This is a genomic window from Thioalkalivibrio sp. HL-Eb18, from assembly GCF_000364985.1.
Taxonomy (GTDB): domain Bacteria; phylum Pseudomonadota; class Gammaproteobacteria; order Ectothiorhodospirales; family Ectothiorhodospiraceae; genus Thioalkalivibrio.
Genome location: NZ_KB822968.1, coordinates 1 through 57,671 on the forward strand (window position 1 = coordinate 1; position 57,671 = coordinate 57,671).

49 protein-coding genes (1 of these 49 running past the window's edge) are annotated in these 57,671 nt (G+C 65.4%); 22 read left to right on the forward strand and 27 right to left on the reverse strand.

Annotated elements, in window-relative coordinates:
* The 3 genes from F813_RS13595 to F813_RS0107925 all read right to left on the reverse strand — a co-directional run.
* On the reverse strand, positions 1-250 hold a 250-nt coding region (locus F813_RS13595), incomplete at its 3' end, for an IS5/IS1182 family transposase (protein WP_017926140.1).
* Positions 251-327: 77 nt separating this feature from the next.
* Positions 328-1,293, reverse strand: coding sequence for an O-antigen ligase domain-containing protein (locus F813_RS13600; RefSeq protein WP_155995120.1), 966 nt, complete (start codon positions 1,291-1,293; stop codon positions 328-330).
* 382 nt (positions 1,294-1,675) lie between these two features.
* Positions 1,676-2,515: a glycosyltransferase family 2 protein gene (locus tag F813_RS0107925; RefSeq protein ID WP_017926142.1), complete on the reverse strand. Its 840-nt coding sequence runs from the start codon at positions 2,513-2,515 to the stop codon at positions 1,676-1,678.
* 204 nt (positions 2,516-2,719) lie between these two features.
* On the opposite strand from F813_RS0107925, the gene msbA reads away from it, so the two are divergent.
* Positions 2,720-4,504: a lipid A export permease/ATP-binding protein MsbA gene (gene msbA, locus F813_RS0107930; protein ID WP_017926143.1), complete on the forward strand. Its 1,785-nt coding sequence runs from the start codon at positions 2,720-2,722 to the stop codon at positions 4,502-4,504.
* Here the strand turns inward: msbA and F813_RS0107935 are convergent.
* Positions 4,501-5,373 (reverse strand): serine/threonine protein phosphatase, encoded by an 873-nt coding sequence (locus F813_RS0107935; RefSeq protein ID WP_231289544.1) that lies wholly within the window; start codon positions 5,371-5,373, stop codon positions 4,501-4,503. The two genes, msbA and F813_RS0107935, sit on opposite strands and share 4 nt — an antisense overlap.
* A gap of 112 nt (positions 5,374-5,485) precedes the next feature.
* On the opposite strand from F813_RS0107935, the gene F813_RS0107940 reads away from it, so the two are divergent.
* Both F813_RS0107940 and F813_RS0107945 read left to right on the forward strand, forming a co-directional pair.
* Positions 5,486-6,460, forward strand: coding sequence for a lipid A biosynthesis acyltransferase (locus F813_RS0107940; protein WP_017926145.1), 975 nt, complete (start codon positions 5,486-5,488; stop codon positions 6,458-6,460).
* A 12-nt stretch (positions 6,461-6,472) separates the two neighbouring features.
* On the forward strand, positions 6,473-7,594 hold the full coding sequence (locus tag F813_RS0107945) for a glycosyltransferase family 9 protein (RefSeq protein ID WP_017926146.1): 1,122 nt from the start codon (positions 6,473-6,475) through the stop codon (positions 7,592-7,594).
* Here the strand turns inward: F813_RS0107945 and F813_RS0107950 are convergent.
* From F813_RS0107950 to glnE, 7 genes are all read right to left on the reverse strand, one after another.
* Complete coding sequence (locus tag F813_RS0107950; RefSeq protein WP_017926147.1) at positions 7,564-8,307, reverse strand: 3-deoxy-D-manno-octulosonic acid kinase; 744 nt, start codon at positions 8,305-8,307, stop codon at positions 7,564-7,566. The genes F813_RS0107945 and F813_RS0107950 overlap by 31 nt on opposite strands.
* A 2-nt stretch (positions 8,308-8,309) precedes the next feature.
* A complete protein-coding gene (locus F813_RS0107955) occupies positions 8,310-9,230 on the reverse strand; it encodes a Kdo hydroxylase family protein (RefSeq protein ID WP_017926148.1) in 921 nt (306 codons plus the stop codon).
* A 15-nt stretch (positions 9,231-9,245) separates the two neighbouring features.
* Positions 9,246-10,199, reverse strand: a complete 954-nt coding sequence (rfaD, locus tag F813_RS0107960; protein WP_012981718.1) for an ADP-glyceromanno-heptose 6-epimerase — start codon at positions 10,197-10,199, stop codon at positions 9,246-9,248.
* An 88-nt stretch (positions 10,200-10,287) separates the two neighbouring features.
* Positions 10,288-11,721: a bifunctional D-glycero-beta-D-manno-heptose-7-phosphate kinase/D-glycero-beta-D-manno-heptose 1-phosphate adenylyltransferase HldE gene (gene hldE / locus F813_RS0107965; protein WP_012981717.1), complete on the reverse strand. Its 1,434-nt coding sequence runs from the start codon at positions 11,719-11,721 to the stop codon at positions 10,288-10,290.
* 76 nt (positions 11,722-11,797) lie between these two features.
* Positions 11,798-12,022 (reverse strand): zinc-finger domain-containing protein, encoded by a 225-nt coding sequence (locus F813_RS0107970; RefSeq protein WP_017926150.1) that lies wholly within the window; start codon positions 12,020-12,022, stop codon positions 11,798-11,800.
* A 302-nt stretch (positions 12,023-12,324) separates the two neighbouring features.
* Positions 12,325-13,245: a branched-chain amino acid transaminase gene (locus tag F813_RS0107975; protein ID WP_017926151.1), complete on the reverse strand. Its 921-nt coding sequence runs from the start codon at positions 13,243-13,245 to the stop codon at positions 12,325-12,327.
* A gap of 13 nt (positions 13,246-13,258) precedes the next feature.
* Positions 13,259-16,186, reverse strand: a complete 2,928-nt coding sequence (gene glnE, locus F813_RS0107980) for a bifunctional [glutamate--ammonia ligase]-adenylyl-L-tyrosine phosphorylase/[glutamate--ammonia-ligase] adenylyltransferase (protein ID WP_017926152.1) — start codon at positions 16,184-16,186, stop codon at positions 13,259-13,261.
* A gap of 430 nt (positions 16,187-16,616) precedes the next feature.
* Between glnE and F813_RS0107985 the strand changes: the two genes are divergently transcribed.
* The 5 genes from F813_RS0107985 (at position 16,617) to F813_RS0108005 (ending at position 26,699) form a co-directional block, all read left to right on the forward strand.
* Complete coding sequence (locus tag F813_RS0107985; RefSeq protein WP_012981713.1) at positions 16,617-17,654, forward strand: Fe(3+) ABC transporter substrate-binding protein; 1,038 nt, start codon at positions 16,617-16,619, stop codon at positions 17,652-17,654.
* A gap of 217 nt (positions 17,655-17,871) precedes the next feature.
* On the forward strand, positions 17,872-19,551 hold the full coding sequence (locus tag F813_RS0107990) for an iron ABC transporter permease (RefSeq protein WP_017926153.1): 1,680 nt from the start codon (positions 17,872-17,874) through the stop codon (positions 19,549-19,551).
* A gap of 1 nt (position 19,552) precedes the next feature.
* Positions 19,553-20,668: an ABC transporter ATP-binding protein gene (locus tag F813_RS0107995; RefSeq protein WP_012981711.1), complete on the forward strand. Its 1,116-nt coding sequence runs from the start codon at positions 19,553-19,555 to the stop codon at positions 20,666-20,668.
* Positions 20,669-20,763: 95 nt separating this feature from the next.
* Complete coding sequence (locus F813_RS0108000) at positions 20,764-22,554, forward strand: autotransporter assembly complex family protein (protein ID WP_012981710.1); 1,791 nt, start codon at positions 20,764-20,766, stop codon at positions 22,552-22,554.
* Positions 22,551-26,699 carry a translocation/assembly module TamB domain-containing protein gene (locus F813_RS0108005; protein WP_012981709.1) on the forward strand — a complete coding sequence of 1,383 codons (4,149 nt, stop codon included), beginning with the start codon at positions 22,551-22,553 and terminating at the stop codon, positions 26,697-26,699. The genes F813_RS0108000 and F813_RS0108005 overlap by 4 nt, the downstream gene beginning before the upstream one ends.
* 31 nt (positions 26,700-26,730) lie before the next feature.
* On the opposite strand, the gene F813_RS0108010 is transcribed toward F813_RS0108005, so the two are convergent.
* From F813_RS0108010 to F813_RS0108030, 5 genes are all read right to left on the reverse strand, one after another.
* On the reverse strand, positions 26,731-27,231 hold the full coding sequence (locus F813_RS0108010; RefSeq protein ID WP_017926155.1) for a thioredoxin fold domain-containing protein: 501 nt from the start codon (positions 27,229-27,231) through the stop codon (positions 26,731-26,733).
* A 188-nt stretch (positions 27,232-27,419) separates the two neighbouring features.
* Entirely contained in the window at positions 27,420-28,061 is a 642-nt protein-coding gene (locus F813_RS0108015) for an OmpA family protein (RefSeq protein ID WP_012981707.1), read from the reverse strand.
* A gap of 412 nt (positions 28,062-28,473) precedes the next feature.
* Positions 28,474-30,132, reverse strand: coding sequence for a chaperonin GroEL (gene groL, locus F813_RS0108020; RefSeq protein WP_012981706.1), 1,659 nt, complete (start codon positions 30,130-30,132; stop codon positions 28,474-28,476).
* A gap of 51 nt (positions 30,133-30,183) precedes the next feature.
* On the reverse strand, positions 30,184-30,474 hold the full coding sequence (gene groES / locus F813_RS0108025; protein WP_012981705.1) for a co-chaperone GroES: 291 nt from the start codon (positions 30,472-30,474) through the stop codon (positions 30,184-30,186).
* Positions 30,475-30,609: 135 nt separating this feature from the next.
* Positions 30,610-31,095, reverse strand: coding sequence for an FxsA family protein (locus tag F813_RS0108030; RefSeq protein WP_012981704.1), 486 nt, complete (start codon positions 31,093-31,095; stop codon positions 30,610-30,612).
* 190 nt (positions 31,096-31,285) lie between these two features.
* Between F813_RS0108030 and F813_RS0108035 the strand changes: the two genes are divergently transcribed.
* From F813_RS0108035 to F813_RS0108060, 6 genes are read left to right on the forward strand one after another with little or no spacing between them, the layout of a single operon-like run.
* A complete protein-coding gene (locus tag F813_RS0108035; protein WP_017926157.1) occupies positions 31,286-31,840 on the forward strand; it encodes a thioredoxin family protein in 555 nt (184 codons plus the stop codon).
* Positions 31,841-31,848: 8 nt separating this feature from the next.
* Positions 31,849-33,243, forward strand: a complete 1,395-nt coding sequence (locus F813_RS0108040) for a TolC family protein (RefSeq protein WP_012981702.1) — start codon at positions 31,849-31,851, stop codon at positions 33,241-33,243.
* A 39-nt stretch (positions 33,244-33,282) separates the two neighbouring features.
* Positions 33,283-34,110 (forward strand): efflux RND transporter periplasmic adaptor subunit, encoded by an 828-nt coding sequence (locus tag F813_RS0108045; RefSeq protein ID WP_017926159.1) that lies wholly within the window; start codon positions 33,283-33,285, stop codon positions 34,108-34,110.
* Positions 34,111-34,123: 13 nt separating this feature from the next.
* Positions 34,124-34,471 carry a divalent-cation tolerance protein CutA gene (cutA, locus tag F813_RS0108050; RefSeq protein ID WP_017926160.1) on the forward strand — a complete coding sequence of 116 codons (348 nt, stop codon included), beginning with the start codon at positions 34,124-34,126 and terminating at the stop codon, positions 34,469-34,471.
* The gene (gene dsbD / locus F813_RS0108055; RefSeq protein ID WP_017926161.1) at positions 34,459-36,831 is read left to right on the forward strand and encodes a protein-disulfide reductase DsbD; all 2,373 of its coding nucleotides are present in this window, start codon (positions 34,459-34,461) and stop codon (positions 36,829-36,831) included. The genes cutA and dsbD overlap by 13 nt, the downstream gene beginning before the upstream one ends.
* Positions 36,828-37,394 (forward strand): peroxiredoxin, encoded by a 567-nt coding sequence (locus tag F813_RS0108060; protein WP_026148206.1) that lies wholly within the window; start codon positions 36,828-36,830, stop codon positions 37,392-37,394. Before dsbD ends, F813_RS0108060 begins: the two co-directional genes overlap by 4 nt.
* A gap of 4 nt (positions 37,395-37,398) precedes the next feature.
* Here F813_RS0108060 and F813_RS0108065 read toward each other — a convergent pair whose 3' ends face one another.
* Entirely contained in the window at positions 37,399-38,259 is an 861-nt protein-coding gene (locus tag F813_RS0108065; RefSeq protein ID WP_017926163.1) for a PfkB family carbohydrate kinase, read from the reverse strand.
* Positions 38,260-38,376: 117 nt separating this feature from the next.
* On the opposite strand from F813_RS0108065, the gene F813_RS0108070 reads away from it, so the two are divergent.
* On the forward strand, positions 38,377-38,787 hold the full coding sequence (locus F813_RS0108070) for a nuclear transport factor 2 family protein (protein WP_017926164.1): 411 nt from the start codon (positions 38,377-38,379) through the stop codon (positions 38,785-38,787).
* On the forward strand, positions 38,787-39,224 hold the full coding sequence (locus tag F813_RS0108075; RefSeq protein WP_012981695.1) for a nuclear transport factor 2 family protein: 438 nt from the start codon (positions 38,787-38,789) through the stop codon (positions 39,222-39,224). The genes F813_RS0108070 and F813_RS0108075 overlap by 1 nt, the downstream gene beginning before the upstream one ends.
* 27 nt (positions 39,225-39,251) lie before the next feature.
* Here the strand turns inward: F813_RS0108075 and F813_RS0108080 are convergent, their stop codons facing one another.
* The 6 genes from F813_RS0108080 to F813_RS0108105 form a co-directional block, all read right to left on the reverse strand.
* On the reverse strand, positions 39,252-39,794 hold the full coding sequence (locus F813_RS0108080; protein ID WP_012981694.1) for a shikimate kinase: 543 nt from the start codon (positions 39,792-39,794) through the stop codon (positions 39,252-39,254).
* 103 nt (positions 39,795-39,897) lie between these two features.
* The gene (gene pilQ, locus F813_RS0108085) at positions 39,898-42,042 is read right to left on the reverse strand and encodes a type IV pilus secretin PilQ (RefSeq protein ID WP_196793823.1); all 2,145 of its coding nucleotides are present in this window, start codon (positions 42,040-42,042) and stop codon (positions 39,898-39,900) included.
* 31 nt (positions 42,043-42,073) lie between these two features.
* Positions 42,074-42,616: a pilus assembly protein PilP gene (locus F813_RS0108090; protein ID WP_012981692.1), complete on the reverse strand. Its 543-nt coding sequence runs from the start codon at positions 42,614-42,616 to the stop codon at positions 42,074-42,076.
* On the reverse strand, positions 42,616-43,197 hold the full coding sequence (locus F813_RS0108095; RefSeq protein ID WP_017926167.1) for a type 4a pilus biogenesis protein PilO: 582 nt from the start codon (positions 43,195-43,197) through the stop codon (positions 42,616-42,618). Before F813_RS0108095 ends, F813_RS0108090 begins: the two co-directional genes overlap by 1 nt.
* Complete coding sequence (locus F813_RS0108100; RefSeq protein ID WP_017926168.1) at positions 43,197-43,760, reverse strand: PilN domain-containing protein; 564 nt, start codon at positions 43,758-43,760, stop codon at positions 43,197-43,199. The genes F813_RS0108095 and F813_RS0108100 overlap by 1 nt, the downstream gene beginning before the upstream one ends.
* Positions 43,757-44,824, reverse strand: a complete 1,068-nt coding sequence (locus tag F813_RS0108105; protein WP_017926169.1) for a pilus assembly protein PilM — start codon at positions 44,822-44,824, stop codon at positions 43,757-43,759. The genes F813_RS0108100 and F813_RS0108105 overlap by 4 nt, the downstream gene beginning before the upstream one ends.
* A gap of 143 nt (positions 44,825-44,967) precedes the next feature.
* On the opposite strand from F813_RS0108105, the gene F813_RS0108110 reads away from it, so the two are divergent.
* Together F813_RS0108110 and F813_RS0108115 are read left to right on the forward strand one after the other, a co-directional pair.
* Entirely contained in the window at positions 44,968-47,340 is a 2,373-nt protein-coding gene (locus F813_RS0108110; RefSeq protein WP_017926170.1) for a penicillin-binding protein 1A, read from the forward strand.
* The gene (locus F813_RS0108115) at positions 47,340-47,972 is read left to right on the forward strand and encodes a hypothetical protein (RefSeq protein WP_017926171.1); all 633 of its coding nucleotides are present in this window, start codon (positions 47,340-47,342) and stop codon (positions 47,970-47,972) included. The genes F813_RS0108110 and F813_RS0108115 overlap by 1 nt, the downstream gene beginning before the upstream one ends.
* A gap of 15 nt (positions 47,973-47,987) precedes the next feature.
* On the opposite strand, the gene hemE is transcribed toward F813_RS0108115, so the two are convergent.
* The 4 genes from hemE to rpsU all read right to left on the reverse strand — a co-directional run bounded on the left by hemE (position 47,988) and on the right by rpsU (position 51,262).
* Complete coding sequence (gene hemE / locus F813_RS0108120) at positions 47,988-49,046, reverse strand: uroporphyrinogen decarboxylase (protein ID WP_017926172.1); 1,059 nt, start codon at positions 49,044-49,046, stop codon at positions 47,988-47,990.
* An 8-nt stretch (positions 49,047-49,054) separates the two neighbouring features.
* Positions 49,055-50,458: an FAD-dependent oxidoreductase gene (locus F813_RS0108125; RefSeq protein ID WP_017926173.1), complete on the reverse strand. Its 1,404-nt coding sequence runs from the start codon at positions 50,456-50,458 to the stop codon at positions 49,055-49,057.
* 98 nt (positions 50,459-50,556) lie between these two features.
* Positions 50,557-51,006, reverse strand: coding sequence for a GatB/YqeY domain-containing protein (locus tag F813_RS0108130; RefSeq protein ID WP_012981684.1), 450 nt, complete (start codon positions 51,004-51,006; stop codon positions 50,557-50,559).
* A 40-nt stretch (positions 51,007-51,046) separates the two neighbouring features.
* The gene (gene rpsU, locus F813_RS0108135; protein WP_012981683.1) at positions 51,047-51,262 is read right to left on the reverse strand and encodes a 30S ribosomal protein S21; all 216 of its coding nucleotides are present in this window, start codon (positions 51,260-51,262) and stop codon (positions 51,047-51,049) included.
* Between the two features lie 176 nt (positions 51,263-51,438).
* On the opposite strand from rpsU, the gene aroB reads away from it, so the two are divergent.
* The 4 genes from aroB to gltB form a co-directional block, all read left to right on the forward strand.
* A complete protein-coding gene (aroB, locus tag F813_RS0108140; RefSeq protein ID WP_012981682.1) occupies positions 51,439-52,563 on the forward strand; it encodes a 3-dehydroquinate synthase in 1,125 nt (374 codons plus the stop codon).
* Entirely contained in the window at positions 52,553-53,743 is a 1,191-nt protein-coding gene (locus tag F813_RS0108145) for a deoxyguanosinetriphosphate triphosphohydrolase (RefSeq protein WP_017926175.1), read from the forward strand. Before aroB ends, F813_RS0108145 begins: the two co-directional genes overlap by 11 nt.
* 11 nt (positions 53,744-53,754) lie before the next feature.
* Positions 53,755-55,581 (forward strand): SPOR domain-containing protein, encoded by a 1,827-nt coding sequence (locus tag F813_RS0108150; RefSeq protein WP_017926176.1) that lies wholly within the window; start codon positions 53,755-53,757, stop codon positions 55,579-55,581.
* A 161-nt stretch (positions 55,582-55,742) separates the two neighbouring features.
* Positions 55,743-57,671 carry the 5' portion of a glutamate synthase large subunit gene (gene gltB / locus F813_RS0108155; protein ID WP_017926177.1) on the forward strand. The gene runs 2,535 nt beyond the window's last position, so only the first 1,929 of its 4,464 coding nucleotides appear in the window; it begins with the start codon at positions 55,743-55,745; the stop codon falls past the right edge of the window.

Below are 57,671 nucleotides of genomic sequence, written 5' to 3' on the forward strand. Positions count from 1 at the left end.
GGCTGTCGTAGACCGCATCCTCGATCCCTTCATCCGACAGGTTGAAGCACTGCTGGGCCACGTACATCCGCAGCATCCGTTCCAGACCAATCGGCGGACGACCCCGCTTCCCCTTCGGGTAGTGCGGCTCGATCGCCTCCACCAGCGCCGCCCAGGGCGTGATCGCATCGATCTCCCCCAGAAAGCGGTCGCGCCGCGTCTGCTTACGCTTGGCGGAATACTCGAGATCGGAAAAGCTGCGCTGGGACATCGGCCATCACCTTGGGCAGGAAACCTGGCGCCATTATCCCAAACCCGCCAGGTGGGCGGGACCCACGGCGGAATAAATCAGTGTTTCCCTAGCGCACCGAGAAGCACCCAGACACACCTCCCCAAGATAGCCACCAGCAGCAATCCGCCGATTCCCCCACCAACGAACAGGACCATCAATACAAAGTTGTGCGGACTGATCTCTCGCCTCCCTGATTCAAGGGTCACCCCTACGTCCGCACCAATCCCATGCCCTATAGCAGGCGACAAAAACACCCTGTCAAGAGTTAATGCCCAGATCTCGAAACGATACGAATCCGCCCTCTCAAAAAAGCCTCGACCCGACCAACCTAACTGGCCAAGGATAACCAAAAAAGCGACGCCACCAATCAAAACCAGCCCCAGAATCTTCCAAACTCTAAAATAGATGAGCTGCACCATTGTCGCGGCCACCGCGCCCACGATGAGGCCACGGCTTTGTGCCATCATCAAGAATGCCGAACCAATAAGGACCGCAAGAAGTCCACCGTACTTCTGGAATACTGTTTTCCCTGCCAAGACCCCATAGACACCGACGATTATCAGAAGGTAGTAGCCGACCGCCCCAGAGTTTGGATTCTGATGGTAGAACACTAGGTTGTTAAGCCGTGCATCAGGAAACGGCTCACTGGAGTAAAAGGATAATACCGAGAAAATGAGAACCAAAACACCCGCGGGAAGCATGACTGCAAGGAAGCGAGTCAACCAAAACTCGTCACGAGAGAACACCCAAGCAAAGACAGCGACCGCTGAAAGGATAATCAGGGCGTAGCGGATCTTGTTGTACACCTCATCAAAAGACGGCCCACCGGACCACAGCAAGCTAAGCAAAAGGTACCCGAGAAAAACGGCCAGGAGCCGAATCACCAAACTCGCGGATAAGGCTCTCCAATGATAGCGCGAAAAATAAAGGAGGGCCGGAGCGAAAACACCGAAGTACAGAATGTCACGATGGATTCGCGTCTCCCACGCTGCAATAAATCCGGCGACAAATACAGCAACCATCCAAAATAACAGAGGCTGAAGAAATTGGGATGCGCGAACCCGCCCCAAGAAGCCTGAGCGAGTCACTTTCGATACCATAGAGGTGAGCTCATTATAGGAGACCGAAAGGGGCCAAATGGATTATATTGCAATTCCACACGAGAACTGAGTTAGGCCTCGGATCGAGGATTCAGCCTCGCGGAAGCCAAGGCGTATACGGAAAGCTAGGTTACCCACATTAAACTGCTTGACCGGCCTGTAGAAAACAAGAATACAGGGCGCACATGAAATGCAAGGCAAGGTGGTAGCGTTCAGGCAAGTTCGGCGAATCTTCCCAAGATGATCTGATGCATCCAAGCCTTCCAGAGTTGCCATTTCTGCTTCCACTTGAAGACCTAAGGAATTACCGATCCAGTCCAGAATCGGTTTGCAGCTCTCTCACCCAATTCTCGCAAAACAGGGAGTCGCGTCGATTCTCAAGCTTTCCTTGGTTCCGTCTGTGGGATTTTTCTGGAGAGACCGCCGCAGTACCATGGCCGAGATGCACAATCCTGGGGATCATGGTGCGAACGGGGATGACTCGAGTGGGGTACCCCTTGTCCCACAGCTGAGCCGAGATGGAGTAACCGCCACTCTGGTCGTAAAAGCCTTTTTTGCCCTCGATACTGCGGAAGGTGAGACCTTCGTCCAAGAGGATCTGGCGGCGGTACATCGCGCAGAAGTCCTTCGGATAGTGGCCCTGCTTCCACTCGTAGCGCTTCTTACGCAGGCCCAGGGCGTACTTGATATTGCTGCGGATCACGTGGAAGACACGCTTCTGGAACTCGTAGACCGGGTTCTTCAGCTCCAGCTTCCAGGTGCCGACACCCCCCAGACGGGGGTTCCCTGCCATCGCCTTTAGATATTCGTCCAGCCAGTCTTCGCGCTTCACGAACAAGTCCGTATGCATCGTAACCAGAAACTCCCCCGTAGCTTCCTTGAGTGCGATGTCGTGCGAGGTCCAGACGTTGTCAGGAAAGTTGAATAGCCCCTCTTCCGGTCGCTCGATCAAGCGGATCCACTCCAGGGAACGCAGGTAATCCAAGCTTTCGTCTTTCGAACCGTTGTCGATCACGATGACTTCGACATCTTTGCCGCTCGTGTTCTTGCGGATCGAACGCAGGCATGGTTGCAGCAGGGGCAGCACCTGCCAATGAGGGATCGAAATACTAATACGACCAGGGACGATGGTGTGGCTGGACATTGCAGGCTCCAAACAGGTAGCGCGAACATACGGGGCAAAGTGACAATCCAAGTAAGCTCATGCTACCACGCAGCCTTGGCGACGTGCCCGCCCCAGGGCGCCGAGACACGGTCTGGTATCATCCGCCCCCTCGCACTTCCGGCATTGTTTTGCAGCGCGGAAATGTGCGGTCAGCGGCAGCACCAGCCAGGCAAGGAACCCTCGATGGGTAATCGCTCGATCGACCAGAACCCGAAGCACCCGACAGCCGGCGAATCCTGGCAGCTGTACAAGCGAATCTTTGCGTTCGTCAGGCCGTACTGGCGCTTGGGGGTGCTGGCGATTGTCGCGATGATCCTGGCCGCGGCGGGGCAGGCGGCCTTTGCATGGATTATCCAGCCCCTGGTGGACGGGACATTCATCGAGCAAGATCCAACCGCGCGGGTCTGGGTACCAGCCGCGCTGATCGGGATCTTTCTGTTCCACGGCATCACCATGTTTGCGTCGGACTACAGCGTCGCCTGGATCGGCCGCAAGGTCGTCAAGGACGTCCGGCAGGCGGTGTTCGAGCAGTACCTGCGGCTTCCGGCAGCATTCTTTGATCGCCACTCCCCCGGCACCCTTCTGGCGAAGCTCACCTACAACGTCACGCAGATCAACGCCGCGGCATCCAAGGCCATCATCGTGTTGATCCGCGACTCCTTTACGGTGATCTTCCTGCTGGCCTATATGACCTATCTCAGCGGATGGCTGGTGCTGATTGTGTTCAGCATCGCGCCGCTGGTGGGGCTGGTGGTGGTTGGTGCCAACAAGAAGTTCCGCAAAGTGAGCCGGCGTATGCAGAAATCCGTCGGGGATTATGCCCAGATCGCGGAGGATGGCATTCGCGGGCAGGCGGAAGTGAAGATCTTTGGTGCAACGGACTACGAGGCCCACCGCTTCGAGCGCACCAACGAGCGCTACCACCGCCAGCTGATGCGGCACAAGGCCGTACAGGCCATCAGCCAGCCGCTGTCCCAGCTGGGGGCGATCATCGCGCTCGCAATCATCGTCTATTTGGCCACGATGGATATGGTCCTCCAAACCATCACACCCGGCGGGATGATCTCGTTCATCGTGGCCATGCTGCTGATGCTGCCGCCACTGAAACGCATTGTCGGGGTGAATGCCGAAATCCAGAAGGCCCTGGCCGCTGGCGAGAGCGTGTTCGAAATACTGGACACGCCCCCCGAGCCCGATCACGGCCAACGCCCCCTGGATCACGCCGAGGGTCGGATCGAGTTCGACCACATCTGGCTGCGCTACCCACAACAGAGCGAATGGGTGCTGAAGGATGTCAGCCTGAACATCGCCCCCGGTGAAACCGTGGCGCTGGTCGGCCGTTCCGGCAGCGGCAAGACCTCCCTGGCACGCCTGCTGCCCCGCTTCTATGAACCCGAGCAGGGCGAGATCCGTCTGGATGGCTACCCGATCCGCGAGTACCGACTGCGGGATCTGCGCTCGCAGATGGCGCTGGTCAGCCAGCACGTGGTGCTGTTCAACGACACCCTGGCCAACAACATCGCCTACGGCCTGCCGGAAAAACCGACTGACGACCAACTGCGCGAGGCCACACGCGCCGCCAATGCCCTGGAGTTCATCGAACAGCTGCCCGAGGGCTTCGATACGGTGGTCGGTGAAAACGGGATCATGCTCTCCGGCGGACAGCGCCAGCGCGTTGCCATCGCCCGAGCGCTGCTCAAGGATGCCCCGATCCTGATCCTGGACGAGGCCACCTCCGCGCTGGATTCGGAATCCGAGCAGAAGATCCAGGATGCGCTGGAAGTCCTGATGCGAAACCGTACAACACTGGTTATTGCACACCGCCTCTCGACCATCGAGGATGCCGATCGCATTGTGGTGCTCGACGCCGGACAGATCGTCGAATCCGGGACTCATAACGAACTGCTGGCCCGCAACGGCCACTACGCGACTCTGCAAAAAGCACCGTTGAGCGAGGCCCCGGACTAGCGGTCACACCGCCCCTGTCCGTCGGATATGGCACCGGGGGCATCGCCCGCGCGCTCCAGCACCTCAGCCAGCACCGCGCGGGTCGTAAACAACCGCCGGGCATCCTTACTGACCGCTCGCGCCAGCCAGCCGATGCCGGCCTCCAGCGCGCCCAGGACCCGCTGCCCACGATGCAGATAACCCAACATCCGCTCATCCGGGGCGTGGGCTTCCAGGTAGGCACACACCATCCGCGAGCCCAGCCGATGCAGGTCCGTCTCCGGAAGCCCCTTGAGCGCCGTAGCCGAGTACACCAGCAGGTAAAGATCCACGGCCTGCCGTGCCGGCAGCGGCATCAGCTGGTCTAGCGGCTCCTCGAAGTCAATGCGCATCAAGGTCTTGCCTCCATCGGCCAGCAGATGGTTGCGTACCTGAGCGCCACCATGCCACAGACCGCGGGCATGAAACCGTGCCAGATCCCGGGCCGCCCAGGTCAGTAACTCGGCGCTACGCTCGAATCCGGCCCGGCGCAGGGCATGGCCCAGCGGCTGACCACTTTCCGCCAGCACCAGATAGCCGGATTCCAGGCACACTACCTCCGGCACGGCCTCTCCGGCCGCGCGCAATGCACGCAGGCGCTCTGCCTCGTAGGCAATCTGGTCCTGTCCGCCCAGCCTCAGCGGCGCCAGCGGGGCCCACTCCCCGAGCGTCAGCCGGGCCAGCAGACTGCCCCCCAGCGCCCGTATGGAGCTGCGCCCCGGAACTGCCTTCTTGGCATACCAGCTACGACTGCCCTCACGCACGACAAAGGCGCGGCCACGCGCAGCCATCGCGGCGACGTCGAGGGTCGTGCGGGTCGGTGCTTCGGATTGCGCGGGAACTGTATGCATAACCTGCCTATACGGGAGCAGGGACGTAGTCTACCGATCATGGACGGCCGCGTCGTACGGGTGCCAGCTCGGCCCTGATATACTGGGCCGCTTTGGACCCAGGTCCACCACGATGCCGAAATCGCGCAGCACCCATCCGGCGCATCCTTCCAACTGGGGCTACAGCCTCGGCCTGGGCCTGCTGTGGCTAATCAGTCGCCTGCCTCCTGAGCTCGTACTGCGCCTGGGCGAGGCGCTCGGCCCGATCTCATACGCCCTGGCCCGACAGCGGCGGCTGATCATCCGCCGCAACCTGGAGCTGTGCTTTCCCGAGCTGAACGCCGCCGAGCGCGAGGCACTTGTGCGCGCGAACTTACGCTACACCGGGCGCGGCTTTGCCGAGCTGGCACTGGCCTGGTTCGGCGGGCCGCGGGTCGACCGCATTCCGCTACACATCCGGGGGCTGGAGCATCTGGAACAGGCACAGGCCGACGGATCGCCGGTCCTCCTGCTGTCCGGGCATTTCACCCCCATCGAGATGGCCGGCCGCCTGCTGAGCCGCGAGATCGACATGGCCGCCATCTACAAACCCATGGATCGACGCCCACTGGCTGATGCCACTATGCGACGGGGGCGGGCCCGGATCGGTCCCGTGCTGTCCAAGGACGACCTGCGCGGGATCGTGCGAACCCTGCGGGATGGTCTGCCGGTGTGGTATGCGGGCGACCAGAACTATCGCAGCCGCCAGAACGTCTTCGCCCCGTTTTTCGGCATCCCGGCCGCCACGGTGACCGGACTCTCGCGACTGGCCCGCATGGGCAAGGCGCGCGTAGTACCGGTGTTCTATCACGCGCTCCCCGGTCATGCGGGCTACGAGGTCGTATTCGGTCCGGCGCTGGAGGGCTATCCATCCGGAGATGACCAGGCGGATGCCGAACGCATGAACCAGATCATCGAGGAGGCGGTGCGCGAACACCCGGAGCAGTACTTCTGGGCCCATCGCCGCTTCAAGAGCCAGCCCGATCCCGAGGTCGACATGTACCCTGGTGTGAAGGACCATCGTCGCGCGCGCCGCTCGCAACGCAAGCGCAGCCACGGACCGCTCTGACCCGGCACGCTCATGGCCCATCCCCCGCTCCCCCTGACGACCCCACCCGAGTCCCTGTGCATCCTGCGCTTCTCGGCGCTGGGGGATGTGACTCACATGACACCAGTCGTGCGCACCCTGCAGCAGGAGTGGCCGGATACCCGGCTAACCTGGGTCGTCGGACGCGCCGAACACGCCCTGGTAGGCGATATCCCGGGGGTGAATTTCCGAATCTTCGACAAGACCGCCGGCTGGGCCGGCTATCGCGAACTCTGGAGGCAGCTACGCGGCGAGCGTTTCGACGTGCTGTTGCACAACCAGTTCGCCCTGCGCGCCAATATCGCCAGCCTGGGTATCCGCGCAGGCCTTCGCCTGGGCTATGACCGCGCCCGCTCGCGCGATCTGCACGGCCTGTTCATCAACGCGCGCATCCCCCCGCACCCCGGGCAGCACGTAATCGACATCTACTTCAGCTTCATCGAGACGCTGGGGATCCGGCGCCGGCACATGGTCTGGGACATCCCTGTACCCGACAACGCCGCGGAGAGGGCCCGCGACGAGATCCCCGATGGCACCCCGACGCTGGTGATCAGCCCCTGTTCCAGCCACCACCTGCGCAACTGGACCGCCGAGGGCTGCGCACAGGTCGCCGACCACGCGGTACGGGAACATGGTCTGCAGGTTCTGATCACCGGAGGTCCCTCGGCGCTGGAGCGCGAGATGGGCGAGGCCGTGCTAAGGCACAGCCAGCTCGCCCACCGAAACCTGGTCGGGGCGACCTCCATCAAGGAAATGCTGGCGATTCTCGGACGCGCAACTGCCGTGGTCAGCCCGGATTCGGGCCCAGCCCACATGGCAAACGCGATGGGTACCCCAGTGGTCGGCCTGTACGCCTGCACCAACCCGGGCCGTGCACGCCCCTACTACAGCGGACAGTGGTGCGTGGATCGTTACGATGAGGCCGCCCGACGGGAACTGGGCAAACCAGCGAGCGCGATCCGCTGGGGCACCAAGATCGAGCGACCCGGTGTGATGGAGCTGATCCGGCCCGAGGACGCAATCGAACGCCTGGATGCATTGATGGCGGCCGGCGCACCCCGCGCCCGGCCGCCGATGGTCGCGGCTCAGTCGCCCGAGAGCGCGCCCGCCTCATAGCCGGCACGCAGGGCCACAAAGCAGGCATCGGTATAGACCCAGTGGCTGCGAATCCGCAGGCGCTTCTCCAGGTCGCGGCGCAACCGCTGCAGATTGGCCTCGCGCCAGTCCGGATCCGTCCCGGCTCGATGCCGCCCACGATCCCAGTCGATGATGCTGACCCGTCTATCCGGGGCGATGAGGATGTTGCGGCTGTTCAAGTCCGGATGCCAGTGCCCGGCATCGTGGAAGCGCCGGATGCAGGCGCCCACCGCCCGCCACACAGCTTCGGAAACCCCGGCCTCGCCAAGGTGCTCATCCAGTGAACGCGCCCCCGGTACCCGCGCCGTAATCAGATCGGCCGCATACAGCGGCCCGGAACGCACCACGCGCCCGGCCACCGGGCGCGGCACGGGCAGCCCTTCATCATACAGCCGGGCCGTGTAGGTCCACTCGCGCCAGGGACGGGTCTCGGCAAGACCCTGCCACAGGTAACGATCACCCAGGACGCGCGCAACAGTCCCTCCACGCATGTAGTGGCGCAGCACCCATTGCTCGTCGGGATCGCAGGGGCTGCGGAAGAACACCACACTGCCACGGCCACCGCCGCGGCCCGTCACAAGACCTCGACGCTCCAGCTCGCCAAAATCGAACCACCAGGGTTCCGGTACGGCGGACAGAGCCGCGTCATGCAGCACGCGGACCCGCCCGCGACGCCAGTGGCGGGCTTCCACGCTCAGGCAGCCCGGCCGGCGGCCTCCAGCACCCCCCAGGGGGAACGCTCGGGCATATGACAGGCCTCGGGACGCACGTAGAAGGTGGCCACCAGCGCGTGCTGGCCGGACAGCGCCGCATGACTGACCTGGTCGGTCAGCACACACCAGCTGTAATACGGCTCGAAGACCAGCTCGGTGCCACGCCCCGGGGCATTCTGGAATTCGTCACTGTCCTTCATCCAGTTGTGCATGCGCCGCATCGCACGGTCATAGGGCGAGGTGTCGCCGACCACTTCCAGTTGCGGAAGATTCAGGGCGGACAACGCCCGGAGGCTGCCGGTCCAGGCGCGCTCCGCCAGCCCCTGACGCAGGCGCGGTGGCGGGGCGATGCCGGCCGCGGCGCCAAATTGACGATAGAGCTCGCCGAACTCCTCGGCCACCCGCCAGATGCGCGCCTCCTCGGGGTTGATGTTGGTAAAAAAGCGCAGCGGCCGCCAGCCGTGGGTGGCCCCGGCCGGAAACGCGTCCACATGCAGCAGTTCGTTGTTGGAATGCCGCTTGATTACCCGGCCCTTCTCCTGCACCGGACGGAAGTTGACCTTGCGCGGGCTCCAGCCACTGGTAAACCCCGGCAGCAAATGCCCCAGAAAGCCCTCCACGCGCTGGCCATACTCGCTCAGGATCCGGCGCACGCGCTCACCGGCGTCGCCCTCGTTCTTCAGGCCGCTGATAAAGTCGCCATGCGGGTGATAGCTGATGTTCTTCAGACTGAGCAGCCGACCGACCTCGTCACGCAGAAAGACCAGATCCTCCTCATCCGGCAGCGGAAGCCGCCCCGGTTCGAACAGCAACACGCGCCCTTCCTCCAGCGACCGCTCCAGGCGATCACCGGGGCTTTCGTACTCATCCGCGCGAACGCGATGCAGGGGCTGGTCACTCATGCTGCTTCTCCGGGGTCAGTCGGCCTGATCAACCGCGACCGCATCGAGGTAGGCGCGCACACCGTCCTCGATATCGTGAAATTCCAGGTCACAGCCGGCCGCGCGCAGCTGTGACAGATCCGCCTGGGTATAGCTCTGGTAACGGCCCTTCAGGTGGTCCGGGAACGGGATGTACTCGATCTCGCCGCGACCGAACCAGTCGATCGTCGCCCGGGCCATGTCGTTGAAGGTCCGTGCGCGCCCGGTCCCGCAGTTATAGATGCCATTCACCTCGGGATGTTCCAGCAGCCAAAGCTTCAGATTTACGCAATCGCGAACATCGACGAAGTCGCGGCGCTGTTCGCCATCGGCGTAGCCGTCACAGCCCTCGAAGAGCCTTACCGTGTCCCCTTCGCGTAGCTGGTTACTGAAGTGATGGATCACGCTGGCCATCCCGCCCTTGTAACCCTCGCGCGGGCCGTAGACGTTGAAGTAGCGAAGACCCACGACCTGCGCGGTGAGCGCATCCATATGCCGGCGCAGATACTGGTCGAACGCGAGCTTGGAGTAGCCGTAGGCGTTCAAAGGACGCTCGTGGGCCGGCTCCTCGCGAAAGGTGTCGTTGCCGCCATACACCGCCGCCGAAGAGGCGTAAATGAACGGGATGCGACGATCCTGGCACCAGTGGAACAGCTCACGGGTGTAGGCGAAGTTGTTACGCATGATGTAGCGCCCGTCCCACTCCGTCGTCGCCGAGCATGCGCCCATGTGGAACACCGCCTCCACCGGCCCCAGATGAGCATCGGCCTCGATCAGGTCGCGGAAGTCTTCCTTGTCATGATAGTCGGCGATGATGCAGTCGGTCAGGTTCAGCGCCTTCTGGCCGTGGGTCAGGTTGTCGACCACGACAATGTCGGTGCGACCACGACGATTGAGTTCCTTGACCAGGTTGCTGCCGATAAATCCGGCACCGCCGGTAACGATGATCACGGGGACGACTCCTGAAAAAGCTGGGGTTGCGCCGCATTGTACGCGGCGCACGAAAGGCGGGGAAAGCGACGTGCAGGGTGGCGGTGCGTCAGGAGCCCGCGGGCTTGCGCATGCGTTCGATCATCGACGAGGTCGAACAGCCATCGAGGAAGTCGAGGATCTCCACGCGTCCGCCATGGGCGACCACCGCGTCGTGCCCGGCGATGTCCTGCGGACGATAGTCACCACCCTTGACCAGCCGGTCGGGCAGGACCTCGCCGATCAGCCGCGCCGGGGTATCCTCGGAAAACGGCACGACCCAGTCCACCGAGGCGAGCCCGGCCAGCACCGCCATGCGTTGTTCGACCGGATTCACGGGACGCCCTTCCCCCTTCAGCCGGCGTACCGAGTCATCGTCGTTGACCGCCACGATCAGGCGATCACCCAGGCTGCGCGCCCGTTCCAGATAGGCCACATGCCCGGCATGCAGAAGATCAAAGCAGCCGTTGGTCATCACGATACGCTCGCCATGCACCCGGGCATCCGCCACCGCATGCAGCAGCTCGTCCTCGGTCAACACGCCGCGCCCGGTCTGCTCCTGATCCTGCAGGGCTCGGCGCAGCTCTGCCACGCTGACCGTCGCGGTACCCAACTTGGCCACCACGATACCGGCCGCGATATTGGCCAGGGCCATTGCCTGAGGCAGTTCCAGCCCGGTCGCGAGCCCGGCCGCCAAGGTGGCAATCACGGTGTCGCCGGCACCGGTCACATCGAAGACCTCGCGCGCCCGAGCCCCCAGATGCACCGGGGCGTGGCCCGGACGAATCAGGCTCATGCCATCCTCGCCGCGCGTCACCAGCAACCCGTCGATCCCGCAATCTCGGGCCAGCGCCTCGCCACGTGCGACCAGATCGGCCTCGTCAGCACAGCGCCCGACCACGGCCTCGAACTCGGTCAGGTTCGGAGTAATCAGTGTCGCCCCACGATAGAGGGAAAAATCGCGCCCCTTGGGGTCCACCAGTACGGGCACACCGGCGGCGCGCGCAACCTCGATCAAGGGTTGGGGTTCGCGCAGAGCGCCCTTGGCATAGTCCGACAGGACCACGGCACCTGCGCCCGTCAGCAACGGCTCCATCTGCGGCAGCAGGTCGGAGGCGCGAATCCCCGGAAAGCCGTCCTCGAAATCGAGACGGATCAGTTGCTGATGGCGGCTGATCACGCGCAGCTTGGTGATGGTGGCCGCGCCCGGCTGGCGGCGGAAGTGGCAGGCGACGCCCGCCCCTTCGAGCAGACCGGCCAGTTCGGAGGCAGCCTCATCCTCGCCGGTGATGCCGACGAGATCCGCGTGGCCGCCGAGGGCGGCAAGGTTCAGGGCGACGTTGCCGGCCCCGCCCGGGCGCTGCTCGATCTCGCGCACATGGACCACCGGGACCGGGGCCTCGGGCGAGATGCGGTCGGTGCCACCGTGCCAGTAGCGATCCAGCATCAGATCGCCGATCACCAGCACACGGGCCTGATCGAACGGGGGCAAGGAAAGTTTCATCGGATGCGTGCGCGGGAACGCCCGGGGCGGGCGCGCTGCGCTCCGGCACAGGTACCGGGGCGCGGGTCCCCGGTGATCAGGCGTCGCCCTTCAGGATGAATTGGGTGCCGCAGTACGGGCACTGGAAGCGACCGTCCGGGGTCTCGTCGATCGGCAGGAAGACGCGCGGGTGCGAGGCCCACAGCGCCATCTTCGGCGTCGGGCAGTGCAGCGGCAGGTCCTTTTTGGTGACCGTGACCTCCGGCTGCGCGTTCGCGGTCTCGTACTGGTCCTGGTGATGGGCGGTATCGGGATTGACCATGGTTTTCGTCTCGCGTGTTGGGGAAACACTGATTAATGCACGCGCTCGCGCTCGAGTCGCTTTTGCGTGCGAACAAGGCGCGGTGACTGCCGTGCAGTCATTCTGCACAAGGGAACCGCAACGCCGTTCCCGCGCAAAAGCGGCCGAGCCCCGTCTTTCAATAGCTTGTGGGGGTTGGCACCCCAGGTTCCCCGATCCTGCGTTGCGCCGCTTGCGGGTAGAACCACTACCCGCTGCACGACGCGCCTTGTCTCGGAAAACCTGGGGTGCCAACGCGAGCGTGTGCATTAATCAGTGTTTCCCTAGAGGTAGGTCAGCCAGCCGTCGTGCTGACGGTCGCGGCCCTGTACGACATCAAAATAGCGCGATTGCAGGCGTTCGGTAATCGGCCCGCGGGTCGCGGAGCCGATCGGGCGGTCGTCGACCTCGCGGATCGGTGTCACCTCGGCGGCGGTCCCGGTAAAGAAGGCCTCGTCGGCGATGTAGACCTCGTCACGGGTGATGCGCTTCTCCACCACGCGCAGGCCTTCCTCCTCGGCCAGGGTGATCACCGTGCGGCGGGTGATGCCGTCCAGCGCGGAGGTCAGGTCCGGTGTGTAGAGCACACCGTCGTGAACCAGGAAGATATTCTCGCCACTGCCTTCGGCCACGTAGCCCTCGGTGTCCAGCAGCATGGCTTCGTCATAGCCACAGCGTGTCGCCTCCTGCAGGGCCATCATCGAGTTCATGTAGTTGCCGTTGGCCTTGGCCTTGCACATGGTCACGTTCACGTGGTGCCGGCTGTAGGACGAGGTGCGGATGCGGATGCCCTTCTCCATACCCTCGTCGCCCAGATAGCTGCCCCAGTGCCAGGCCGCAACCATCGCGTGAACCTTCAGGTTGTCCGCGCGCAGGCCCATGCCCTCGGAGCCGAGGAAGCACATCGGGCGCAGGTAGGCGCTCTCGAGGCCATTGTCGCGCACCGAAGCGACCTGTGCGTCGTTCAGCTCGTCGGCCGAATACGGGATGGTCATGCCGAGGATCTTGGCGGAGTTGAACAGGCGTCGGGTGTGGTCCTGCAGCCTGAAGATCGCCGGACCGCGCTCGGTCTTGTAGGCACGCACGCCCTCGAACACGCCCATGCCGTAATGCAGGGTGTGGGTCAGTACGTGGGTCTGCGCCTCGCGCCAGGGCACCATCTGCCCGTCCAGCCAGATCACCCCGTCGCGGTCGGCCATCGACATGTCGTGTATCCCTCTAGGCGTTCTTGTTGGCGACCGGATCCGGCGCGCCGAACAGGTCATTCCAGGTTTCGATTACGCGGTCGCGCACCGCCAGCAACTCTTCGTCCGGCTCCTCGACCCGGGCGTCCCGGCCCGCCAGCGTCAGGCGGTGGATGCGGTTGCGCAAATCCCGATAGGCATCCGCCAGCGCCTCGCTCAGATCCTCGCTGATCACGCCCTCGCAGCCCAAGGCGTCCAGCGTGCGAATCTTGTCCGGCCAGTCGCAGACGGCGGGATGGTCGTGGGCGGATACCAAAACCCAGTATTGAACCATGAATTCGATATCAGTGATACCGCCCCGGTCGCGCTTGAGATGGAAGCCCTGGCCCTTTTTCGAAGCATGCTCGGCCAGCATGCGCTGGCGCATCTCGATCACCTCGGTCCGCAGGGCAACAGCATCTCGTTCGCGGGTCAGCACCTCGCGACGCAGGGCATCGAACTCCTTGCCCAGCTCGGCGTCGCCAGCGACAAAGCGTGCCCGCACCAGCGCCTGATGCTCCCAGGTCCAGGCGGACTCATCCTGATAACGGCGAAAGGCCTGCAGCCCGCTGACCAGCAAACCGGACGTGCCACTCGGCCGCAGCCGCGTATCTACCTCGTACAGCCTGCCAGCCGCGGTAAAGGCCCCCAGCAGATGAACCACCCGCTGCGCGACCCGGGCAAAGAATTCGGTGTTGTCGATCACCTTCGGCCCGGCGGTCTGTGCATCCTCGCCCTCGGAGTCATGCAGAAACACAACGTCCAGATCGGAGCCGTATCCCAGCTCGAAGCCGCCCAGCTTGCCGTAGCCGATCACCGCGAAGCGCGCCGGGCGCAGCTCGTCGCCCTCGCCGCAGCGTGGCTCGCCGTGACGCTCGATCAGCTTGTCCCAGGCGAGCTTTAGCACCCGCTCGAGCATGACCTCCGCCAGCCAGGTCAGGTGGTCGGAGACCTTCATCAACGGCAGAAAGCCCATGATGTCGGCCGCCGCCACCCGCAGGGTCTGCACCTGCTTGAACTGGCGCAGGCGGTCCAGCATTTGCTCGTGGTCCTCCCCCGGGAACTGCGCAAGTTCCGCCTCCAGCTCCTCGCGCAGACCATCGCGGTCCGGCGGCGCATACAAGGCACGCGGGTCGAGCAGCTCGTCCAGCAGCACCGGGAAGCGCGTCAGCTGCTCGCTGATCCAGGGGCTGGCCGCCACCAGCTTGACCAGCTGCGACAGCGCCAGCGGATTCTCGACCAGCAGCGACAGATACACCGAACGCCGGGCGATGGTGCGCACCATCTGCAGGGCGCGAGGCAGCACTGTGCCCGGCGCATCCAGCTCGGCCAAGGCCCCGATCAGCAGCGGCATCAGGCGGTCCAGCCGCTGGCGTCCGGTGGTACTCATCGCACGCACTCCGGGGCTCTCGCGCAAGTCCACCAGCCCCTCGAGCGCCGCCGCAGGGTCATCGAAACCGAGGGAGGACAGGGCCTCTCGCGCCACGTCGTCGTCCAGCGAGCCCTGCCACAGGCGATGCAGCTGCTGCTCGCGATCCGCCTCGGGCGAGCTGTCCATGGACTCGGCGTCGTCACGCTGCGGGGCGGTAAACACCTGCTCGAAGTGCGCATGCACCCGGCGCTGCTCGCGCACCAGCGCCGCCTCGAAGGTCACTTCGCTGTCGAAGCCCATCGACAAGGCCAGACGGGTCCGGTCGCCGGCAGAGCGCGGCAGACGGTGGGTCTGCTGATCATTGAGCATCTGCAGGCGATTCTCGACCCGACGCAGAAAGCGATAACCGCGCTCCAGCTGGTCGACCGCGTAGCCCGGCAGCAATTCGCGCTCGCGCAGCACCTCCATCACGCCCAGCAGGTCCCGCCGCTGCAGGGCCTGGTCGCGCCCGCCGCGAATCAGCTGAAACGACTGGGCGATGAACTCGATCTCGCGGATCCCGCCCTCGCCGTGCTTGACGTCTTCATAGCGGCCACGCCGAGCGGACTCGTCGTTGATCATCTGCTTGAGCTCGCGCAGGTTCGCAAGCGTGCCGTAGTCCAGGTAGCGGCGGTAGATGAACGGGCGCAAACGCTTCATCAGCGCATCTCCCGCGGCCGCGTCCCCGGCCAGCGGGCGCGCCTTGATCAGGGCGTAGCGCTCCCACTCGCGGCCATGCGCCTGGTAGTAGTCCTCCATGGCGTCGAAATGCATCACCAGGGGGCCCGAGTCCCCGAACGGGCGCAGACGCATGTCGACGCGATAGCAGAAGCCGTCCGCCGTCACCTCGGATAGCGCTGCGATCAGGGCACGCCCCAGCTTCTGAAAGTAGGCACCATTGTCCAGCGCCCGTTCGCCATCAGTCTCGCCGGACTCGGCGTAGGCGAAGATCAGGTCGATATCGGAGGAGAAGTTCAGCTCGCCGCCGCCGAGCTTCCCCAGCCCCAGCACGACCAGCGACTGCGGTGCGCCGTCGGCCCCGCGCGGCTGCCCGTGGCGCCCTTGGTAGTGGCGATCGAGCCAGTCCAGCGCGCCCTGGATCAGGCCCTGTGCAAGACGGCTGAGGTCATGCATGACCTCGTCCAGTCCCGCGCGCCCTTCCAGGTCCCGCCAGGCGATGCGGATCATCTCGCGATGGCGAACCTCGCGCAGCGCCTGTTTCAGCTGCCCTTCGCCTTCAGCCTTCTCCAGCGCGGCACGCAGCATCGCGGCAAAGGCGTCGTCGCCCCGTTCGGGCACTCGCCCCTCGGCGTCCAGAGTGTCCAGCAGGTAGTCCGGATGCCGCCGTAACGTCTGGGCCAGGTAGTGGCTGAAGGCCAGCGGACTGGCCGCATCGCCCGTCAGGCTGTCGGGCCACTCGGCCAGCCCGCCCAGGTCGTTCAGCAGGTGCGCGACCTCCTCATCAAGGACGGGGGGCAGGGCTTCGGGGGTCTTGGGCAGGGGCTTGTCCATGGGCCAAGCTTAGGGAAACACTGATCAATTTACACACTCGCGTTGGTAACCCAGGTTTTCCGAGGCAAGGCGCGTTATGCCACGGGTAGTGGTTCTACCCGTAAGTGACGCAACGCCGGATCGGGGAACCCGGGATGCCAACCCCAAGGGGCTCGGCCACCCGTTGTTATCAAAAACGGGCGTGCACACCGCGTTGCGGCTCCCTTGTGCAGAATGCTGCACGGCAGTCACCGCGCCTTGTTCGCACGCAAAAGCGACGAGGCAGCGAGCGTGTACATGGATCAGTGTTTCCCTTCGAAACGGCGGCCGACGTGCATGCCAGCCCCTTAGAAAGGCGCAAAGCCCCAACTCGGTAGCAGATAATCGTTGACACGGATGAGAACACAAATAACAATCGTTCTCGTCTCATTTGCCAAATGGAAGATTCAGCATGTCGTTTCGCCCCCTTTCCTGGCTGGTGATGGCCGCCGCGGCCGTGGCCGTCTCCATGCCCCTGGTCGGCTGCAGCCCGGCTGACGAAGACGAAGTCAATCTCTACTCGGCGCGGCAGGAGAACCTGATCCAGCCCCTGCTCGAGCAATTCACCGAGGAGACCGGCATCAAGGTCAACCTGGTCACCGGCAGTGCCGACAGCCTGCTGCAGCGCCTGCGTCACGAGGGGCGCAATTCGCCCGCGGACGTGCTGATCACCGTGGACGCCGGCCGCCTGCACCACGCCCAGCAGGCGGGTGTGCTGCAGGCTGTGGAATCCGACACGCTGAACGAGAACATCCCAGAGCGCTATCGCGACCCCGAAGGCGAGTGGTACGGCCTGTCGCTGCGCGCGCGCCCAATCCTCTATCACAAGGACCGGGTCGATCCGGATGACCTGTCCACCTACGAGGCCCTGACCGACGAGCAATGGGAAGGCCGCATCTGCATCCGCTCGTCCGACAACGTCTACAACCAGTCGCTGGTGGCCGCGATGATCGCGACCGAGGGCGCGGAGGCTGCCGAGGCCTGGGCCGAGGGCATCGTGAACAACATGGCGCGCCGGCCGCAGGGCGGCGACCGCGACCAGATTCGCGCAGTGGCCGACGGGGTTTGTGATGTTGCGATCGCCAACACCTACTACCTGGGGCTGATGCTCGACGGCGACGGCAGCGACCGCGATGTCGCCGAACAGATCGGCGTCTTCTGGCCCAACCAGGACGACCGCGGTACACACGTGAACATTAGTGGTGCGGGCGTGACGGCGCATGCCCCGAACCGCGACAACGCCATCCGCCTGATCGAGTACCTCACCTCGCAGGAGGCGCAAGAGTGGTACGCCGAGGCCAACCAGGAATATCCGATCCGGGATGATGTGCCGGCCAGCGAGATCCTGCAGGGCTTTGGCGAGTTCAAGTCCGACGACATCGAGCTGCACCTGCTGGGCGACAACAACAGCGAGGCAGTGCGAATCATGGACCGCGTACGCTGGCGCTGATGCCCTTCGGGCCCACGCGTTTCGCAAGCCCCCGGCTCCGCCCGGGGGCTTGCTGTTTCTGCGAAGCCTGTAATGGGGAAGCAGTCTTGGTGGTATTCGAAACAAGAACCTTTATTATTCGCACTCCATGAGCGCCCAGCCCTCCAACCCAGCCCTGCCCGCTACGCGAACCATTTCTTGGGGCAGACCGCGACTATCGTTCAGTCTGTGGTCGGTCGTGGCGATCACGGTGGCGCTGGTGCTCGCGCTCCCGGTGCTCGTGATCTTCGGGCATGTATTCATCCCGGCAGGCGAGGTCTGGGAACACCTGCGCCAGACGGTACTGGCCGATTACGTCACCAACTCCCTGGCGCTGGTGGTCGGCGTCGGTATCGGGGTGCTGCTGATCGGCGTACCGGTCGCCTGGCTGGTCAGCATGTGCGAATTCCCCGGACGCAGCATCTTTCAGTGGGCGCTGATGCTGCCGCTGGCGATGCCGGCCTACATCATTGCCTACACCTATACCGGCATGCTGGACTTCTCCGGGCCAGTGCAGAGCCTGATTCGTGACCTGACCGGGCTGGGCTACGGGGAGTACTTCTTCCCCGAGATCCGCTCGCTGGGCGGGGCGATGGTCATGCTGATGCTGGTGCTCTACCCGTATGTGTACCTGCTCAGCCGCGCGGCGTTTCTGGAGCAGTCGGTCTGCGTGCTGGAAGTCTCGCGCACGCTGGGTCAGGGTCCTTTCGGCGGGTTTCGCCGCGTGGCCCTGCCACTGGCCCGCCCAGCGATCATCGCCGGGCTGACCCTTGCGCTGATGGAAGTGCTCGCGGACTACGGCACGGTCGCCTACTTCGGCATCAGCACCTTTACCACCGGCGTGTTCCGCACCTGGTACGGGCTGGGCGACCCGGCCGCCGCCGCGCAGCTCTCGGCGGTGCTGCTGACCTTCGTGTTCATACTCATCGTGCTGGAGCGCTGGTCGCGCGCGAAGGCCCGCTTCCATCACACCAGCCGCCGCTATTCCACCCTGCCGCGCTATCGCCTGCAGGGCTGGAAGGCCGCGGCGGCGTTCACCGCCTGCCTGCTGCCGGTGGTGCTCGGGTTCCTGCTGCCCGCTGCGCAACTCACGATCTGGGCGGCACAAACCACCGACCACTGGATGAACGCCCGCTTTGCCGGGCTGGTGTTCAACACCTTCTGGCTGGCGGTCGCCGCGGCCGTGATCGCCGTGGTTCTGGCCCTGGTACTGGCCTATGCCAAGCGCATGCAGGGCGGTCCGTTCACCAACCTCGCCGTACGCGTGGCGGGCATGGGCTACGCGATCCCCGGCACGGTGATCGCGATTGGCGTGATGATCCCGTTCGCCGCCTTCGACAACGCCCTGGACGGCTTCATGCGCGACACCTTCGGGCTGTCGACCGGGCTGCTGCTGTCCGGCACCGTGTTCGCCCTGCTGTTCGCCTACGCGGTGCGCTTTCTCGCGGTCTCGCTGCAGACGGTGGAGGCAGGCCTGGGCAAGATCCAGCCGAGCATGGACGACGCCGCCCGTTCGCTGGGCATGCGACCGCTGCAGACCCTGACCCGCGTGCACCTGCCGATCATGCGCGGCACGCTACTGACGGCGCTCTTGCTGGTCTTTGTCGATGTGCTCAAGGAGCTGCCCGCGACACTGATTCTGCGCCCGTTCGACTTCAACACCCTCGCCGTGCGCGCCTTCGAGCTGGCCGGGGACGAGCGGCTGGCCGAATCCTCCAGTGCCGCACTGGCCATCGTGCTGGTCGGGCTGGTTCCCGTTATCCTTCTGTCAATGACCATCGGCCGCTCGCGGCCTGGTCAGGGTGCACCCAACCAGCGCCCGGACGCCGAGGCCGATGCGCCGCAAAAACCGCTTCCCATGCCTGCCGGTACGACCTGACATGACACAAGCCGCCACCTCCAACGCCGCCATCCAGGTCGCCCACACGCCGCTGCTGGAACTCGACGATATCGACATCGGCTACGACGGCAAGGCCGTGGTGCACGGAGTCTCGCTGGCCCTGCCCGAGGGGCAGATCGGCTGCCTGCTGGGCCCCTCCGGCTGCGGCAAGACCACCCTGCTGCGCGCGATTGCGGGCTTCGAACCGGTGATGCGCGGGGCCATCCATCTGGGCGGACGCGCCGTCAGCGAGCCCGGGCATACGGTGCCCCCTGAGCGCCGCGGCGTCGGCATGGTCTTTCAGGATTTCGCGCTGTTTCCACACCTGAGTGTCGCTGACAACATCGCCTTCGGCATTCGCGACTGGAGCCGCGATGCGCGCGCCGATCGCGTGCAGACGCTGCTGAAACTCGTGGGCCTGCCCGGGTACGGCGAGGCTTATCCGCACGCCCTGTCCGGCGGCCAGCAGCAGCGCATCGCGCTGGCACGCGCCCTGGCGCCGAAACCCGCGCTCCTGCTGCTGGACGAACCTTTCTCCAGCATGGACGTAGAGCTGCGCGGTGACCTGGCCCGCGAGGTGCGCCGCATCCTGCGCGCGGAGCACACCACCGCGATCCTGGTGACCCACGACCAGCACGAGGCATTCGCCTTTGCCGACCGCATCGCGGTCATCAACCAGGGGCGCATTGCCCAGTGGGATACCGCCTACAACCTGTATCACCGCCCCGCGGACCGCTTTGTCGCCAATTTCGTCGGGGAAGGCACGTTGATCCCCGGCATGGTCTGCACCGAAGATCGCGTGGACACCGCCTTTGGCGAGCTCCAGGGTTCGATGTCCGAACATCTCCCGCCCGGCACCGCAGTGGACGTGCTGGTACGCCCCGACGATATCGCCATCGACAACGAACAGGGTACGGTGCAAACCGAGATCCTCGACAAGGCCTTCCGCGGGGCCGACTTTCTCTACACCCTGAAGTTACCCGACGGGATCAGCGTGCTGTGCATGGCACCCAGTCACGACAACTTCGTGATCGGCGAGCATGTGCGCCTGCGCCTGGACTTCACCCATCTGGTGGTGTTCTCGCGCGGGAGCGGAGTGGACTGCCCGAGCGTCTAGTTCTCACCCTGCCGGGGAACTCGTACCCGCGTACGGGACACTGATAGGGACGCGCTCTTTGCCGAATCCACGCGGGTAGCCGGTATCATCGTTTCATGACCCTTTTCTCTCGCCCGCATCCGTTTTCCCTGTCGCATGCGCACGCGGTTCGGCAGGTGAGATGGATCGGGATCCTCCTGGTGCTGCTGGCGTTTCCCCTGGCGGCCGACGAGGACGATGGCCCGGTACCGGGTCTGGTGCTGGAAGGCGGCACGGAGTTCCAGCGCGAGAACATTCGCAACAGCCTCAACCTGGCGCGTCAGCCCTGCGACCTGCCCGGCTTTCGCGAGCGCCGCCTGCTGCGCGATACAAAGGAGCGTGCCCGCAATGCCCTGCGCGCCGTCGGCCATTACGACGCGGAACTGGACCTGAGTCTGGAACACGACGACGACGGCTGCTGGGACCTGCACCTGACGTTCGACCCCGGCCCTCCGACCACAGTGGAAACCATCGACATCCAGGTCACTGGCGAGGGGGTCGGCGATCTGGCGTTCGAGGCCGTGCTCAGCCAGACCGACATCCAGGAAGGTGATGTCCTGCGTCATGACCGCTACGACACCCTGCGCAATCGCATGACACGGATTGCGGCGGATCGCGGTTATTTCGACGCGGACCTGCACACCCGCCGCCTGGAGGTCGACCGCGAGAACCGCACCGCGACCATCCGGCTGCACATGGATACGGGGGATCGCTACCGCATCGGCCGGGTCACGCTGGACCAGGACATCCTGGCGCCGGAGTTCGTCGAACGCATGATCCCGTTCGAGGAAGGCGATCCCTACAGCTCCTCGCAGATCATCGCGCTGCAGCGAAACCTGAATGACTCGGGGTACTTTTCCGGCGTACGGGTACGCCCCCTGCGCGACCAGGCGGAGGACCGACACGTCCCGATCGTGGCCGAGTTCGAACCCCGTCGGCGGCACAGCTACGAGGCCGGCATCGGCTACTCCACCGACATTGGCCCGCGCCTGCGCTTTCGTTTCGAGAATCGCTACGCCAACCAGCTCGGCCATCGCTATCACGCAGAGCTGGAGGCCTCGCCGGTGCGCTCCGGTGTGGGCTTCAACTACGCGATACCGCTGCGCGACCCGCTGCGCGAGCAGCTGAACCTGTTCACAACCTACCGCACCGAGGACACCGATACCCAGCAGTCCGACCGCTTCCAGGTCGGGGCCAACCGCGTGCTGCAGCGAACCGGCGGCTGGCAGACCACTGAGGGCCTGCGCTACGAGTACGAGGACTACACCGTCGGCGAGGAAACGGACCGCAGTCGTCTGCTGATCCCTTCCTACCGAATCGGCCGCATGGAGGCGGACGACCCGATGACCCCGCGTCGCGGCTACCGCTTCGACATCACCGTGCAGGGGGCCCAGGAAGAACTGCTGTCCAGCACCTCGTTCGCGCAGGTACTGGCCAGTGGGAAGTTCGTACGTGCCATCGGCCCGGGACGGGTCCTGGCCCGCGCCGATGCCGGATTCACCGAGGTGGATTCGGTCCGCGACCTGCCCAGCTCCCTGCGCTTCTTCGCCGGCGGGGACGCCAGCATCCGCGGCTACGGCTACCAGAAGGTCGGCCCGACCAACGAGGACGGCGACGTGATCGGCGGACGCCACAAGGTGGTCGGCAGCCTGGAGTACGACATCCCGGTACGCGGCAACTGGAGCGCCGCCGCGTTCGTGGACGCCGGCAACGTCGTCAACGAATGGACCGAGTTCGACCCGGTCTACGGTGTCGGCATGGGCGTGCGATGGCGCTCGCCGGTGGGACCGATCCGCGTCGACATCGCCCACGGTCCGGACTCCGATGACGACTTTCGCATCCACTTCTCCATGGGACCGGACCTGTGAGGCGCCTGGGCAAGGCACTGCTGTGGCTGATCGGCGGGGTCCTGCTGCTCCTGGTCCTCGCAGTGGGGTCCGTGGTCGCGCTGCTGGCCTCCGAGAATGGCACGCGCTGGCTGGCCGAGCAGGCCGAGCGACACGCCCCGGTGGATCTGCGCATCGAGCGCGTCGAGGGCACGCTGTTCACCGAACTCGCAATCCACGGCCTCTACCTGTCGCTGCCGGACGGCCCTCACATCGAACTGGACGAGGGCCTCCTGAGCATCGACGCCCGCGCGGGCCTGCGCGGCGAGCTGAGGATCCCGGTCGTTCACGCGACCGGGCTGCTGATCGACCTGCCGCCCGAGGCGATCGATGACGACGAGGAGCCATTCGAACTGCCCGATGCGATCCGCCTCCCGCTGGCCGTACAACTGGAGGATGTCCTGCTGAGCGACCTGCGGGTGTACCGCGAAGGCACGCCCCTCGTCGCCATCACGCAGATCGCGGCCCGGGCCCGCGCCAGTGGCGCCCTGATCGAACTCCAGCAACTCGACCTGGACATGCCGGAGATCCAGGCGCAACTGCAGGCGCGGGTCGAGACCGAAGGCGACTACGCGGTGACGGCCCAGGGCACCTGGACCGCGCCCCTGCCGGACGCGGTGGCCGAAGGCCTCGATACCAGCGAGGCACAGGGACGGCTGGACCTGGACGGACACCTGCGAGAGCGCCTGCGGCTGCATCATGCCCTGAGCGCCGGAGTGGATCTGACCCTGCAGGCCGAGGTGGTCAATGCGCTGGGGGACCCGCGCTTCGACGTCGAGGCCACCTGGACCCCATTCGCCTACCGGATCGCCCCGGACCGGACCGCGCATGTCGCCACGGGACGGCTCCATGCCTCCGGCGAGCCCGGCGACTGGTCGCTGGGCCTGGATGGCGGCGCCCGGCTGGACGAACTGCCCGCAATCGAACTCGTGCTACAAGCCCATGGCGATTTGTCCATGGCCGAGATCGAGACACTGAGGCTGGATTCCGGGGCTGGCCGGCTGACGCTCGCCGGACCCGTCCGTTTCGACGAGGCCCTCGACTGGGACCTGCAACTGGCGCTCGACGACCTCGACCCCACCCCCCTGGGTCTGGAAATGGACGCCGGCCTGGAACGCCTGCGGGCCAACCTGCAGGGCCGCCTCCCGCTGGATACCGAACAAACACCACTCGCGGCCCTGGAAGCCGCGATCGACATCCACGAACTGCGAGGCTATTTCGAGGACCATGTCCTGACCGGGCAGCTGGGCCTGACACTCGCGGACGGGACGGCTCGCCTGCGCGAGAGCCAACTCAACGTCGACGAAGACGCCCTGACGGCTACCCTCAGCGGTCAGGCCGCGGGGCTGGGCGGGGACCTGGCTGATCCGGAGCACGCGCTGGATCTCGAAATGGATCTGGCACTGACCGCACCGGATCTTGCTCGCCTGCAGGAGGAGCTGGAAGGCCACCTGGAGCAGCTGCGCATTGCCGTATCCGGTCGCTATACCCCCGCCTCGGGACAGCTCCAGGCCCAATTGCACCTGGACCCCCTGCGGGCCGAAAGTCATGGCATTGGCGTGACCGGCGACGGGCGCGTGGACCTGACCGAGACCGGCGCCCGGATCGATCGCCTGCGCCTGGCGATGGACGACGGCGGGCGCCTGGATCTGGCAGGGGATGTGGGCTGGGCCGAGGGTCTCGACTGGGACCTCGCGCTGCAGGCCGAGGCGCTGGACCCGGCCATCATCACGCCCGAGGCGCCGGGCCGCCTCGACCTGACACTCACCACCCGCGGCCGGCAGGCCGAGGATGGCGTACTGCATCTGCAAGCTGAACTGGAACGCCTGACCGGCACCCTGCGCGAGCAGCCGGTCGAAGGGCACGGCCGGGCCGAGCTGGAAGGCGATGCCCTGACCGTCGAACAGCTGGAGCTGGCACTCGGCGCCAACACCCTGAGCGCACAGGGCCGCTGGACCGAGGTACTGGATTTCCGCCTGCGGGTAGACGCCCCGGAACTGCACCAGCTATGGCCCGACCTTGCGGGACAACTGAACCTGGACGCGCACGTCACCGGATCGCCCGAGGCGCCACAGGTAGCGGCCGAGGGCGACGGTGCCGGGCTCCGACTGGGAAACATTGCGCTGGCACGGGTTCAGCTGAGTGCCGAGGCCGGGCTCGCAGAAGATGCCCCCGCCCGACTGGACCTGCGGCTGGAGGACCTGGAGCCGGCCACCGGGATCCACCTGGCCAGCGTGCGCCTCGGCGCCACGGGGACCATCGATGATCATCGCCTGGATCTGGACGTAGACGGCCAGGAACTGGGGACACTGGCACTGGCGCTGACGGGAGGCTTCGACCTCGAGACTACGCACTGGAGCGGTCGACTAACCCGCCTGGATATGACGCAACCCCAGGCGGGCGACTGGTCGTTGCCCGCCCCGGTCGCCCTGGAAGGCGGCCCGGAGTCCGCACGCCTCGAGCGCCTGTGCCTGACGCGGGAAGGCGGGCGCATCTGCGCAGAAGGTCGCTGGCAGGAGGCGACGGGCGGAGACTTCAGTGCACTACTGGAGGACCTGGAGCTTGGCTGGCTGGAGCCTCTGTTGCCGCCTGAACTGGGCATCGAGGGGCAAATCAATGCCGAGGCCAGTGGCCGCCTGGATGGCGAGGGGCGTATCGACGCGGACCTGGCCGTGCGCCCGACGGATGGGCGTCTGATGGTGCGCGACGAGGATGGGGAGCTGCAGGATGTGCCCTATCGCGACGCCTACCTCGATGCGCGCGTACGCGACCGCGACGTGGATGTCGGTTTTCGGCTCGGTTTTCTCGATGGCGGTATTGCACGCGCGACCCTCGAACTGCGCCCCGACGGCGACGATATGCGCATCGATGGCGACCTCGAGGCCCGCCTCGATGATCTCTCCTGGATTGCGGCGGCAAGCCCCGACATCCAGCGCCTTCGCGGCGTGCTCGATGCCCGGCTGACCTTCGGCGGACGCCTGGACGCCCCGCTGGTCGAGGGCGCTGTGCGCTTCACCGACGGGGGCGTGCTGATCCCGGATGCCGGGATCGACATCCTGATCCCCGAGGTCACCGCCAATGTCGTCTCCGCCGAGGAAATGACCCTGGACGGGCGACTGGAATCAGGCGATGGTGCCATCGACCTCGCGGGTCGCGTAGACCTGGGGGACGATGGGCCGCGTGCCGAGATGCAACTGCGTGGAGAAGACTTCCTCGCCGTGAGTCGAGTGGACGCCGAGGCGACGATCACCCCGGACCTGGAACTGGTGTTCACCCCCGAGGACGGCATCCGCGTTCGCGGGGAGGTGTTGCTGCCCTGGGCCCGGATCCGCCCACCGGACCTGCCCCCGGGTGCGATCCGGGTCTCCGGAGACGAGATCATCCTGGGTGAGGAACTGGAAGAGGCACAGGCGCTGAAGACGGACATCCGCATCCGCATCCGGCTGGGTGACGACGTGCGCTTTGACGGCCATGGGCTTACCGCCCGCTTTGCCGGCGAGGTCGATGTCGAGGAGATCGCCGGGCGCCCGACCCAGCTGTTCGGGGAGATCCGCATCCCCGAGGGCCGCTTCAATGCCTACGGCCAGGATCTGCGGGTCGACCGGGGCATCCTGCTGTTCCAGGGGCCCGCGGAAACACCGGAACTGGACCTGCGCGCCGTGCGCACGGTACGCGAGTACAACGTGACGGTCGGGCTCGAGATCGGCGGGACCCCGGACAACCTGCGCTCAAGGGTCTTCTCGGAACCCGCGATGGACGAGACAGAGGCCATGGCCTTCCTACTGACCGGACGACCGCTGTCGGGGGCTTCGGAGTCGGACGGCAACATGATCGCCTCGGCAGCCGCCGCCTACGGACTGGAGCAAAGCGCGCTGATCACCCAGCGGATCGGGACGGAGCTGGGGCTGGACGAGGTCACAATTGATACCGAAGGCGGCATCGAGGAGAGCGCCCTGACCCTGGGGCTGTATCTGTCCCCACGCCTGCTGCTGCGCTACTCGGTGGGCCTGTTCGACAACACCTCGAGGGTGTTGCTGAGCTATGAGCTCAGCCGGCGGCTGACGCTGGAGACCTCCTCCGGCACCACCGAGCAGACCGTGGACCTGATCTACCGGATCGAACGCTGACCAGCGCTGGAGTAGCGAGGTCAACGCCTTGCTAGCTTGATCCCCCGTTGTGGCGGATGGCCTGCTGGATGCGCTGACGAATCTGGCTGCGATAGAGCTGCTCGTTGGGGATACCGACGAGCGGCTCGCCCACCGGATTGCCCTCGGCGTCAAAGGCCATGATGGTCGGGACCACACGCGCCCCGTAGGCACGGCCCAGTTCATGGCCGCGGCGCACCTGGCCGTCGAAGTCGCGCACCTCTTCACGGTCGAGGATGACCTTTCGGATTTGGATACCCTCGTAGCTCGCGTCCTCGCTCATCGGACCCAGGTGCTGGTGTTCCGCCCGGTCACAGTAGGGGCAACTGGTCGAGGCAAACATGATCAGGGTCGGCTTGCCGTCCCCATTCTGCGCCAGAGACTGCAGATCCGTGGCCCGCTCGATCCCGTGCGCGGAGGCGGCGCCAGACAGCAACATGCTGCCGAGCACCAGGACGACCGTCAGGCCGGCCAGCCGGATGCCCTTGCGCAGCTTGAACGTATGCAGATTCATGATTGGTACGGTCCTCCGGTTTTGGACTCAGTCTAGGACGAGAGGCTTAACCGAAGCTTAACGACCCCGCGCCACCACCACACGACCAGGGCTCCACTGCCCTTCATAAAAAAGGCCCCGCCGAAGCGGGGCCTGATTCCCGGGCCATCGGACGGACCGATGGCCGGATACCGACAGGTATGGAGACCTTAGTCGGCGCGCTGACGCACGTCGGAGGTCACTTCCACGCGACGGTTGGCCTCGCGGCCTTCGCGGGTGGAGTTGTCGGCGGTCGGGCGGTCCTCACCGTAACCCACGGTGCGGATGTCGTCTTCACGCACACCTTCGCTGGCCAGGAAGTCGGCCACGGACTGGGCGCGACGCTCGGACAGGCCCTGGTTGTAGTCGGCCGGGCCGATGGTGCAGGTGTGACCTTCGACCAGCACCGAGCTGTACTCGACGTCATCGGCGGTCAGGCTGCGGGCCAGTTCGCGCAGGGCATCGCGGCCTTCCGGACGCAGATCGGCACTGTCGAAGTCGAACAGGGCCTGCGCACTCAGCGTGGTGGTTTCAAACTCGGGCTCGGGCTCGGGCTCGGGCTCGGGGGCCGGATCCGGCTCGGGGGCCTCTGCGGTTTCCTGGATGTAACCGGCGCACTCGGAATGACGCACGTTTTCCGGTGCCCAGGAGCGGGTACGCACGCACTCGCCGGAGCGGTCCATCACGACATTGCCGCTACGGTCGGTGACGTTGGCCGCCGGCGGCTCCTGAGCCACTGCCTGGCTCGCGGTACCGATCAGCAGCGTGGCCACGGACGCGGCCAGAATATTCTTAACCAGCTTGTGATTCATGTTCATAGCCTCCTTGTAAAAACAAACGACGACTGATCAGAGACAAGCGCGTTGCCGAACGGTTGACTCCCGACCGGAATCTGGAGCAGCGAGCGCCAAGCCCTCTACAGCAGCTTGATAGTGGCACATGCTTTCCGGTTTTGCACGCATTCCAGTCAAGAATTGTATCGGCATCACAACGTTGTCACATTAAGGAAACACCTGTCTGCGATCAGGCGACTCCCTTCTTCTGTCTGGCCAGGGCAACTACCTGCCCATAAAAACGCCAACCTCACCAAGAACCTTGTTCCCTTAAGGACACACAGATTACTTGTGGGTTCCGGTGCACAAGAACAGCCTGGCGCGCCCCAGACAAAAAGACCCCGCCGCAGCGGGGTCTCCTGTTGCTTGGCCTAACAAAAGGCCGAGCGGCTTACATCATGCCGCCCATGCCTCCCATACCGCCCATACCACCCATGTCGTCCATGCCGCCGCCGGCACCGCCGTCGTCCTTCTTCGGCAGCTCGGCCACCATGGCCTCGGTGGTGATCAGCAGGGCGGCCACGGACGCGGCGTTCTGCAGCGCGGAACGGGTCACCTTGGTCGGATCCAGGATCCCCATCTCGATCATGTCGCCGAACTCGCCGGACGCGGCGTTGTAGCCGTAGTTGCCCTTGCCTTCCAGGACCTTGTTCAGGATCACGGAAGGCTCTTCGCCGGTGTTGTAGACGATCTGGCGCAGCGGCTCTTCCATCGCGCGACGAGCGATGTTCACGCCGGCGGTCTGCTCGTCGTTCTCACCCTTGAGCTTGGCGATCGCCGCGCAGGCACGCAGCAGGGCCACGCCACCGCCAGGGACCACGCCTTCCTCGACGGCCGCACGCGTGGCGTGCAGAGCATCCTCGACGCGGGCCTTCTTCTCCTTCATCTCGACCTCGGTGGCGGCACCGACCTTGATCACCGCAACACCGCCGGCCAGCTTGGCCACGCGTTCCTGCAGCTTTTCCTTGTCGTAGTCGGAGGTCGCTTCCTCGATCTGGGTACGGATCTGGTCGACGCGGGCCTTGATGTCCTTGTTCTGACCCATGCCATCGATGATCGTGGTGTTTTCCTTGGTCACCTGCACCTTCTTGGCACGACCCAGGTCTTCCACCGTGGTCTTCTCCAGCGACAGACCGACCTCTTCGGAGATCACCTGGCCGCCGGTCAGCACCGCGATATCCTGCAGCATGGCCTTGCGGCGGTCGCCAAAGCCCGGGGCCTTAACGGCGGCCACCTTCACGATGCCGCGCATGGAGTTCACCACCAGCGTGGCCAGGGCCTCGCCCTCGATGTCCTCGGCGATAATCAGCAGCGGCTTGTTGGACTTGGCCACGCCTTCCAGGATCGGCAGCAGATCACGGATGTTCGAGATCTTCTTGTCGAACAGGAGGATGTAGGCGTCGTCCAGCTCGGCGCTCATGTTCTGCTGGTTGTTGATGAAGTACGGCGACAGGTAGCCGCGGTCGAACTGCATGCCTTCCACGACATCCAGCTCGTTTTCCAGCGAGGAGCCTTCCTCGACGGTAATCACGCCTTCCTTGCCGACCTTGTCCATCGCATCGGCGATGATCTCGCCGATCGCCGTATCGGAGTTCGCGGAGATCGAGCCCACCTGGGCGATCGCCTTGTGCTCGGTGCACGGCTTGGACAGCTTCTTCAGCTCTTCGGTCGCGGACTTCACGGCCTTGTCGATACCACGCTTCAGGTCCATCGGGTTCATGCCGGCGGTGACCGCCTTCATGCCTTCGCGGACGATGGACTGGGCCAGCACGGTTGCGGTGGTGGTGCCGTCACCGGCGGCGTCGGAGGTCTGCGAGGAGACTTCCTTGACCAGCTGGGCGCCCATGTTCTCGAACTTGTCATCCAGTTCGATCTCCTTGGCCACGGACACACCGTCCTTGGTCACGGTCGGGGCGCCGAAGGCCTTGTCCAGGACCACGTTGCGGCCCTTCGGACCGAGGGTGACCTTCACGGCGTTGGCCAGAGTGTTCACGCCCTTGGCCATGCGGGTGCGGGCGTCGTTACCAAAACGGACTTCTTTAGCACTCATGTCTCGTTCTACTCCTGCAAAAAATGGGGATAGGGGCGGATCGCGCGGGGCTTAGCCCTCGATCACGGCCATGATGTCGTCTTCGCGCATCACCAGGACGTCTTCGCCTTCGACCTTGACCTCGGTGCCGGAGTACTTGCCAAACAGCACCTTGTCACCGGCCTTCACGTCCAGGGCGCGGACTTCGCCGCTCTCCAGGATCTTGCCGTTACCAACCGCAATCACCTCGCCGCGAATCGGCTTCTCGGCCGCCGAGTCCGGGATCACGATGCCGCCGGGGCTGGTGCGCTCTTCTTCCATACGCTTCACGATGACGCGATCGTGCAAAGGCCGCAGGTTCATGGTGCGAACTCCTTATATCGATGTTCTTAACAGGTTGGAGGATGTCGGGTAGGCGCCCTGTTAGCACCCACCCCGAACGAGTGCTAATAATAGGGGCACACCGAGCCGAGTCAAGGGCACGGGGAAGGAGAATTCTCAGCGGCGGTCGTCGTGGTCCAGACGTTCGTCGGAGGCAGATTCGTCACCGGCGTCATGGCGGCGGAACTCGCCTTCGATCGGGTCGCCCGGCCCGGCCGCACCCGGGCCACTCGCCCGCGCCCGGATCATGCCCCGGCGCAGGATGCCCTCGGCCGCCCAGCGCCGCAGCGGCGGCACCAGCAACACGAAGCCCGCCGCGTCGGTGAAAAACCCGGGCAACAGCAGCAGGACCGCCGCCGACATCAGCAGCCAGCCCTCGACCAGCCCGCGCGCAGGCATCTCGCCTCGGGCCAGGCTCTGCTGCAGGCGCCGCCAGTGGTAGAACCCCTGCAGACGAAACAGCAGCAGACCCGCCGCGGCCGTCGCGATCACCAGCGCCACCGTGGCCAGCGCCCCGACGGCGTCGCCCACCCAGGCGAAGCCGAAGATCTCGAGCAATACCAACCCGAGAAAAACAAACAACGGGAGGAAGGGACTGCGCATGAATAACGGGTTCCAGACAAGACGAGCGAATTATTGGAACACGCCCCCAACCCCCTGTCGAACAGCCCTTCGATGGGCATGCCGCGGCCACTCGGACCCGTTCTGTTTTTCCTTGCATTCGGGAGGGAATTGAGGGACGCTCTTGCCCGTCTGATTTGTGAATGACGTCCGAGAATCGGAGCCCAGCCGCATGAGAGCAAGCCGCATCATTTCCCTGTTCCCCACCCTGCTGGCTGCCCTGCTCCTGGCGCTCCCGGGGCTGGGCAGCGCCGGCGTGGAAGACCCGCGCGACCCAACCCACCACTTCTTCGACCCGACCTTCGGGGATTTTCCCGAGGAGCTGGAGGAGGCCCGCGAGGCCGGCAAGAAAGGCATTTTGCTGTTCTTCGAAATGGACGACTGCCCGTTTTGCCACCGCATGAAGAATCAGGTCCTGAATCAGCCCGAGGTCCAGGAGCTCTACAAGGAACGCTTCCGCATCTTCGCCGTAGACGTGGAAGGCGCCATTGAGGTCGTCAATTTCGAGGGCGAAACCAAGACGATGATGGACTTCGCCACCCGCGACTTCCGGGTGCGTGCGACGCCGGTATTCCAGTTCTTCAACCTGGATGGCGAACCGATCACACGTTTCACCGGGGCGACCCGGGATGTTGACGAATTCCTCCTGCTGGGCGAGTTCGTCGCCGAGGGGCACTACGAAGACGGCAATTTCACCCGTTTCCGTCGCGAACGCGCTGGACGATAGGTACCCCGATGCATCCAGGACATGCGGTGCCCCGGCACGCACGGCTTCGAATCGCAGCGCCCCTTCTGGCCACCTTCATCGTATTCACGCTCGCACTGTTGCCTGCCATCAGCGCCGCGCAGGGCCTCCCGGCGGATGGCGTAATCGATCCCGAACCACTGCCCGAGCCACTGCGGCTGCAGAACGCGCTGACCGCAGTCGATGCCCTCCACCCTCAGGTTCAACGGGCGCGGGCGGAACGCGAGATCGCCGAACAGGAACTCGCCAGCACCCAGGCCGGACGCGACGTCACGGTGAATGCGCGCCTGGAGGCTCGCTGGATCGAGCCCAATGACCTCGCCCCGGATCAGAGCCGCAACGACTCGCGTGCCACCCTCGTCGCCCGCAAGCTGCTGAGCGACTTCGGCCAGTCGAACGCGCGCGAGGCCGCCAGCACCCAGCGCCTTGAGGCCGCCCGCGAGATGGAGATCCTGGCGCACGCCCGCCACTCGCTGCATGTCATGGAGCGGTATTTCAACGTCCTGCTCGCCGACCTCGGTTTTGCCCGCGACACCGAGGCCATGGCGGCCGCATTCGTCAGCAAGGAGCGTGCGGAAGAACGTGCACAACGCGGACAGGTCTCGGATATCGAGGTCTTTCGCCTGGAGTCGGAATACCAGACGCTGCGCGTGCAGCGCCAGCGCGCCCTGCAGAATCAGCGCCGCGCCCGCGACGAGCTCGCCGAGGCCCTGAACCGCCCCGGCGAGCGCATTCGTACCGTGCTGGCACCCGCCCTGCCGCTGGATCTACCGGAACTCCCGGGCCTGGACGATCTGATGGCTGAACTCGACAGCGCGAATCCGACCCTTGCCGCCGAGCGCATGCAAGTAGAGGCCGCCGCACGTGGCGTGGATGCGGCCCGCGCCCAGCGCCGCCCACGCCTGTATGCGGAGGCCGAGACGGGCTACTGGAACCGCGAGTTTGGCGGTGATCGCAACCCCTTCGCCGCCGGGCTCGTGCTGGAGGTGCCGCTGTACGAGGGACGCCGCCAGGACAGTCGTGTGGGCCACGCAGTCGCGGCCCGCCAGCGCGCGGAGGCCGATCTGGGACAGGCCCGAATCGAGGCGCGCAACCGCCTGCGCGAGCTTTATCACGAAGCCCAGGCCCTGCGGATGCAGCGTGACGAGGCCGAATGGCGCATGGACTATCGCCAGCTCTACATCGACCGCGCCCGCTACCTGTACGACATCGAGGACCAGGCCGATCTCGGCGACTCGATGGTCCAGCAAAGCGCCGCAGCCTATTTTAACGCCCAGACCGAGTTCGAGCTGGCCATGGTGTACGAGCGCCTGGCCCTGCTCACCGGGCGCGGTGACCTGAGCCCCTTCCGCCTGGCCGGTACGGCCGTGGCGGAAACGGAGTAACAAAAGCGCGTCCACGGACGCCCCGACGGAGTACACGCGATGTCCATCGATCGCCTGAACCAGGGCAACTCGACCCGACGGCTGTTGCTCTCGGCCGTCGCCTGCTGTGCCTTTCTGGCGCTGACTCCCGCTGGGTCGGCGGCCGAGGAAAACGGCGCGCTGGAAGGCCATCTGGACTGGGGCCAGACCTACCGCATCACGGCCCCGGTGGCCGGCAAGATCGAGGCGATCGAGGTCCGCCCGGGTGAGCATGTCGACCAGGACACCGCCCTGTTCCGCCTGGATACGCGCAGGGTCGAGGCCGACCTGCGTGCCGCGCAGGCCGCCATCGAACGTCTGCAACTGGAACTGAACGAGGCCAATCGCGAGGTCGAAAAGGCGGAGGACCTGTACGACCAGACCCTGATCGCCCTGCGCGAGGTGGAACTGGCACGCATCCAGCAGGCCACTGTCGCCGCACGCCTGGCCGAGGCCCGCGCCCAGCGCGACCGTGCACGCGCCGATCGCGACGACGCAACAATTCGCGCCCCGGCCAGCGGCCGCATCACGCGCATCGATGTCTCCCCCGGCCAGTTCGTGAATCCCGCTCTGGCGCCGGCCGTGCTAGCGGTACTTGGAAGCGGCGACTCCATGCGGGTCCGCGCGCTGGTGGTACCCGAGCGCATCCACTCGCTCAGCGAGGGGCAGGAGGTCACGATTACGATTGGCGAGTACGAGTTTTCTGGCACGATCGATCGGATCGGCTGGGAACTTGTGGGCAAAGACGAGGATCAGAGATACCGGGTCGAGGCCGAGTTCTCGCCGGGCGATGATGCCGTACTGCGCCCCGGCCAGCCGGCCCGGATCGAACTTCGTACAAATTCCTGATGCCCAAGAGTCGATGATGCCGGACAAGGAACCCGACAACACGAACGTGCGCGCCTGGCTGGTACTCACCACACTGGACGACCCCGCCGAGGCGGAGAATCTGGCCGGCGAGCTGGTCCAGCGCGGGCTTGCGGCCTGCGTGCACATCCTCCCGGCCGGACGCTCAATTTATGTGTGGAAAGGGAATATCGAAACCGATTCCGAAGTCACACTGCTGATCAAAACCTCCGTCGATGCCCGCGACGACCTGCAGGCCCACCTGACGGAACATCACCCGTATGAAACCCCGGAGATTATTGCCGTGCCGATCACGCACGGGTCCCCGGATTACCTGAACTGGATAACGCAATGCACCTCCTGAACCTGCGCAACTGGCTGGCGACCCTCCTGGTCGCATTACTGCTGACCCCGGGGCTGGCACATGCCATCTTCGATGATGATCTGCTGGACCCGGATGACGCCTTCAGCCTGAGCGCCGAGGCCATTGACGCGGACACCATTCGCCTGACCTGGGAGATCGCGGACGGCTACTACATGTACCGCGAGCAGTTTGAGTTCGAACCCGAGAGCGAAGGGTTGGAGCTCGGCGAACCGAACATCCCCGACGGCGAGAAGAAGACCGACGAGTTCTTCGGCGAGGTCGAAACCTATCGCAACGAGATCAGCATTGAGCTGCCGATCGTTGCTGCCGAGAGCACCGAGATCGAACTGACTGCGCGCTCGCAGGGCTGCGCGGACATTGGCGTGTGCTACCCGCCGCATTTCCAGACCGTGTCGCTGGAACTGCCGGGCCTGCCGGGCGGAAACGGCGAAGAGGCCGCGGAGGAGGAGACCACCGAAGATGCGGCGGCCGACGAGCCGCGCGGTGCCCTGGACGAAATGGGCGACCTCTCCGGCGACCTCGGTGCGGCCGGTGACCTGCTGGAGCCGGAAGAGGCCTTCGCTGCATCGCTGGAGGCGATCAGCCAGAACGCCGTCATTCTGCGCTTCGAGATTGAGGACGAGTACTACCTCTACCGCGACCAGCTCGACGTACGTATCGCGGAGGGCGATGGCATCGAGCTGGGGCCGGTGAATCCGCCCGAGGGCGAGCGCCACGACGACGAGTTCTTCGGCGAGACGGAGATCTATCGCGACCAGGTGGAGATCCTGGTCCCGGTGCTGCGCGACGAGGATGACGTCTCCGAGATCACCCTCGCCATCGACTACCAGGGCTGCTGGGACGGAGGGGTGTGTTACCCGCCGCTGACCCAGGAGGTCTCGGTCGCTTTCGATTCCGACCTGGCGGCCGAGGCCGACGAAGACGCCCTGCCAGACACGGGCGACGAGGCCCTGGACGAGACCGAGGCCACACCGGCGGATGACGACGCTGCCCCGGAAGACGACGACGCCGCCCCGGTCACCCAGCAGGACCGTATCGCGGCGCAACTGGCCGATGGGCAGATCTGGCTGGTGGCCCTGGCCTTCTTCGGCTTCGGCTTGCTACTGACCTTTACCCCCTGCGTGTTCCCGATGATTCCGATCCTGTCGAACATCATCATCGGGCAGAAGAACCTGACCACGCGCAAGGCGTTCCTGATCTCGCTGGTGTTCGTGCTGGCCATGGCACTGACCTACACCATTGCCGGGGTGTTCGCGGGCCTGGCGGGTGCCAACCTGCAGGCGGCGTTCCAGAACCCCTGGATCATCGGCACCTTCGTCGCCATCTTCATCGCGCTGGCGATGTCGATGTTCGGATTCTACGAGCTGCAGATGCCGGCAGGCATTCAGAGCAAGCTGTCGCAAATCAGCAATCGCCAGGAAGGCGGCACCTACATGGGGGCCGGCATTATGGGCTTCCTCTCGGCGCTAATTGTCGGCCCCTGTGTCACCGCGCCGCTGATCGGGGCACTGCTCTACATCAGCCAGACCGGTGACGCGGTGCTGGGCGGCATTGCGCTGTTCTCCCTGAGCATGGGCATGGGTGCCCCGCTACTGGTGATCGGCACCTCGTCCGGACGCCTGTTGCCGAAGGCGGGCCCGTGGATGGATGCGATCAAGGCGGTGTTTGGTGTCGGCCTGCTGGCGATGGGCATCTGGCTGCTCGAACGGGTGATCCCGGGCGAGGTCGCGATGTTCCTGTGGGCCACCCTGCTGATCGTGACCGCGATCTACATGGGTGCGCTGCGCTCGCTACCGGAAGGCACCTCGGGCTGGTACAGCCTGTGGAAGGGCCTGGGTGTGGTGATCCTGATCTACGGCATCCTGCTGATGATTGGTGCGGCGACGGGTGGCAAGGACGTATTCCGGCCACTGGCCAGCCTGAACCAGCCCGTGGCCTCCACCACGGGCGAGCAGGGTCCGACGGAAATGGAGTTCACCAAGATCAACAGCCTCGAGGATCTGGAACGCGAGGTCGAGCGCGCCCGCGAGAACGGGCAGCCGGTGTTCGTGGACTTCTATGCCGACTGGTGCGTGGACTGCGTTCGTCTGGATCGCACCACCTTCCAGGACCAGCGTGTCATCAACGCCATGGCGGATGTTCATCTGCTCAAGGCGGACGTGACCGAGAACACCTCGGAGCACCGCGACCTGATGCGCCACTTCAGTCTGTTCGGTCCGCCCGCGATGATCTTCTACGACCGCGACGGCAACGAACTGCGCAACTACCGCAGTGTCGGTTATCTGAATGCCGATCGTTTCCTGTCGCATGTGGAAAGCGCCATCGGAGTGACGCCATGAAACACCGTACACGGGCTTTCGGCTGGGTCGGGCTCGTCGCCGCCAGTGCCCTTTTGCTGGTCGGTTGCGAGGAACCCACACCTGAAATGGATGCGGCCGAGGCCAACGGCAACGAGGCAGCGCAAGCCGCGGCGGACGAGGCGCAGGGCGACCGTCGCATCGATTTCACCCTGCCGGATCTGGATGGCAACGAACGCCAGCTGAGCGAGTGGGATGGCGACTTGGTCGTGTTGAATTTCTGGGCCACCTGGTGCCCACCGTGCAAGAAGGAGATGCCGCTGTTCCAGGAGACCTGGGAAGACCACCAGGAGGACGGTTTCACCATCGTCGCGGTGGCGGTGGACGAACTCACGGCGACTCAGCACTTCGTCGACGACTTCGGGATCGAGTTCCCGATCCTGATCGGTCAGGACGAGGCCATGGAAGTCGGTCGCGAATACGGCAACCGCATCGGTGCACTGCCCTATACGGTGTTGATCGACCGCGACGGCATCATCCGCGATACCCATCGCGGCGAGGTGGAGCCCGAGGACCTGGAGGCTTGGCTGGACGAGTATCTGTAAACGATCAGGGCGCCAGCCTTTCAAAGCCCGTCTGCTGGAGCTTGCGTTCCGCCAGTCGCACAGCCGCCACCAGGGCCTGCTCGGGCGGTTCACCGGAAACCAGGGCATTGATCAATCCGGCATTGAAGGTATCGCCGGCCCCAACACTGTCTACTACCTGCAGGCCCGGAGTCGGTGCGCAGTGAACCCGCTGCCCACCCTGCGCCAGCCAGGCGCCCTCGGCGCCGGCCGTCACGGTGACAATGCGATCAGGGTAGCGGCGTGCCAGCTCGACGGCGGCCTCCTCCGGGCGCGACGCGATCCCTGCCGCCCAGTCCTGTGACAGCATGAGCACATCGGCCCATTCCAGACAGCTCTCCAGCCCAGGACGCGGCTTCTCCAATTCCAGCGAGATGGGCTGATCGGTCACGGCATGACGGACCCTGGGCAACACCTCCAACAGGGTCTCCGGATGCCGCCCCTCGAAATGCAGCCAGTCGTACTCTTCCCAGGCCACCGCGCCCAAGTCTGCGGCACTCAGTTCGGGCAAATCGCGGTGGTGCACGATCGTCCGACTCCCTGTGCTGCGCGAACGCAGGATATGGGAGGTCGGCGTAGCGCCCAGATGCCGCACACAGGCCCCGACCTCCACCCCCTCGCGAGTGAGGCGCTCCAGCAGCATTTCCCCGGACGCGTCTTCCGCCATCACGGCCGCAAGGGCTGCACGGTGACCAAACTGAGCGAGGATGCGAGCCGTGTTCGCGGCGTTCCCGCCAGGCTGGGAGGAACTGGCCAGAGCGCGAACCTCGGCGTCCTCGGCCGGATAGTGTTCGACATCCAGGGTGTGATCCAGGGTGACGATGCCCGTTGTCAGGATACGTGCCATCAGCACTCTCGTTGTGGAACAGTCGCCGTATTGTGAGCGCCACAATGGCTGGCGTCATCCGCGACATCCGGGCGGCGCCCTGCGACAATGTGCGCTCACTTCCGGACGACGAGCGGCATGACGACTTTTCCCTCTCCGGCAACCGCAGAAGCAGCGTTCTACGAGGCCTTCCAGGCGGGTGACGCCGACACCATGCGCGAAATCTGGCTGGACAGCCCCCGATGTGTCTGCATTCACCCTGGCGGCGAGCGCCTGGTCGGCACCGACGTCATCCTCGAGAGCTGGGATGACATCCTGCCGAACATGCGTGGCGTCGTGATCCATCGCACCGAGCTCAATGTCATCCCGGGGCAGAACCTGGTGATCCACACCCTGCGCGAAAACCTCTACGTCAGCGGCGAACGCCGCGGCGTAATGCTGGCCACGAATGGTTACTGCCTTGAGGGCGAGAACTGGCGGATGTGCCTGCACCATGCCAGCCCCGACCCGGACCCGCCGCCGGCCTGGGATACGGGACGGGTGCACTGATGGGCGGGGCAAGCGACGAATGCCTGACGGCCTACTACGAGGCCTTCCGTGCCGCCGACATCGAGCGGATGATGCGGTTATGGGCAGAACGTCCGGATATCGTCTGCGTGCACCCGGGCAGCCCTCGGGCCCATCGCGGGGTTTCCGAAGTAATGGAAAGCTGGCTGCTGGTATTCGCACGCGAGCTGAACATCGGGATCGAGCCGCGCATCGTCGGGCGCCAGGAAACGACCGAAAGCCTGAGTGTCGTGATTGAGGAGGCGATTACCCGTCCCGGTGATGTCGCGGCCACCGGGACCATCCTGATCAGCCAGACCTGGCGCCGCAGTGGCAATGGCTGGCGGCTCCAGTTTCACCACGCCTCGCACGGACGCCGTGCCCCGCCCTCGCAGCAGGGGATGTTTGTACCGGATGGGGGTGGCTCCACCCGGCACTGACGTACAAGCGGCCCTGGCGCGAGAAATTCAGCCCTCTGAGCGGGGCTGACACAGATCCGGGCGCTGGACCTTCAGGGCATCACAGACCCCGCGAACGGCATCGCGTACGCGTCGTCCCCGCCCCTCCAGCGTCATACTCGCAATCTCCCGATAAAGCGGATCACGGCGCTCGAACAGCTCCTGAAGCTTGGCCCTTGGGTCTGCCACCTCGTTCAGCAGGGGGCGTTTGCGATTGCGGCGCGTGCGCCGGAACTGTTCATCCACCGGGACGCGCAGGTAGATCACGAAATGCTCGCGCAAGCGCTCGCGGTTCTCCGGGCGCTCGACGATCCCGCCACCCGTCGCGATCACGATACCGTCGCGTTCCAGCAACGATTCCAGCATCGCCGATTCGCGCTTGCGAAAGCCTGCCTCGCCCTCGAACTCGAAGATCGTGGGGATATCCACGCCCGTACGCCGCTGGATCTCCTGATCCGTGTCGAAAAACGGACGGCGCAACAGCCCCGCCAACCCGCGCCCGATCGTACTCTTGCCGGCCCCCATGGGCCCCACCAGGACAATATTCTGCATGGCGGCAAGGCTACTGGCCTCGCCGAACAAAGAAAAGCCGGGGACAAGCCCCGGCTATTCTGGCCACCCCGACGGATGCTAGCACCCGCCGAATGGATTGCCCCTAGTCGAGCACGCGCGGCGTCACAAAGATCAGCAGCTCGGCCTTGGTGTTCTCGGTGGAGCGATTGCGGAAGAGATTGCCAAGGAACGGGATATCCCCGAAGAACGGGACCTTCTCCAGAGACTCGCTGCTCGTGATTTCGTACACACCACCTAGTACAACCGTTTCGCCATCACCCACAAAGACCTGGGTCTGAACCTCGCGCTTGTTAATTCCGGGAACTCCGAGCACTTCTCGATTGCTCGGCTCATCTTTGTTCACCAAAATATCCAGGATCACATTTCCATTGGGCGTTATTTGTGGCGTCACTTCAGTAGAAAGAACAGCCTCGATGAACTGAGTCGAGGTCGCACCGGAGGCAGTGGCCTCCTGGAACGGGATCTCTTCACCCTGCTTGATGGATGCGGTCTGACCATTGGCCGTAATCACACGCGGGCTGGAAATAATTTCACCGCGACCCTCGACCTGCAGGGCCGACAGTTCCAAGTCGAGCAGGACGCCACTGCGCAGGATACTGATTCCAGCACGCCCAGCCCCCTCAGCCGCGGGTAGCGAGCTATTCAGGCGATCTCCCAGCCCCACCCCACTGACCATCTCGGTTGCTCCGGACCCACCAGGATCCCGAGTGCCACGCGCCTCACTTGCACCTTCCAATGACCCACCCGCACCAACTTGAGTGCGACGCCGCTCACCTCGGGACCCACTGATGCCGAAACGGGCCCCCAATTCGCGGTTGAAGTTGTCCTCCGCGATCACAATACGGGTCTCGATCAGCACCTGCTGCACGGGCACGTCGAGCGTCTGCACCAGACGGCGCACGTCCTCAATGCGGCTCTGCGTGTCCTGTACCAGCAGGGTGTTCGTGCGGCTGTCGACGGTGATGCTGCCGCGCTCGGACAGGAACTGGCCGGTCTCGTCACCACGAATGAGCGAGGCAATCTGTTCGGCCTGAGCAAAGTTGATCTGGACGAATTCGGTGCGCAGCGGCTCCAGCTCCTGGCGGTCACGCGCGGCCTCCATCTCCAGGCGCTCGCGGGCCGCAATCTCTTCGCTCGGGGCCACGTAGAGCACGTTTCCGTCCATGCGCTTGTCCAGACCACGCGAGCGCAGGATGATGTCCAGCGCCTGATCCCAGGGCACGTTGTTCAAGCGCAAGGTGATGTTGCCACCGACAGTATCGCTGACCACGATGTTGAGATCGGTAAAGTCGGCCAGCAGCTGCAGGACCGAGCGCACCTCGATGTCCTGGAAGTTCAGCGACAGGCGCTCGCCCTCGAACTGTTCTTCCTCACGCCGCCGGGCCTCGCGTTCGGCCTCGGTAATGGGCGCCACCTCAAGCACAAAGCGCCGGTCGCTCTGATAGGACAGGACCTCGTATTCGCCGTGTGCGTCCGCTTCCATGCGCACACGCTCGCGCTCGGCCACAGTATCGATGGTGCGAACGGGTGTGGCGAAATCGAGCACGTCCAGTCGGCGCTCCAGGGATTCGTCCACACGAGCGCGCGGGAACGTCAGCTCGACCTTGCCGGCCTGCTCGCGCACATTGACCTCGGCCCCCGAGCGCGACAGGTCGATCTCGACCCGGCCTTCGCCCTCGGAACCGCGACGAAAATCGATGCCGGTAATCTCGACCGGGCGCGCACTGCGCGTCGCCCGTTCGGAGGGCTCGCCGGCACGATCGACCACCTGCTGTACATCGCTGTCGGCCTCGGAGACCCCGCGGCCGAGGGTCAGAATCAGGTTGTTGCCTTCGACCCGGGTCTGATACTCGGAGGGCTGGGTCAGGTTCAGCACCACGCGCGTACGATCACCGGACTCGACCGCTGTAGCGGTCAGCAGGGGCCCCACGTTGAGGTCCGTCTCGCGGCTGCGCAGCGCATTGCCGGCATCCGGGAGATCCAGTGCGATCCGCGGCGGGGAGTCGATGGCAAAGGCCCGAACATCTTCGGGCGGAGTGCCGGAAAAGCGCAGATTCACCTGCACCCGGTCACCGCTAATGCTGGCCGCCCGAATCTCTTCCAGTTCGGTCGCCGCCACCCCCTGCGAAACCATGAACAGCAAAGCCGCCATCACGGTGCCCGCCAGCGCGCGCATGGAAGAACCCATGTGTAATCCCCTGTAGTTGTTGCCGGTCTTGCGGCCCATTCGCTTCATCATTGTTCTGCTCCCCCAACCGCTAGTCGGCCAGCGCCACGGAGTTTTCGCGTTCCACGTACCCGCCGAAAGCATCCGGAACCACCTCGACCAGCTTCACCCGAGTGGCAGTGATCTCGACGATACGACCGTGGTTTTCGCCCATGTAATTGCCAACCGTCACGCGCTGAATACCCCGATCGGGGGTACGCACCAGGGCATAACGCACCTCGTCCTGCTCCAGCGATCCCACCATGCGCAAGGAATCCAGAGGGAAGCTCTCGAGGAATTCGCGCGGGCGATCCGGGTCGACCTCGGCATCGCCGGGCTCGCCCTGGGCCACGGCCAGCTCGGGTTGCGCAATCACGGAGGAGTCGAACGGGGAGCGGGTGTGACCCGGATACAGGTAGGGCTCGTGCGGCTCCAGCGTCGGGATCGGGTCTATACCGCTGCCCGGGCGCTCATTGATCTCCGCGATGTAACGCTCCAGATCGCTCTTGTCCGGTGCGCAACCCGACAATCCGAACGTAGCCAGCAGGCCAAGCGCAAAGGCCGCTCCCAGGGATCGCTGTGCAGGGTTCCGCATCAGTGGTCCTCCAGGTAGCGGTAGGTACGGGCGGTGGCGTCCATCAGAAGGTCGTCATCGGAATTGCCCCGACGAATGTGCATGTCGTGCATGGTCACGACACGCGGCAGCGCCGAGGTGCCGCTGACGAACTCCGCCAGTTCCTCGTAGTCGCCACGTACCCGCAGACGGATCGGCACCTCGGCGTAGAAATCCCGCCGGTTCTCGCCACGCGGTTCGAAGAGCTCGATCTCGAGCCCGGCCTGCAAGCCGGTCTGCGAGATATCCACCAGCAAGCTGGGAATCTCGGCGCTGCTCGGCAAAAGCTCCAGCAACGAGGCGAACATGCGTTCCATCTCTTCGAGCTGTTCCTCGTAGGCCTCGAGATTCGCGGCGCGCTGCTGCTTGTCCTCGAACTCGGCTCGCAACTGCTGCTCGCGATTCTCGGCGCGTTCCAGGTCGGTGCGCTGATCGCCGATGAAGAAGTAATAGGACAGACCCAGGATGACCAGCACGATCACGACCAGGATCAGTACCTTTACGGCCCAGGACGCCTCGCCAATGTTATTGAAGTCGATCTCGTTGAGTTCCTTGATATTCATCAGGAATCCTCCTCGACATCCGCGGGCCGCGTCTGATTGGCGTCGAGGCGGAAGTCACGCACCTGCAGGCTGCCGTCTTCACGCGTCTCGATAATCTGCAGGTTGGAATCGGCCAGCCAGGGCGAGCCATCGATGCGGCGCATCAGCGTCGAGATCCGGGTGTTGGATTCGGCGCGCCCCGTCAGGCGAATACGCTCGCCTTCCTGTCGAACCTCGTTGAGGTAGGTGCCGTCCGGCAGCGTCTCGACCAGCTGATCGAACAGGTGCACGGCCTCCGGGCGACGCGCCTGCAGGGTCTGGATCACCTCCATGCGCGCGATCAGGGCCTGACGCTGCTCGTCCAGATCGCGGATGCGGGCAATCTTGCGGTCCAGCTCGCGGATCTCGCTCTCCAGCATCTGGTTACGCGACTGCTGGTGATCGATCAGGGCATTCATGTAGGTGTGCGCACCGAACGCCAGCAGCACTCCGACCACGACCGCGCCACCTACCGCGCCGAAGAACTGTTTGCGCCGCTGTTCACGGGCCTTCTCGCGCCACGGGAGGAGATTGATGTAGATCATGACGCGTACCCCCGCATAGCCAGGCCGCAGGCCGTAAGCAGCGCGGGGGCATCATTGGCGAAGCGCTGCTGGTTCACTCGGCGCGACAGCGCCATGCCCCGGAATGGGTTGGCGACCGATACCGGGGTCCCGGAGCTCTCCTCGAGCATCTCGTCAACACCCGCGATCGCGGCACAGCCGCCACCCAGCAGGATGTGGTCGATCGAATCCTGCGGACGGGTCACGTAGAAGTACTGCAGCAGACGCTGGATCTGATCCATCATCGTCTGCTTGAACGGTTCGAGGATATTGCTGACGTAGTCGGCCGGAAGGTCGCCACTCATCTTGGCGGAGCCCGCCTCCTGATAGTTCATGCTGTAGCGGCGCATGATCTCCTCGGTCAGCATGCGTCCGCCAAAATTCTGCTCGCGGGTATAGATCACGCCCTCGGTCTGGCTGACGACATAGACCGCTGTCACCGAGGAGCCGACGTCGACGATCGCAACGATGGGCTTGTTCTCGCGATCGGGGATCTGCTCGACCAGGCGCTCGGAGGCGTGCTCGATCGCGTAGGCCTCGACGTCCACCAGTTCGGGGGTAAGCTTGGCGGATTCGGCGATCGCCACGCGCGAGTCGACGTTCTCGCGCCGCGAGGCGACGACCAGGACGTCGACCAACTGGGGATTCTTTTCGTTCTTGCCGAGGACCTGGAAGTCGAGATTGACCTCTTCCAGGGTGTAGGGGATGTACTGATCGGCCTCGACGAAGACCTGGCCCTCGAGCTCGGTGTCGCTGAGCGTGGCCGACATCTGGATGGTCTTGGTGATCACCGCCGAGGACGGCACGGCCATCGCACAGTGCTTGAGCTTGGTGCCGGAGCGCTTCACCGCGCGGGCGAGCGCGTTCCCCACCGCCTCGGTGTCCTGGCAGACCTTGTCCACCATCACACCATCCGGCAACGGCTCCACCGCAAAGGCCTCGACCCGGTAGCCCTTACCTTGCCGAGCCAGCTCCAGCACCTTCACGGCGGCGGAGCTGACATCCACGCCCAGCAGTCCCTGCTTGCTCTTTCCGAGACTCAGCACACATCCCCCTGTATACCCCAATGAAAGTAACTGGTAGCGTTACAATCAAGTATGCTAGCTCGTTCACAATATACACTCCGAAATCCGGGTTGCAAGTTGCTTTGAAAGCTGATTCTTAACTTGGCCCCACTTTTTCTACAGTCATGAAGCCGATTCTCAAGATTTTTGCGGCGTTGCTGGCGCTGATCCTGGCGGCCGGAATCGGCGTATCCGCAGCCATTGCGGCCCTGTACGTGCACTACGCCCCGACCCTCCCCGAAGCGGAGGCGGTGCGCGACGTGCGCCTGCAAACCCCGCTGCAGGTCCGCACCGCGGACGGCCTGCTAATGGGCGAGTTCGCAGAAGAACGCCGCATCCCCCTGCCGATCGAGGACATCCCCGAGCGCGTCCGCCAGGCCTTCATCGCGGCCGAGGACGAGCGCTTCTACGATCATCCCGGGGTCGACATCGTTGGCCTGGCCAGAGCGGCGATCAACGAGATCTCCACTCGCGGCGAACGCAGCCAGGGGGGTTCCACGATCACCATGCAGCTGGCGCGCAACGTGTTCCTGACGCGTGACCGCACCTACGAGCGCAAGCTGCGCGAGATCTTCCTGGCCATTCGCATGGAACAGGAGATGACCAAGGACGAGATCCTCGAGCTGTATCTGAACAAGATCTACCTGGGCCAGCGCGCCTACGGGATCGAGGCCGCCGCCCGGGTCTATTACGGACGCTCCATCGACGAACTGGAGCTGGACGAGATCGCGGTGCTCGCAGCCCTGCCGAAGGCCCCCTCCACGACCAACCCCGTCGCCAGCGCCCAGCGCGCCGAGATCCGCCGCAATTACGTGCTGCGACGTATGCTGGACACCGGCGCGATCAGCGACTCGGAGTACGAAGAGGCGGTGGCGCGCCCGGTTTCGTCCGAGCGACACGTGGCCGCGACCGAGGTCGACGCCCACTGGGTGGCGGAGGCGGCCCGCCAGATCGTCTTCAATCTCTGGGGCGAGGACGCCTATCGGCGCGGCCTGCAGGTGCATACCTCCATCGACTCCCGCTACCAGGAAGCCGCCAACCAGGCCCTTCGCGAAGGTCTCCTCGAATACGACGAACGCCACGGTTACCGCGGGCCCGAGGGTCGACTTGGCGACGAGGTGATGGCCGACGCCGAGGCCCGCGAACGTGCGCTGAAGGCACAGGGCGTACATGGGCGCCTGTTGTTCCCAGCGGTCGTCATGGAACGCGAAGGTGACGGCACGCTGCAGGTCGACGGCGGCCAGATCGGCGAGCTCACCATCGAACCCCGCGACCAGGAATGGGCACGCACCCCCGAGTTCGAACGGGGCGACGTGATCCGCGTCAGGCCCTATACCGACGGGCGCTGGCGCCTGGCGCAAAAACCCGAGGTGACCGGCGCGGTGATCGCCCAGTCGCCGGCCGACGGCGCCATCGTTTCGCTGGCCGGTGGATTCGACTTCTTCGAGAATCGCTATGACCGCAGCACGCAGGCGCAGCGGCAGCCCGGCTCGGCGTTCAAGCCGCTGGTGTACGCGCTGGCGCTGCAGGATGGCTACCGACCGGACGGCATACTGGTCGACGCCCCGATGGTCTTCGACGACCCGGCACTGGGGGCGGAGTGGCGCCCGCAGAACTACTCGCGCCAGTTCCAGGGCGAGATGAGCATGCGCGACGCCCTGGCCCAGTCGCGCAACCTGGCATCGATCCGCCTGCTCAACAGCCTGGGGCCGCAGCGCGTACACGAACAGCTGCCGCGCTTCGGCCTGGATCCGGACAAGCACCCAAGCAACTTGTCGATGGTACTCGGCACCGGTGCGGTCACACCCCTGCAACTGAACAATGCCTACGGGGTATTCGCCTCCGGTGGCAAGCTCCACAGCCCGTGGATCATCACGCGCATCGAAACCGACGACGGCGAAGTCCTCTACAAGGCCCCGACCGAACGCGCCTGCCCCGCCCCCTGCGAGAACCCGCCCGGCCAGGACCTGCACCTGAATGCCAGCGGTGGTCCGCTGCAGTACACCGACCCGGCACAGGTGCTGGAGCCGGGTGTGGCCTGGCAGATGAGCAACATGCTGGGGCATGTGATCACCGCCGGAACCGGGCGTCAGGCGCAGCAACTGGGACGTTCGGATCTCGCCGGCAAGACCGGCACCACCAACAGCTATCGCGACGCCTGGTTCTCGGGTTTCAACGCCGACATCGTGGCCACCGCCTGGGTCGGGTTCGACGACAACCGCGAACTGGGCCGCCGCGAGAGCGGCGGGCGTACAGCGCTCCCGCTCTGGATACGGTTCATGGACTCGGTGCTGACCGACGCACCGGAGCGGCCGGTGGAGCGGCCAGATGACCTTCAGCGTGTGGCGATCCTGCCCGACGGCCGCCGCGCGCCCAGCGAAGAGACTCCGGGTGCGAATATCCAGTGGCTGATCCCGCAGCAGGTTCCGGAACGTGGCCAGGCCCCCGTCCGGCCCAGCGGCGAGAATGGCCAGGGCCCCGCCGAGTCGGTGTTCTGATGAACCCATCCCGTATCCGTCAGGAACTGGCCCAGGAAGCCGCACGGATCCTCCTCGACGACGGCATCCGCGACTTCGCGCTGGCCAAACGCAAGGCCGCCGAGCACCTGGGTGTCGAACCGCGCCACGAAATGCCGCGCAATATCGAGATCCAGGAGGCCGCGATCGAGCGCAGCCGCCTGTTCGCAACGGACGACACCCGCCAGGCCTACCGCGAACGCCTCGAGGCCGCCCGGATCGTCATGGAGCGACTGGCGGATCTGGAGCCGCGCCTGGTCGGCCCGTTGCTGGACGGCATCGTCGAGCGCCAGCCGCTGGTCAATCTGCATGCATTTGCCGAGACGGTGGAGGAGGTCATCCTCGACCTGGGTGAGCGCGGAATCCGCTGCCAGACGGGCGAACGCCGCTATCGCAGTCGCCAGGGGCGCGAGCAGCGGGTACCGTTTCTGAGCTTTCGCGGACCGCACGACACGGACATCGAACTGACCGTGTTTCCGCTGGATGGGCTGCGCCAGGCCCCGCCGTCGCCGGTGGACGGCAAGCCCATGGCCCGCGCCGGGCGCGCGGAGGTGAACGAGTTGCTGGCGTCCGCGAACGCCGATGCCGGACCCGAGGCCGCGGACGCGTCCTGACGAGGAAATGCCGACTTAGTCGCGGCGGTAGGAGGTAACCGTCTCGACCAGGGTCGCCACCCGTTCCGGGTCGATGCCCGGGTGGATCCCGTGCCCCAGGTTGAAGACATGCCCGGTATCACGGTCGAACCCGTCCAGCACCCGCAGGGCCTCCTCCCGCACCACCGCATCGGGCGCGTACAGCACCGACGGATCCAGGTTGCCCTGCAGCGCCACGCGGTCACCCACACGACGGCTGGCCTCGGCAATCTCGATCGTCCAGTCCAGCCCCAGGGCATCGGCACCGGTCTCGGCCTGCGCCTCGAGCCAGGCATCGCCACCCTTGGTGAACAGCGTGACCGGTACACGCCGACCGTCGTGGTCCCGGATCAGGCCATCGACAATGCGCTGCATGTAGGCCAGCGAGAACTCGCGATAGCCGCGCGGCGTCAGCGACCCACCCCAGGTATCGAAGACCATCACGGCCTGCGCCCCCGCGCGGATCTGGGCGTTCAGGTATTCGGTGACCGCGCTGGCGACCTTCTGCAGCAACGCGTGCATCGCCTGCGGCTCGCCGTACATCAGCCGCTTGGTCTCGGCGAAATCGCGCGAACCCTGACCCTCGACCATATAGGTGGCGAGCGTCCACGGGCTGCCGGCAAAACCGATCAGCGGCACTTCGCCATTCAGCTCGCGGCGAATCAGGCGCACCGCGTCCATCACATAGCGCAGCTCCTGCTCCGGATCCGGTATCGGCAGGTTTTCGATCGCCTCGAGCGAACGGATCGGGTCGCGAAAGCGTGGGCCCTCGCCGGTCTCGAAATAAAGCCCCAGCCCCATGGCATCCGGGATAGTGAGGATGTCCGAGAACAGGATCGCCGCATCCAGCGGGAAGCGGCGCAGCGGCTGCATCGTGACTTCGCAGGCCAGCTCCGGGTTCTGGCAAAGGCTCATGAAGCTGCCGGCCTGGGCGCGGGTCTCGCGGTATTCCGGCAGATAGCGACCGGCCTGGCGCATGATCCAGATCGGCGGGCGGTCCACGGGCTCGCGCAGCAACGCACGCAGCAGTCGGTCATTCTTCAGGGTCTGGGACATCGAAAAGCTCAAACGCCGAGATATTCAAGAATGCCTTCGGCAGCCTCGCGGCCCTCGAAGACGGCGGTCACAACCAGGTCCGAGCCCCGCACCATGTCGCCGCCGGCAAAGACCTTCGGGTTGCCGGTCTGGAAGGCGTGCTCGCCAACGGCCTGCACGCGCCCGCCCTCGTCCACGCCGATCTTGTACTCGGCGAACCAGTCCGCCGGGGACGGCCGGAACCCGAAGGCGATCAGCACGCGGTCAGCCGGGATCACATGCTCGGAGCCCGGCACCGGCTCCGGACGGCGGCGGCCGCGCTCATCCGGAGCGCCCATCTGGGTACGCACCACTTTCACGCCCTCGACCTTGCCGTCACCGACGATCTCGACGGGCTGCACGTTGAACTCGAACTGCACGCCCTCTTCGCGGGCATGCACCACTTCCTTGCGCGAACCCGGCATGTTCTCTTCGTCGCGACGATAGGCGCAGGTCACCGAGGCTGCGCCCTGACGGATCGAGGTGCGGTTGCAGTCCATCGCAGTGTCGCCACCGCCGAGGACCACCACACGCTGGCCGGCGACGTCGATGAAGCCGTCTTCATCGTGCTCCCAGCCCATCACCTGGCGGATATTGGAGATCAGGAACGGCAGCGCCGGGTACACGCCCGGCAGATCCTCGCCGGGGAAGCCGCCCTGCATCGCGGTATACGTGCCCATACCGAGGAACACGGCGTCGTATTCTTCCAGCAGGGCATCCATCTGGATATCGCGGCCGATCTCGGTGTTCAGGCGAAACTCCACACCCATGCCCTCGAGGATCTCGCGGCGAGTGCGGATCACCTGCTTTTCCAGCTTGAACGGCGGAATACCGAAGGTCAGGAGACCGCCGATCTCCGGGTAGCGGTCATAGACCACGGCCTGCACGCCGTTGCGCGCCAGGATATCGGCGCAGCCAAGGCCGGCCGGCCCGGCGCCGATCACGGCCACGCGCTTGTCGGTCGGGGTGACGTCAGAGAGGTCCGGGCGCCAGCCGGCCTTCAGGGCCTCGTCGGTAATGTACTTCTCCACCGAGCCGATGGTGACCGCGCCAAAACCGTCGTTCAGCGTGCAGGCACCCTCGCACAAGCGGTCCTGCGGGCAGACACGGCCGCAGACCTCGGGCAGGGAGTTGGTCTTGTGCGAGAGCTCGGCGGCGGCGAACAGGTTGCCTTCTTCCACCAGCTTCAGCCAGTTCGGGATGAAGTTATGAACCGGGCACTTCCATTCGCAATACGGGTTGCCACAGGCCAGGCAGCGGCCCGCCTGCTGCCCCGCGGTCGCCGGGTCGAACTGACCAATGATCTCGCCGAACTCGTGGATACGAATCTCGGCGGGGGTCTTCTGAGGGTCCTGGCGCGGCAGGTCCAGGAACTGCATCGGATTGGAAGCCATGGATCACTCGCTCCGACGGGAACCGGCGGCATGACGCCACGGGGTTCAACCGTTCATGCGTTCAGGAATGGTTCGTTTCGCTCAAACGAGCGTAACGGTCAAGAATGCCCCAGTGCGGACCGGACCTTCTGGCTCACCACACCCATGTCGGCACGACCGAAGACCCGGGGCTTGAGCACGCCCATCACCTTGCCCATATCACTGGGACCGGCCGCGCCAGTCTCGGCGATCGCCTCGCCGATCATCTGCTCGAGCTCGGCATCGCCCAGCGGCTCGGGCATGTAGGCCTCGATCACGGTGATCTCGGCGGCCTCGCGCTCGGCCAGGTCCTCGCGGCCACCCTTGCGGTACTGGTCGATGGAGTCGCGACGCTGCTTGAGCATCCGGTTCAGGATGGCCAGCACCGCGTCGTCGTCGGCTTCGCGCCGCTCGTCGACCTCGAACTGCGAGACCTCGGCCTGGATCAAGCGCAACGCCGCGAGGCGTTCCTTCTCCCGGGCCCGCATGGCCTGCTTGACGTCATCCTGCAACCGGGCCTTGAGCGACATAAGGGTCCTCGATCCGGGCCAAAGGCCCGAAAGGCGATTCTTAGTACAGACGCACCCGACGGGTCATGTCGCGGGAATTCTTCTTCAGCTGGCGCTTCACCGCTGCGGCGGCCTTGCGCTTGCGCTCGGTGGTCGGCTTTTCGTAATACTCGCGGCGGCGGACTTCCGCGACCACGCCGGCCTTCTCACAGGTGCGCTTGAAACGGCGCAGGGCAACCTCGAAGGGCTCATTCTCGCGAACTCGTACGTGCGGCATACAATCTCCGGATGCGAATGCTGATTCGTCTACCAAAACAAAAACGCCACCCGAAACACTCCGGGCAGCCATGCAGAACTCCCTATGGTAATCCAACCGCCGCCATTTGCAAAAGTCCGTGAAACGATGCCCATCCTGACCGCGCACACGCTTACGCCCAAAGCGGTACGCACGCTATGATGCCCCTGATGAACGCACCCGGCACGCAAAACCTGAACGTCGAGCTGGGCGAGCGCAGCTACCCCATCCGGATCGGACCGGGCCAGCTCGCCGCTGCCGACACCCTGCGCCCGGCGCTGGAGGGCCGCCGCGTGGCAGTGGTGACGAACACCACCGTGGGCCCGCTGTACGGCGAGGCCCTGCGCGAAACGCTCGAACAGTGCGGGATCGCGGGCGAGCTCCTCTGGATCGAGCTACCCGACGGCGAGGCGCACAAGACCCTGGCCACGGTGGAATCGATCATCACCCGCCTGCTGGAGGCCCGGCTCGACCGGGGCAGCCGCATCGTCGCACTGGGCGGGGGCGTGGTGGGCGATATCGCCGGCTTCGCCGCCGCGATCTACCAGCGCGGGATCGACTTTGTGCAGATCCCGACCACCCTGCTGGCCCAGGTCGACTCCTCGGTGGGCGGCAAGACCGGGGTCAACCACCCGCTGGGCAAGAACATGATCGGCGCCTTCCACCAGCCGCGCGCGGTGCTGATCGACACCGACACCCTGAAGACGCTGCCCGAGCGCGAGCTGCAGGCCGGGCTCGCCGAGGTCATCAAATACGGGCTGATCCGCGATGCCGATTTCTTCGCCTGGCTGGAGGCGCATATCGACGAACTGCGGGCGCTGGAACCAAAGACCCTGGCCTATGCCATCCACCGCTCCTGCGCCTGCAAGGCGGAGATCGTCGCCGCCGACGAACGTGAAGGCGGCATCCGTGCCCTGCTGAACCTGGGTCATACCTTCGGCCATGCCATCGAGGCCGGGATGGGGTATGGCCAGTGGCTGCATGGCGAGGCCGTGGGCACGGGCATGGCGATGGCGGCGCGCATGTCGGAACGCATGGGCTGGCTGAGCCGAGCGGAACGCGAGCGCGCCGAGGCCCTGATCCAGCGCGCGGGCCTGGCCCTGGAACCCCCGGACACCATGACCGCCGAGCGCTTCCGCGAACTGATGGCGATCGACAAGAAAGTATCCAGCGGCCGCCTGCGCCTGGTGCTGCTGCGGGCGATCGGCCAGGCCGAACTCACCGACCAGTTCGACGTGTCGGCGCTGGACGCAACCCTGCACGAGGGCGCCCGTGTCGCCTGAGGCCCTGGCCACCACACCCCGGGTCGACAAGGCCTCCGGGCTCGCGCCGTACGCCGCCGACCCCTCGGCCTCGCGCGGGCGCACCTACCCGGAGGCACCACCACGCCACCGCAGCGATTTCCAGCGCGACCGCGACCGCATCGTGCATTCCAGCGCGTTTCGCCGCCTGGAGTACAAGACCCAGGTCTTCATCAGTCACGAGGGCGACCTGTTCCGCAACCGCCTGACCCACTCGCTGGAGGTCGCGCAGATCGGGCGCTCGATCGCACGCGCACTGCACCTGAACGAGGACCTGGTCGAGGCCATCGCCCTGGCGCACGACCTCGGCCACACCCCGTTTGGCCATGCCGGCCAGCACGCGCTGAACGACTGCATGAAGGGGTATGGAGGCTTCGAGCACAACCTGCAGTCGCTGCGCATCGTCGACCTGCTGGAGCGCCACTACGCGGAGTTTGACGGCCTCAACCTGACCTTCGAGACGCGCGAGGGCATCCTCAAGCACTGCTCGCCACAACGGGCGCGCGATCTGGGCGCGATCGGCGTGCGCTTTCTCGAAAAGCAGCAGCCATCACTGGAAGCACAGCTGGCCAACGTGGCCGACGAGATCGCCTACAACAATCACGATGTCGACGATGGCCTGCGTTCCGGGCTGCTCGACATGGACCAGTTGACCGAGGTCCGTCTGTTCCGCAAATGTCTGGAGGCAGTTCGTGCACGCTACCCGGACCTCGAGCCGCGACGGGTTCAGCACGAGACCGTTCGCCGCATGATCGACGCCCTGGTCTCCGACCTGATCGAAAGCAGCCAGGCCGCGATCGATCACGAGCAGCCCGAGACCCCGGACGACGTCCGCCGGGCCGGCCAGCCACTGATCCGCTTCAGCCCGGACATGGCGGAACAGGCACACGAACTGAAGGTCTTCCTGCGCGAGAACCTGTACCACCACCATCAGGTCCACGCGGTGATGCACAAGGCCCGCCAGCTGATCCAGGAGCTGTTCGCCGCATTCGACTCCGAGCCGCGGCTGATGCCCGAGCACTTCCAGCGGCATGCCGAGCAGATCGCCGAGGCCGACCCGCATGCCCCGCAGCGCGCGATTGCCGACTACATCGCGGGCATGACCGACCGCCACGCCATCCGTGAACACCACCGCCTGTTCGATCTGGGCACGCTGACCTGAGACTGAGACCCATGGCGCTCTCCGACCAATGCCTGAAACAGCTCGGCCTGCATACGGCGCCGTTCGACGAGACGCCGGACGAACACTTCATCTACAGCGACCCGTTGCTGGACGGGCTGCTGGAGTCGGCGCGCGCCGCTCTCGATGCCCCGGGTGCCATCGTGATCATGACCGGCGAAAACGGCTCCGGGCGCAGCCTGCAGTTGATGCGCCTGCTGGCCATGCTGCCCGAGCCCTTCGAGCTGATCGCCTTTCGCGCGCGCATCAACACGCAGTTCGAATCGGTGGACAACACCATTCGCAACTACCTGCGCTCGCACAATGCCGATGACCCGGATCGCCCCCTGACCGAACTGCTGGCCGAGCGGGTGGCCGTCGGCCGCGATCCGGTGATCGCGATGGACGACGCCCACCTCGTCGGCACCGACATCGTGAACAACCTGATGCGCATGCGCAGCGAGGTGCTCGAGTCCCAGGGCCGCGCGCCGCGCGTGGTACTCGTGGGCTCCGGCGGCCTGCTCCGCCGCCGCCTGTACCTGCCCGATCCCTCCGACGAGGACCAAGTCACACGCGTCAACCTGCGCGCCTTCAACCTCGAGCAAACGGCGGCCTATCTGCGCCACCGCCTGCAGGCGGCGGGCCTCGACGACCCGGAGCGCCTGCTCGACCAGGAAACGATCCACCATCTGCAGACCACCAGCCAGGGCCTGCCCGGCAACCTGAACCGCGAGGCCAACCAGGTCCTGGAGCGCCACTGCCGCAGCGAACGCCATGCCGCCAGTGCAGCCGGCACTACAACGCCCGGCATCGCGCTGGGTGACGAGGCCGAGCGCGAAGAGGAGCTGTTGCCCACGACACCCGAGGCCGCCGGCGTCACCATTGACTCCGATGCCGGCCTCGACCGCGAAACCGACGCCGAACCCGTGCTTCGCGCCCAGCGCGAAGAGGACGAATTCACTCCGGCCGCCGAGGCTCTCGCGCAAACGGATACCGCTGACGAACCGGAGTGGCCGCCGGAGCCCGACCACGAACTCGACGAACCCCCAGAGGAAAAGCGCACAGCGCCCTTCTGGAATCAGCGCTGGTTCGTGCCGGCGGTGGCCGCCACGGTCGCGATCGGGATCGCCGCCCCCGTCGCCCTACAGCTGATGGACGGTGGCGATACCGAGGCGGAACAGGAGGTCGTCGAACTCCCGTTGCCCGAAACCCGGCCCCCGGCATCCCCCGACCAGGACGACCTGGTCGCGCCCGACCCGCTGGAGCATACCGACGACACGTTGACCAGCCCGGACATCGAACCCCTGCCCGGCCAGGAACGCCCGAGCGGCGATCCGATTGCCGGCATTGAAGCCGAACCGGCCGCGGAACCCGAGCCACAGCCCGAGCCACAGCCCGAGCCAGAACCCGCTCCGGAGCCTGAACCCGAGCCCGAACCAGCACCGGAGCCGGAGCCGGAGCCAGAACCGGAACCGGAACCGGAACCGGAACCGGAACCGGAGACGACGACCGAGGCCCTGGCCGACGAGGATGGCGACAGTGAGCGCCTGCGCGGCGACCTGGAGTGGCTCGGCAGCCAGTCCTCCGATGCGTTCACCATCCAGTTGATCGCGGCACCGGACATGTCCACTGCTCGCGGCTATGCGGATCGCCACAACCTTGGCGGCATCCGCTACATCCCCACGCGGGTGAACAATCGCGACTTTGTGGTCGTGCTGGCTGGATCGTTTGCCAGTCGCGAGACCGCCGAAGGCGCGGCGTCAGACCTGCCCGAGGCGGTACGCAACGAAGGCCCCTGGATCCGCTCCATCGGCTCCGTGCAAGGCGTGGCACGCGAGTAGACTCGCCACGTCGGCACCCGCCAACCCGCACCTCCCCGTGCCTACTTGACCAGCCCCGGTTTGCCGGGAGAATGACGGTTCGGCTATATTCCTGCGCCTTTTTTCGTGTTCTTTTCCAGCCTGACGGCCCGCCCTTCGCGCGCCGTGACCGGAGTTCACCGATGCGACAGAACCAACTGAACGGCACCCTCTACCGCCCCGAATTCGAGCGTGACAACTGCGGCTTCGGCCTCATTGCGCACATGGACGGCGTGGCCAGCCACTGGGTGGTGGACACCGCGATCAAGGCCCTGGAACGCATGACCCACCGCGGCGCGATCGCCGCCGACGGCAAGACCGGCGACGGCTGCGGGCTGCTAATGAAGACCCCCGAGGCCTTCCTGCGCACCCTGGCCTCGGAGTCGAACATCGAGCTGGCCGAGCGCTTCGCCGCCGGCATCGTGTTCATCAACCCGGACAAGGTCGCCGAGACCCGGGCCACCGTGGAGAGCGCGATCGAGCGCGGCCCGCTGACACTGGCCGGCTGGCGCGAGGTCCCGGTCAACCCGGAAGACGCGTGCGGGGCCGAGGCCCTGAAGAGCCAGCCGCACATCCTGCAGGTGTTCATCAACGCCCCGGCCGACATGGACGGCGATGACTTCGAGCGCGCACTGTTCGTGGTGCGCCGCCGCGCCGAGATCGCGATGGGCGACGACCCGGTGTTCTACGTACCGAGCCTGTCCGCGCGCGTGGTCTCCTACAAGGGCCTGGTGATGCCAGAGAACCTGCCGGTGTTCTACCGTGACCTGCAGCGCCCGGAGCTGGAGACCGCGATCTGCGTGTTCCACCAGCGCTTCTCCACCAACACCTTCCCGCAGTGGGGCCTGGCGCAGCCGTTCCGTTTCCTCGCCCACAACGGCGAGATCAACACCGTGCAGGGCAACCGCAACTGGGCGGTCGCGCGCCAGCACAAGTTCGCCACCGAGAAGCTGCCGGAGCTGGCCGAGCTGGAGCCACTGGTGAACCTGGAAGGCTCCGACTCGCAGAGCCTGGACAACATGCTGGAGGTCCTGCTGGCCGGCGGCATGGACCTGTTCCGCGCGATGCGCCTGCTGGTCCCGCCGGCGTGGCAGAACGTCGCGCACATGGACTCCGACCTGCGCGCCTTCTACGAATACAACTCCATGCACATGGAGCCCTGGGACGGCCCGGCCGGGATCGTGCTGACCGACGGCCGCTACGCCGCCTGCACCCTGGACCGCAACGGCCTGCGCCCGGCGCGCTACGTGATCACCAAGGACCGCCACATCACCCTGGCCTCCGAGATCGGCGTGTACGACTACGCCCCGGAGGACGTAGTCGCCAAGGGCCGCCTGAAGCCCGGGCAGATGCTGGCCGTGGACACCGAGTCCGGCGAGCTGCTGCAGCCCGAGGACATCGACCGCATCAACCGCACCCGCCAGCCCTACCGCCAGTGGCTGCGCGCCCACGTGAAGCACCTGAAGAGCCAGCTGGACGATAACCAGCTGTTCTCGGGCGAGCCGATGCCGCCCGAGCGCCTGGAGACCTACGAGAAACTGTTCGACGTGACCTCCGAGGAGCGCGACCAGATCCTGCGCGTGCTGGCCGAAGCCGGCCAGGAAGCGGTCGGCTCCATGGGTGACGACACCCCGTTTGCGGTGCTCTCCCGTCACACCCGCTCGCTGTACGATTACTTCCGCCAGCAGTTCGCCCAGGTCACCAACCCGGCGATCGACCCGCTGCGCGAGAGCATTGTGATGTCGCTGGAGACCTGCTTCGGCCGCGAGCAGAACCTGTTCGAGGAGACCCCGGACCACGCCCACCGCCTGGTATCCGACTCCCCGGTGCTGTCCGAGGCCAAGTTCCGCGAGCTGTGCAACCAGACCGAGGATGCTTTCCGCGTCGAGCGCATGGACCTGAACTACGACGTCCATGCCAGCTCCCTGGAAGACGCCGTGAAAGCCCTGACCGCAAACGCGGTCGAGGCCGTACGCGGCGGTGCCGTGGTGCTGGTGCTGTCGGACCGCAGCATCGACCCGGAACGCCGTCCGATCCCGGCCGCGCTGGCCGTGGGCGCGGTGCATCACGCG

Bases quoted from the DNA above. Each gene is read 5' to 3' on its own strand.
- F813_RS13600 (WP_155995120.1), bottom strand. From the start codon at position 1,293: ATGGTTGCTGTATTTGTCGCCGGATTTATTGCAGCGTGGGAGACGCGA.
- groES (WP_012981705.1), bottom strand. From the start codon at position 30,474: ATGAACCTGCGGCCTTTGCACGATCGCGTCATCGTGAAGCGTATGGAA.
- F813_RS0107945 (WP_017926146.1), top strand. From the start codon at position 6,473: ATGGCCCATCCCCCGCTCCCCCTGACGACCCCACCCGAGTCCCTGTGC.
- F813_RS0108095 (WP_017926167.1), bottom strand. From the start codon at position 43,197: ATGAATATCAAGGAACTCAACGAGATCGACTTCAATAACATTGGCGAG.
- F813_RS0108060 (WP_026148206.1), top strand. From the start codon at position 36,828: ATGAAACACCGTACACGGGCTTTCGGCTGGGTCGGGCTCGTCGCCGCC.
- F813_RS0108110 (WP_017926170.1), top strand. From the start codon at position 44,968: ATGAAGCCGATTCTCAAGATTTTTGCGGCGTTGCTGGCGCTGATCCTG.
- F813_RS0108115 (WP_017926171.1), top strand. From the start codon at position 47,340: ATGAACCCATCCCGTATCCGTCAGGAACTGGCCCAGGAAGCCGCACGG.
- F813_RS0108125 (WP_017926173.1), bottom strand. From the start codon at position 50,458: ATGGCTTCCAATCCGATGCAGTTCCTGGACCTGCCGCGCCAGGACCCT.
- dsbD (WP_017926161.1), top strand. From the start codon at position 34,459: ATGCACCTCCTGAACCTGCGCAACTGGCTGGCGACCCTCCTGGTCGCA.
- F813_RS0108130 (WP_012981684.1), bottom strand. From the start codon at position 51,006: ATGTCGCTCAAGGCCCGGTTGCAGGATGACGTCAAGCAGGCCATGCGG.
- F813_RS0107985 (WP_012981713.1), top strand. From the start codon at position 16,617: ATGTCGTTTCGCCCCCTTTCCTGGCTGGTGATGGCCGCCGCGGCCGTG.
- F813_RS0107975 (WP_017926151.1), bottom strand. From the start codon at position 13,245: ATGTCGATGGCCGACCGCGACGGGGTGATCTGGCTGGACGGGCAGATG.
- F813_RS0108100 (WP_017926168.1), bottom strand. From the start codon at position 43,760: ATGATCTACATCAATCTCCTCCCGTGGCGCGAGAAGGCCCGTGAACAG.
- F813_RS0108080 (WP_012981694.1), bottom strand. From the start codon at position 39,794: ATGCAGAATATTGTCCTGGTGGGGCCCATGGGGGCCGGCAAGAGTACG.
- F813_RS0108045 (WP_017926159.1), top strand. From the start codon at position 33,283: ATGTCCATCGATCGCCTGAACCAGGGCAACTCGACCCGACGGCTGTTG.
- pilQ (WP_196793823.1), bottom strand. From the start codon at position 42,042: ATGGGCCGCAAGACCGGCAACAACTACAGGGGATTACACATGGGTTCT.
- F813_RS0108030 (WP_012981704.1), bottom strand. From the start codon at position 31,095: ATGCGCAGTCCCTTCCTCCCGTTGTTTGTTTTTCTCGGGTTGGTATTG.
- F813_RS0108010 (WP_017926155.1), bottom strand. From the start codon at position 27,231: ATGAATCTGCATACGTTCAAGCTGCGCAAGGGCATCCGGCTGGCCGGC.
- F813_RS0107935 (WP_231289544.1), bottom strand. From the start codon at position 5,373: ATGCATACAGTTCCCGCGCAATCCGAAGCACCGACCCGCACGACCCTC.
- hldE (WP_012981717.1), bottom strand. From the start codon at position 11,721: ATGAAACTTTCCTTGCCCCCGTTCGATCAGGCCCGTGTGCTGGTGATC.
- F813_RS0108075 (WP_012981695.1), top strand. From the start codon at position 38,787: ATGGGCGGGGCAAGCGACGAATGCCTGACGGCCTACTACGAGGCCTTC.
- glnE (WP_017926152.1), bottom strand. From the start codon at position 16,186: ATGGACAAGCCCCTGCCCAAGACCCCCGAAGCCCTGCCCCCCGTCCTT.
- F813_RS0108040 (WP_012981702.1), top strand. From the start codon at position 31,849: ATGCATCCAGGACATGCGGTGCCCCGGCACGCACGGCTTCGAATCGCA.
- hemE (WP_017926172.1), bottom strand. From the start codon at position 49,046: ATGTCCCAGACCCTGAAGAATGACCGACTGCTGCGTGCGTTGCTGCGC.
- F813_RS0108035 (WP_017926157.1), top strand. From the start codon at position 31,286: ATGAGAGCAAGCCGCATCATTTCCCTGTTCCCCACCCTGCTGGCTGCC.
- cutA (WP_017926160.1), top strand. From the start codon at position 34,124: ATGATGCCGGACAAGGAACCCGACAACACGAACGTGCGCGCCTGGCTG.
- F813_RS0108015 (WP_012981707.1), bottom strand. From the start codon at position 28,061: ATGAATCACAAGCTGGTTAAGAATATTCTGGCCGCGTCCGTGGCCACG.
- F813_RS0108065 (WP_017926163.1), bottom strand. From the start codon at position 38,259: ATGGCACGTATCCTGACAACGGGCATCGTCACCCTGGATCACACCCTG.
- groL (WP_012981706.1), bottom strand. From the start codon at position 30,132: ATGAGTGCTAAAGAAGTCCGTTTTGGTAACGACGCCCGCACCCGCATG.
- F813_RS0107970 (WP_017926150.1), bottom strand. From the start codon at position 12,022: ATGGTCAATCCCGATACCGCCCATCACCAGGACCAGTACGAGACCGCG.
- F813_RS0107995 (WP_012981711.1), top strand. From the start codon at position 19,553: ATGACACAAGCCGCCACCTCCAACGCCGCCATCCAGGTCGCCCACACG.
- F813_RS0107955 (WP_017926148.1), bottom strand. From the start codon at position 9,230: ATGAGTGACCAGCCCCTGCATCGCGTTCGCGCGGATGAGTACGAAAGC.
- F813_RS0108150 (WP_017926176.1), top strand. From the start codon at position 53,755: ATGGCGCTCTCCGACCAATGCCTGAAACAGCTCGGCCTGCATACGGCG.
- F813_RS0107925 (WP_017926142.1), bottom strand. From the start codon at position 2,515: ATGTCCAGCCACACCATCGTCCCTGGTCGTATTAGTATTTCGATCCCT.
- F813_RS0108090 (WP_012981692.1), bottom strand. From the start codon at position 42,616: ATGCGGAACCCTGCACAGCGATCCCTGGGAGCGGCCTTTGCGCTTGGC.
- F813_RS0108000 (WP_012981710.1), top strand. From the start codon at position 20,764: ATGACCCTTTTCTCTCGCCCGCATCCGTTTTCCCTGTCGCATGCGCAC.
- F813_RS0108070 (WP_017926164.1), top strand. From the start codon at position 38,377: ATGACGACTTTTCCCTCTCCGGCAACCGCAGAAGCAGCGTTCTACGAG.
- rpsU (WP_012981683.1), bottom strand. From the start codon at position 51,262: ATGCCGCACGTACGAGTTCGCGAGAATGAGCCCTTCGAGGTTGCCCTG.
- F813_RS0107940 (WP_017926145.1), top strand. From the start codon at position 5,486: ATGCCGAAATCGCGCAGCACCCATCCGGCGCATCCTTCCAACTGGGGC.
- aroB (WP_012981682.1), top strand. From the start codon at position 51,439: ATGATGCCCCTGATGAACGCACCCGGCACGCAAAACCTGAACGTCGAG.
- msbA (WP_017926143.1), top strand. From the start codon at position 2,720: ATGGGTAATCGCTCGATCGACCAGAACCCGAAGCACCCGACAGCCGGC.